Genomic DNA, 55,031 nt, shown 5'->3' with positions numbered 1-55,031 from the left:
CATTCAAGTTCATTTAATTCCTCTCTTCGTTTGTTCTGCTCATCTTGGAGAATAGATATCATAAAATCATGAAGAAGGAGTTCCTTTCGAAGATCCGCAAAATAATCTTTATCCATGCACTAAGGTAGATCATTGCCCTCCATAAACCCCTATAACATCCCATTTTCAGCACATCGTCAAGAGCTGCCTAACCGCCCTAGTCTTGATGTTGATCGTCCCACTCTTCTGTATCCGTGCTTTGATTCGTTGGAAGGTCTTTCGATCAACCCTACTTTTTCTGCATCACATTGCTGGATGGCGAGGATCTTTTGACATTCGGTATTCTTGTCCTTGAACATCTGCGCCTTCCGGATATCCTGCGCCTGATCATCGATGTTGTTCACCTCCTTCCCGATGTGAACGATATCAGCGACCACAAAGTGCGCCTCTCAAGCAGGTCGATTTTCCCCGCAAACTTGGATTCTGGATGGTTGGCGTATTCGAGAATGATCTGGCTAAGCGGCTTGAAGTAGTGCGACCCTCGCTTCACCTCCCTGGACTGATAATCGATGAACTCCCGATGAACGATGGTCCGCGGGTCTCTGGAGAACGGCGATATCGGCTTGATCGGCACACCGTTCTCGGTCTGGACTTTAAAAGATAGAAATTGAACGGCTTGATCCATCTTTTCCATTCTTTCCCTTCATTCAGAGTTTGAACCAATTGAGCACAGTTGGATTACTCACCGTGAAATGGAATACCACATACAGGCCGTTATAATTCTCCTCGGTGCCATTAATGAGTGCAATTTTATGAAGCATCCGAATTCACTTTCGCTGCGCAAAAGGAATGTATATATACAAATGTCGATTACTTCTCAGCAATGGCAAGCAATGATACTATTCAAATTAGGGGGATTGAAAAAGACAGTAATCCCGTTTTGTATCCAATAATTGAGAGAATGATGGAAAAGTATGGTTTCAAAAATATTCGTGTATCTATTCCAAAACGTGGATTTAACGCTTTTGCCATATCCCTATTCGGTAGCCGCATAATTATTACCCGAAAACTGCTCGAAACGCTTAATCAAGATGAATTAGATGCTGTAATCGCTCACGAATTCAGTCATTTGTATAACCGGGATAGCAGTACAATAATGACTGTTCTTATGGTGTTTTTTATCCCTATGATGTATTTTTGGATGCAGTTTTCCCTTAACCCAACGTCCCTTGTTTATGGTCTAATGACCATTGTAACATTGATAGCGTTCATCTTTGGGATGAGAGTAATTAATTGGATAAAGTTGAATCTCGAAATAATTGCGGACAGAGATGCTGTTATGCACATTGGAAACGCACAAGGATTGGAGAATGCACTTTTCAAGATGTATAATCACATTAGAACCGAAGACGGTCGCCCCAATCTAATTAAGGCCGTTTTATCTGGGATAGAATACATTGTCGTTTATTTCTTTGGTTTCACCCATCCGTTCCTCAAGGAACGTATAGAACATTTGGAATTTGCCCATAGGATTATCCAGAAAGCAGATAATAACCAGAATGCATGAGAAAGTGGTGTCTTTTATGCCGACTCAAAACATATATGCCCGAAAACTAACAGCAGGCATGTTGGCAGCGGGTGAAGCACGGTATTTTTCAAACAGACGAATGACCCATTGACTATATTATGACTGTCCCGTGAGGAGGCGTTAGAACCATGACGAAGCCGCTGAAACTTGGGCTGGAACTGACCGGAGAAGATGCGCTACGCTTTCACCGGTACATGGAAGGCCACGAAGAGCTGCCGCAACGCGGGCGTGAGATGATGCGGATAGCGGTTCGGCTGGCCGAGCAGGAGTAACTCCGATTACCATAGATATCTGAACGACATCAGGAGTTCACTCTTTCAAACCCCTGAATATGAAGATGTACTCCTTGCCCGACTTCCGCTTCGCCAGGTACCCCAATTCTTCGAGGCGGAAGAGATCGTTTCTCGCCGTTCCATATGCCACATGGTATGTCTCGACGATCTCCTTGATCGTGATCGGCTTATCCGGGTGTTTGATGAGGGATTTGACGATCTCTGCCTGGCGAAGGCTCAATCCTTCGTTCTTCTGGAGGATGGTTACTGTCTGTTTGCTCTCTTTCTGCTTCTTCTCGATGTACTTCTGGATATTGTCGACCGCGGTCTTTACTGCCGCGAGACTGTAGCGGATGAAATACGTGAGGTCGTTTTCGTCGCTCTCGGTGTAGAGGTATGCGAGTTTATATTGCCCCTCCGTATCTTTTATCGCTCTGGATACCGCCATGTATTCGAACAGCCAGTAGTCCTTCCGGAGCATGTACCAGTAAAAGATACTCCGTGCAGTCCGACCGTTCCCGTCATTGAACGGATGGATGTATCCCATCAAAAAGTGCAGGATGATGCCTTTGATCACCGGATGGATGAACTGCCCGTCGTCGTTGTTTGCAAAGGCGCAGAGTTCCCCGATGAGTCCTTCGATCGACGCGAAATCGGGAGGTGTGTGCAGGACATTGCCTCTGAAATCAAAAACCCTGATCTCGTTATTGTCCCTGAACCTACCTTCATCGTTCGGGTCTTCGAGCGTATCCCTGGTGATGGTCTTGTGGGTCTCCAGAATCAGCTCCGGGGTCAGTTCTTCGTCTTTTATCTGAGTGATCCTCTTCATCGCGATGTAGTTATTCAGGATCATCCTCTCGTCTTTCGTGGCAGGCTTCCTTTTTTCACGGAGCATCTTTTTCGCAATTGTCCTGGTGACTGCGGCTCCCTCGATCTGGCTCGATGCAATCGCCTCTTCCATCAGGGAGTTGATGATGAACTGATTCCGTTCGTGGGGCAGCGAATCGAGGCCGGATGAAATGCTTCCCGCTGCCGACTTGTCAAGAAAATGAAGTTTTTCGAGGAAATTGTCCAGAAGGTTATATTTCAGCTGAAGATCGTCGAACGAGACATATTTCATATCCCTCTCTCTGAAGGTCTTCATCAGTATCCAGACGTAGAGGGGGTCTACCGGAAGATCGCGCCGTTTGAGCTCTTCCCAGTGCAGGTACCATTTGTTGTAGTTGAAGACCGCGCCGATCACATCTCTGGTATCCGCATACTCCCAGGCCCTTTTTACATCTGCCGGAGAGTATTTGGGAGTGCGAGGGCGTTTCATGGTTAAATTTCATCTATTGCTTCGATCCTTATTATCATTATCTATCAGTTTGTTACATTTTGATAGATATTATAAACGAGGCGAGAGGTTGCCCCGGAGCATCCGGGATGATCTCATACAGTAATGCCCTCTTCCCGATCCGTGCTGGCGCTCCTCCTGAGGTCGGGGGCGATCTTTCGGGGAGCCGGCTCAAGGAGCCCGATTCCTCAACTAGGTGTGGTCAAACGGCCCGCAAGGAGGGCGATGGTCGAGAAGGAGTTAACCGAAGCGAGAAGAGATCTCGATTCGGCGACGGACTCCCTCCTCGAATCGGATTTCAAGTGGACCATTGTCAAGGCATACTCCTGTTCCACGCCTGCAAATCGCTTCTGTTTAGTGCCGGGTACGTCGAGAAGATCCATGAGTGCCGTATAGCCGCCATCGAAGAGTTGTTCGTTGACGGAGGTGTGCTGCCTCCAGCAATTGTCTCCGACCTCCAGAGAGCGAAGATCGCACGGGAGGCCCCCGCTCCCTGCCCGGAAAACCACCTCTCCGGGCTTGAAGAACCGCTCCCGGCCGGGAACGTCCCCGGCACACCGGGAGCGGGGATACCTTCGCCGGCCGTCTCGCCACCGGGAGGACGATGCAGTCGCCGGGGTAGGTTCAGGCCGCACCCGTGCTACGAAGAAAGGAGTTACTCCATCCCTCATCGGCTTTTCCGGTATAACTACGGGGTATATCGTCGACAAAACCCCATTAATAGTACCTCAGACCATGACAGATACGACGTTAATTAAAAAATATGCTCTCCTGACCGCCGGGCTGTTTTTCATGGGCCTTGGAATCAGCCTCATTACGAAATCATATCTCGGGACATCGCCGATCTCAAGCATCCCCTACGTCCTGTGCCTGATATTCCCTATCTCCTTCGGAACATTCGCATTCCTGCTGGGGGTCTTCTTCCTGCTCATCGAGATTCTGATACTGGGGAAGGACTTTCCGAAGATACAGGTTCTGCAGATCTTCGTGGGCGTGCTCCTGGGCGCCTCTATCGATTTCGGGATGCACCTGCTCTCCTTTGTGGATCCCGCCTTCTATGCCGCAAGAATCGTCACGCTATTAGCCGGCTGCGTCGTTTTAGCCCTGGGAGTATACCTTGAGATATCCTCAAAAACGTTCGTCTACCCCGGCGATGCGGTTGTGAAGGTGATTGCCGATAAAATCGGGAAAAGATTCGGCCCCACAAAGATTGTGTTTGATACGACGCTCTGCTGCACCGCGGGGCTAATCTCATATTTTTCCATCGGAACATTGGAAGGCCTCGGGGAAGGAACGATCATCTCCACCTTGCTGGTAGGCTACATAATAACCGCAATCAGCACCATCTTCGTCTATTTCAATGTTGGAAAGGATGCAAACCAGGGGAAGAATTAGACCGGCCCCAACTCCACGACATGCCATCTTTTTCACCAACTCGCCGCCAGCATCTCAAAATCGAAGATTCCGGATCTTCTCAAACATCCGGCCAATATACTGCCGCGCAGCCGGATCCGCCGGGGACCGGGCAACCACTCAAAAAAAGAAGATTATCCGATCCGCTGGTTGGTCTTCGGATCCATGTAGAGCGGGTCGCGCATTTCGGAGGCTTCTCCGGGCTCCGCGGTCGGGAACGGGAACTTCTCGTAGAGCGACGTGAAGATGTAATCCAGGAGTTTGTCGGCCGCTTTAATCGGGTCTATGACGACATACCAGTCGAGCTCCCGCTCCGAACCGGGGACATCCACCGTCACCTTCACATAGAGGGTCTCGGCGGCCGCCTTTCCAAACTCCTCCGTCACGTAGGACGCACCGAAGCCGAACAGCCCCTCGACGTACTTCTGGAGGATGGGGCCTACCGCTACGTCTTCCGTGAGGGTGTTCACGCCCGGAACCGCGAGTTTGCCCTCGGGCATCATATCCTCGAGCATTTTAGCCGCCGACGAGTTCAGGAGCTTGGAGAGGCCCGATTTCGGGTCGTTGACCTTGCCCTTGAGGAAATCGCCGAACTTGTTCGAGAAGAACTCGAGAGATATGTCGGAGAACGACGAGATGATTGCGTTGTACAGGCTGCGTTTCCCGTTCTCGTCGAGATCGAAGGTGTAGTGGCGCACCAGGTTGAAGACGCAGAGCCCCGCGATCACCTGGGCGAGTTTCTTCGGGTTCGCTTTGCCGATATCCTCGAAGCACGACTTGGTGTAGTTCTCGATCATCTCGGAGATGTGCACACCGACCTTGATCTCGTCCCAGTTCACCCCGTTGCCCATGAAGAGGTCGGCCGAGAGCTCGCCGATCAGTTCGACCGTAAGCTCCTTTGTGGGGGTGAGGATCGCCTCTCCCGCAGGCCCCGTGTAAATGGTCATAAGGTAGGAGAACGCCTGGTCGCCGAACCACTTCACGACGGAGAGGAAGGTTATCCAGTCGTCCATGGTCTCGGCGGTCTCCATGAAGTCCGCCGACTCCTGGGTGTAGTAGACGATCGAGTCGTAGACGATCTTCTTGCTCATCAGGCGGAGCTCGGCGGCAGTGAAGTTCTGCACGTTCTCCCGCAGGAACCGGGCGGTGTCGGGGTTGATGCCGAACTTCTGGATCCTCTTCTTTAAGAGGGCGAGTTCGGTTTCGCGGTCCTTGCGCACCCCGAGTTTGTCGCCGATGAGGCGGACGGGGAGATCGAGTTCGTAGGTCTCGTCGCCGTACTCGCAGGTGATCGGGAGCTTCAGGTAGTAGGGGTTCTGCTCGTCCTCGCCGATCTGCTGGGCGGGGGTGAACTTGTAGGCCTTGTTGGTGTTGTCCGGCTTCTTCTCGATGGTGTACTTGAACCTCGAGGCAAGGACCTCCGTCCTCTGGTCGGTTCCCTTGAGCTCGCCGAACTCGGGCGTGTACTCCGTCCCGTCCAGGAGTTTCACAACTTCCTTTCCGTTCTCGGTCACCCTGACGGCGAGGTTCACGACAAAGCCGGTCGCTGCAACATCGTCCTCTTCCGTGTCGAGATCGTCGTAGGCCGCAAACCGGGCGTGCCCCTCGTCGTCGTAGACGACGTCGGTGACGCTGATGCCCTCGGGGTAGAAGATCACCGTGAACGCCTCCTCGACGACCACGTCATCCTCGCAGGTGGCGATGACCCGGGCGCCGTATCTCGTCACCGGGGCTCCCTTCTCCGGGAGCGCGCTCGTGTTGACGATCTTTGCGACGTAGTGCGTCTCGTCGATCTTCTCTAACGAGCTCGTGAACGGCGCCTCGTCGAGTTGGGTGATCGTGACCTCCTTCGGCGGCTCGATGAAGTCGACGAGTTCGACCTCGACGTCGTAGGTCTTGCCGTCGCCGTAGAGGACGTTCAGCCGCAGGTCCATGGCCTTCCCCTGCTCGGGGAACGTGACTCTCGGCTCGCCGATGATCCGGAAGTGGATGTTGTTCGTGAACGACCCGCCCTTTCCAGAGTAGGCCACCCTGACGATGCCTTCCTCCGCGAGTTCGTTCTCGTCCGCAGATACGAACGCTCCCATGTAGCCGCCGGTGAACGTCGGATCCTCGACCCGGAGGCCGCCGCCGGAGGTTATCGAGAGCGTCGCGGTGAGGTCGTCCCGCTCAATCGTCTCGCCTTCCGCGGTGATCTCGATCATCTGGGCGTATATAGTCTCGGGACTCTTCCCGCAGACGATGTAATCCTCAAAGTCCTTGCGGATCCGCATCCGGTAGGTGCTGGTGCGCTCCGTCTCGCTGCCGCCTTTGCCGCCACCGGCCGCCGCTGCAGCGCCCGCAACCGCGGCTCCCGCGGCACCGATCCCGGTTATAACCGCAAGCGGTATGCCGTAATCGCTCTCACCGGCGCCCCCGCCCGGGGTATCGATGGAGAAGATGCCGCCGCCGTAGCCGCCGAAGACCTCATCGTAGTTCCCGACGATGAGCGTTCCCTTTGCATTCGCCGCATCGGCGATAATCGAGTCCACGACCTTGTTCGCATCCTCGTACGCCTTCCTCATCTCGGAGCGTGCCGTACCCACCTGGCTCTCCGAGGGATACGGATCATACGTCAAACTCCTGCCATTGTCATGCTCGAGACCGACATGACCGCGTATCCTGATGTAGGTAAGCCCTGAGCCCGCCGGGTAGAAGTCCTCACGGATCACGTAGTAGGTGAACGTGTTCTCCAGGTGGTTGTCCGCGACGTTGCCGCCGGCCGCCCAGTTGAGATCGTCCGTCAACTCGCGCACGCCGACGACGCGGTGTCCGTTTATGGTCGTATCCACGTACTCGATCTCAGCACTGGAACTCTTGACCGATTCTTCGAGAACGGTCTGTAAGTAGCCGGCATACTCGCCCACCGTCTTGTACTTCGTGGTGAGGCCGAACTCGGTGAATATGTAGCGACCGGCGGTGACTTTTCCCGTAATCTGCCTGATCTCGCCGCCGCCTGCGTCGCCCTGGTAGGTGTAACTGTAGACATCTGTCGGAATCTCGGTCAGGACAAGCCGTTCCGCCTCGGGATCTACCTTCCCGAGGTTGCCGATGATCAGCAGCGTGTTCTCGGTCGCAAGGAGTTCGTCCGTCCCTTTCTTGTAGACGCCGACCGGCATCTCGACGACGAACCCCTCGTCTTCCATGCTGTGGATGTACTTGCTCGCCAGTTTGTAGTCGTAACTGTTGGTATCGGTGAGCGAGTAGCTTGCAGCCGCGGTTCCGGAGAGGAGTGAGGCTGCAAGGAGGACAAGCAGCAGTCTCGCCATCGGCCTCATGCCGGGACACCCCCTGCCTGCTTCTGAACGGTGACCATGAGGACGACGCCGGCCACGAGGAGGCTGAACCCGGCGATGTAACAGGTGTACCCCCCGAAGACGGAGAGGACGACCCCGAGAGCAAACCCTCCTGCCCACCCCATCATCACCTTCGTGACCAGCCCGGAGTCGACCCTGCCCTCTTTTGCAAAGGCTGCGGCAACGACCTGCCGCACGCAGCCCGCCCGGTTCGCCAGAGCACGGGCCGCGATGAGGAACGCCACGATCCCCACCATGCAGTTCATGATCGACGATGTTCCCGCAAGGAAATTGTAGACGAAGAGGGCCGCGCCGCCGCCGATGAGAAGAGGGGCGATCGATGTGATATCCCACCGTTTCCCGGAGAACTGTGCGGCAAAAGACCGGATGCTTGCGACGATGCTCTCGCCGGAGATCCCGCCGACGATGAGTAGCGTCACGAAGTAGGCGATCAGGCCCTTCCCGATGAGGCCGCCGATGAACCCGGGCACCCCGCCGGAGAGCCCGCCCCGCGCGAAGGTCAGGAAGGAGAGGGACTGGACCGCCGCCGGGTTGAATCCCAGGGCCGGGAGGATGGTCAGGGCAAACCAGACCAGGGCCATGACTCCCGCGGTGATCAGGAGTTTCTTATTCGTTAGACCGCTCTTGAAGCCGTCGATCCTCTTCTGCACGCATCCTTTCACGACCCCGCCTGCAGAATGGTTGACCGCAATCTCCGCCGCTGCATCGTCTGCCGTGTCGGAGACGGAGAGTTCACCGGAGAGGACGTGCTCGCCCGCCTCCGCAGCTGCGTGAGCGTCGCCGTCCCGTGCATAGTTGCCGTCGTCTATACGGGGAGATGCTCTGGACTCCTCGCGCATCTCCGTGACACCCGCTGAGACCCTGGCCGCTGCAGAGTCGATCATCACGGTTGCCTTATCAGCAGCGCCGGATGCAATCTCCCCGGCCCTGCCAAAAATATCGTTCACCTTGTCGCCGTCTGCCATTATTAACCGACACTCCTGGAAACTCGCCTGTTCCGGGATTATCCAATTAGTATCCTTCAGATTCCATGGTGCGGTAGAATCCGGGATATTTCTGAAAGGTAAATATCATGTCATCGCCGTGACCCTATTTAATATATCCTAAATGTTTCGGTCGGGCGCGAGGATGGAGACCTTGCCCGGGTCGGAACCCGGGCGCGCCTCCCCGTTCTGCCGCGGGATATGTTTCAGAAGATTAATCCGGCCGCCGGGCTTTTTTACTCTTTGTGAGGGGCCGTATGGCCGGAAAGGGTGGAAACAATCTTACTGTTGCAGCCCGGCTGATAGCGATAGCAGTCGGGATGTTCCTTCTCTTTGGTATAGCAATGGAGTTCCTGGAAACATCGCTCGCACTTTTCTCGGTTCTCCTGCTGTACCTGGTCTACTGCGGATACATCCTGCCGGAGATTGATCGCCGGCGAGCGCCCGGACTCCTCTGAATCATGATCGGGCGGTTCGGGAGATGAAAAAAGGTGTATGATAACGCCCGTCACCAGATGACGGGCCTCACCTCGGCGTCCCGGTAGAGGACGTCGCCGGGCTGGATCTCCGGGAAAGCGTCGTAGAACTCCGGGATGTTGAAGAGGGCGCCGTTCACCCGGAACTTCTCCGGGGAATGGGGGTCGGTCAGCACCAGGTTCCGGAGCGAATCCTCCCGGTCGTTCGCCCTCCAGATGATTGGGGCCGCGAGGAAGAACCGCCGGTCCGCTGCCGGATCGGCCGACCCGTTCTCCGCCTTCTTCCAGGCGTGGTAGGCTATGGTCAGGCCGCCGAAGTCGGCGATGTTCTCCCCGAGGGTGAGGTTCCCGTTGACGTAAAGGCCGGGAAGCGCCTCGAAAGCGTTGTACTCGGCGACGAGCAGGGCCGTCCGGTCGTTGAAGTTCGCGGCGTCCTCCTCCGTCCACCAGTCCTTCAGGTTCCCGTCTTTATCGTACTGCCTTCCCTGGTCGTCGAAGCCGTGCGTCATCTCGTGCCCGATCACCCAGCCGAGCGCCGCGTAGTTGAAGGCGGGATCCGCATCGGGGTCGAATAGCGGCGGCTGGAGGACGGCCGCGGGGAAGACCATCTCGTTTCCGGTCGGGTCGTAGAAGGCGTTCACCGTCTGCGGGGGGACGAACCAGATGCTCCGGTCGACCGGGCCGCCGACCTTCTCAAGCCCTTCGGGACCGTGGATGAAGGAGTGGGCCTTTGCGGCACGGACGTTTGCCACGTACGAGTCCGAGAGGTTCAGCCCGGAGTAGTCCGTCCATTGGTCGGGATACGCGATCTTCTCCCCCATGGCAGCAAGTTTCTCGTGGGCCGCGGCCTTCGTGGGCTCGCTCATCCAGGCGAGGTCCGCTATCCGTTCGTCGAAGGTCTCGCGGATGGCAGCGACCATCCCCGATACCATATCCCGGGTCCGGGGGTCGACGTACCGGTCGACGTACGCCCGGCCCACCAGGTCGCCGAGGAGTTCGCTCTCCGTATTGACGACACGCTGCCACCGGGGCTTCATCTCCGGGACACCGTAGAGCGTCGTCTTGTAGAAGGCGAAGTGCTCCTCCTCGAACGACGCCCCAAGGTAGGGAGACGCCTGGTCGATCAGCCGGTAGCGCAGGTAGACCTTCCAGTCTTTGAGCGGAGCGGTCGCGAGCAGGGAGTCGAGTCCCTCCACGTAGCCCGGCTGGTAGACGTGTACCTCGCCGACCGGCCCGGAGCCCGGGATGGCGGCAAGGGTCCCCCACCCGATCGCCGGGAACTCTTCTTCCAGTTCGGCAAGCGTGTAAATGTTCGTGGTCTTCTGCGGGTCGCGGTTCTCCTCCGCACCGAGATGGGCCGCCGCAAGGGCCTTTTCCATCGCATAGACGGTCTCTGCGTCGGTGGCGGCCCGCCCGGCGGTCTCTCCTGCCAGCATCAGCACCCGGGCTATGTGCTCCCGGTAGGCATCCTGGAGTTCCACGCTCCCGATGTCGTTTCGGAGGTAGTAGTCCCGGTCCGGCAGCCCGAGCCCGCCCTGGTAAAGGGCCGGGACAACCTCGGTGCTGTCCTCGGGGTTAACCCCGGCCCAGTAGTAGTACGCCGGGGAAAAGCCCTGCTCCAGAAGAACGATCGTGGTCGCGGTCAGATCGGCACGGGAATCGATCCCATCGATCGCTAGAAGGAGATCGGAGATCCCGGAGAGCCCTTCCCGATCGATCGTCCCGTTATCCACCCCCGACAGGTAGAACCGACCGATGAGGGTGATGTTCCGGTCCGCATCCCCGGCCGGGACGGCCGAAGCGTTCAGGAAGAGGGCATGGAGGTCATTATCCACCCGGTCCCGCATCTCGGTGAACGTCGCGTAATACTGCTTATCGGCCGGGATAGGGTGCCCCGCCATCCATGCATCGTTCACGTATGCATAGAAGTCGTCGCCCGGATGGACGGATTCATTGAGGGCGAACTCACTCTCGGGTGACTGCGATACGGGATCGGGGGTCGCCGTCCCGGCCGGGGCGGAGCACCCCGCGCAGGCGAGAACGGCGATAAGGAGAACGGTCAGAAGGACGTGTTTCACATGGAGGGTGTTCTTTTTGCGGGAATAAGGGTTGTGATCCGCCGCAACGTCCGTCGTTCAGGACTCGGGGCAATCAAGCCGCAGCCCCGCCGCGCTTCCTCCCGGCCGTTTCCTGGAGTATTCCCTCGGCCCCCTTCGAGAGCGATGGCGGTCTCGACCGGGCATTCTGCGGCTGAGAGGGATCTATTCTCTCAATTAACCCATATAAAGCGATAAAAAAGTGGCTATCCCGTGAAGATCACTTGATCTTCTTCTGGAGTTTCTTGAGTTTCTTCTTGGCGGCTTCGCTGCCCCCGGCCGCCTGCTGCGCGAGTTCTTCTGCCTTGGCCTTCTTTGCCCGGTTCAGTTTCTCCATCTGTTTCTTGCTCGTCGGCATACAGGTACCCAGTTTCTTCTTTGACTGGTTCTATTCATCGTTTTCCTTCATATACATATCCTCGCATCGTTCGAGCAGGTTTCCCCTTTCTATCCATCTCACGCGGTGGTTCCAGGAATAAGGGCCGGATGCACGCGAGCGAGCGAAACGTTGGGCTCTCTCCCGGATCCTGCCGGAAGGCAATACAGAAACGGGCGGATATGGTTCGCTCAAACAGCGGAGCCGGTTATGGCGGGACGGCATCGCGGACGCTGATGAGGACCGGTCGGCTCCCGAATTACCGGACGGAGAACTGCCGGGAACCCCGTAGGCACCCACGGACTTCGTGCCCGGACAACCCGACTACGCTGTCGCCCTGTCGGTCGGGGTTCTTCCGCGGCCGCCATCCACCGTCCCGGCGAAATGCATGATGGCACCGACGTCAGGCGTCACCATACAGACGGGGAAATAGTCGAAGAGCGACGCGTAGTCGATCTTGAGCGCCCGGTACCGGGCGAGATCGAGGGTTATCCTCTCGAGGTCTTCCGCCATCCGGGGAGTCACCCCATCGCCGAGCGACGCCGGGACGAGGTCTTCGACGGCCGGAAGCACCTCCTCGCGGATCGTCTCGATCCTGGATGACAGGAGGGATTCGACGAGTGTGCGGCTGTAACCACCCTGCAGGTGCCGCACGACGATCATCTGCGTCAGAAAGATGAGGGCGAACATGCCGGCCCCGAGCTCGATATCGGCCTCGGCCGAGATGAAACTGTTGTAGGTCACCCCGGGGAGGACGATCGCCGCGATGGAGATGAGGCCGGCAACGGTCGTCACGACGGCGGCGGTGAGCGCATACTTCAACCCCTGGGTCCAGGCCTCGTTATACCGTGCTTTGATGCGGGACTGCATACCGAGTATCCCTGCAAAAAAGCCCCGCGAGTACGGCTGCACATACACGATCGCGACGTAGAAGACGATGATTGCGGCGGACTGGATGACGACGATCACGGCGGAGTACGTCTCGAACTCGCCGTTCACGAGCCAGCCTGCAAGTGCGAACACCGAGGAGAGGGCGAAGAGCACGAGAAAGCCCGGGGCGAGCGGCTGGCAGTTGATGAAGAAGAGGTTCCACCCGAGTTCATAGAGGGATCTCCTCTGCTGCGTGAGCCGTTTGACTGCCTCTATCGCCTCGGCAGGAACGGCGGCGCCCTTTTCGAGACTCTCCCACGAGATGATCTCCTCGAAGCCCGTTCTCTCACGATTCCTGAGATCGTTGAAATACCGGACGTAGGACTTCAGATCCCCCGTATCGGTCGGGAGGAGAAGGAGGAAGGGGTTTATCATCAGGAATATGAAGGACGCCATGATCCAGTAGAGGTAATACTCCCCGGTGTATGTGAACAGGAGCCCCAGGTTGATCAGGATCGCCGCTCCGAGGATGGGCGACGTGTACTCAAGACTCCACTTCATCCCGGTGAGGGTTGCGAGGTCGTTCTCTGCCGCATTGAGGATCTTCTCCGCCTCGATCCGGGTGGACGCAAGTCTCTGCGAGAACTCGCCCGGTGAGATCGCCGGGACTCCTGCCCCGCTACCCTTCCCGGACCGGCTCCCGTACGGCAGTTTCATCGATCATAATTTCTCCGGGGTTATTCATAAAAATGCGGGTGTGACGGGGAGATTCCGGATCGAAGGCGAGGATGTCCCCGATCATCCGGCCCGCATCAAAAAGGGGAGAAATGTGTCCGCGCATGGCCCGGCGGCGGCACGCGCGGGAAGACCCTCTGCGCAAGCGGAGGGGTCGTTCACGCTGTGATATCCCGATGCAGGATCAGGGAGCCCGCCATCGTTGCCGTATCATCGCCCGGGTTCGTCCAGGCGATGAAGAGGGTGTTCTGATCGGCCAGGGATCCCGTCGCCCATTCTCCCGGCCGGTCGATGAACGAGATGGTCTCTCCGTCCGGGTTAAATATGCCTACAAACGTCTGGTTCTCCACCGTTCCGTCCGGCAGGGAGAATATCTTGAACCCGCTGATGACCCGGTCGTCCTGCGCGGTGACCACCCATCTGTTCTCTCCGGCGGGCATCTTGTCGATCGTGTCGTTCAGGAAGTACACGGTGCCGTCGTCCGCTCTCCAGACGCCGACCATCGCAGGGTAATCGGCCCGGATCGTCGGGTTTGCTGCCGCGGGCAGATCGGCGGACCCCGTGTAGATCCCGGAGCCAAGCCACCAGTCCTCGTCCACCTGCACCCCGTACGCCAGTTTCGACTCAAGCGTCCGGCCACGCGTGGGGTTGATGTAGGCAATCCGACCGAAACCGTCCCCGTTCCTGACAGCATCGTTCATCTCCCGGAGGAACGTCCCAACACCCCCCTCGGTCTCATTCAGGCGGTTGACACCGACCTTTTCCGGGTTGACCGGGTGGGCGAGGGTGGTGCCGTTGAAGTCATACGCGTAGATATAGAGTTCACCCCGGACAAACGCTCCGTTCGGGTCGTTAAACTCGGCAAGGGCGGTCTTCTTGCCGTTTTCTTGCACATAGGCAACCGCACTCTCGACGAAGGCGACGAGCGTCTCATTCGAGGTATACTGTGCCTGCGGTACGGTAGTGCTCTCCGGTGTCGGGACAGCGGTACTGGAATCGCTCTGCATGCAACCGGCTGAGATCAGAGACAGGCCGAGAGCAAGCAGGACAGTGAATGAAATCGCGAGAGATCTCATTCTCTCAGATCAGTTTCGCCTGCTGATATTATTTGCGGCAGGTGTAGTCCCCGATGGCCGCAGGGGCTCCGTTCCTGCCCGCAATTCTACCTTCCCCCCACCCCGCTCGCCGCCCGCTCCGTCAGCCAGGCATAAAACTTCCGGTGCCAGAACGGCACGTCGAGCGGTCGGGAGAGCGACTGCCATGCCGCCCACACGAGCCGTTCGGAGACACTCTGCCATTCACCGGTCCGCCTGGCCATATCGTCCGCCGGCTGCCCGATCGCGTGCAGGATCTCGTGCCAGATGCGGAGGACGAGCGCTTCGTCGTCCGTGTCTTCGCGTGTGACCCGGATGCTCGCCCGGTTCTGCATCCCACCCCCGAGCGCCCGGGCGGGGATCTCGTCGTCGAAGACGTAGACGGTTCCGTCAGGGACCGGGAACGGGAACTCCTTCCACATTGGGTCCTTCTGGTCGAAGTAGCGGACCTCCGGGGTGCCCGTCCGGACGGTGAACTCGAAGAATGGCAGGATGAGGTTCAGGTGCGGCTCAAGCCTCCGCCGCAGATCTTCGGTCTTGAAGAAGAGGTCGAAGTGAGGCATCGGGTGCGCATGGGTGCGCGTGCTGATAAATCGTGGGGTCTCTCCGGGAGCAGCCCCGGCGAAGCCGCCGGGCACCGCCCGCCTTCCGGGGATACTCGCCGGCCGGTCATCCCCGATCTCCGCCCCGCGACGGATTCCGGGCGAGACTCTCCTGCCGATCGTCGATCCAGGCCCGGGTCCAGACCCGGAGATCGCCGATGCTCGCGGACCCCTGCCGGTCGCGCATCGTCTGCAGGTGTTCCTCGAGTTCGTCGGCCATGGAAAATATCAACTCCTCGGATGCCTCTTCCGGCAACGTCCCTTCCGCTCGCAGGCGGGCAGCGCCCAGGTCCAGAAAGTGCTGCAACTCGCCTGTTGCCTGGAGGATCGTGGTGAGATCCAGTTTGACAGTAGGCCCCATGAAGAGGGGATTGTCGCACCCCGTAATAACTTCATCCATTTCACTCAGGCCCAGGATGAGGCTTATTCCGGAGTAAAGGCGGCAATCCGGCGCCTATTCCGGCAGGGGGCACCCCTCCCCGGAGGTCGGGCTGCCTCCCGGTCGCGGTGTGCAAATCATTTTAAGGACTCCCGGCACTCAGTGCACGCCCCCGGTGTGGGGCGTGTCCCCCTGGATACGGGGGCGATGGAGATGAAGGAGATGCAGGAGAGATCGGAGGTAATTCTCGAACGCAGGACGCGGACGGCCGGCGAGGAGTGGTTCATGTCGGCCGACGACATCCTGGACAAAAACGTGATCAACCCGCAGGGAGACGACCTCGGGGAGATCTCGGATATGCGGATCGGGTTCCCCGAGGGCAAGGTGCAGTACCTGGTGCTCAGGTACGGCGGCGTGCTCGGCATGGCGGCAAAGAGGTTCGCCATCCCGCCGGAAGCCGTGATCTACCGCCCCGGCGACGACAACTTTGTCGTGAACATCGACAAGCAGCGGCTGGACGACCTGCCGGGCTTCGACGAGGACCACTGGCCCCGGGAAGCGGACTACAGCCTCATCCAGTCGGCCGGGACCATGACCCCGCCGACCCGCGAGGAGGCGGAAGCCATGCGGCGTGAGGAGACTCCGCCGCCCGATGTCGTGACGACCGAGCGGGTCGAGACGCGGCCCCGGCGGAGGTAACCCCGGACAGCAGGTCCGGGGAACGGCTGTTTTTTTCGGCGGACGGTTGGAACCGGCCGCACGATTGCCCGGAACGGTGATGCCGTGCCTGCGATGCCTGTCTCTGTAGACAGTTCGGGAACGCGAGCCGGCGGCCGGGAACGAACAGCGCCCCTCCGGCAGGTTGTCCTCATCGCCGTGATCGCGATCGCGTTCACGGTCGCCTACCTGGGTCTCTACGGGTTGCTCGACAACGCCGTCTGGTCCGAGAGCGGCTTCATGCACGGCGCCCCCTGGGCGGTTCCGGCCGGGGTGCTGCTCTTTTCGCTGCTCGTCGGCCTCTGCCGCAGGTATCTGAACGCACCGACCGTCATCCACGGCGGGTTCACCGACTCGCTCAAAGGCGGAGGCGAGAAACCCGATTACCGGACGTTTCCCGGCGCCCTCCTCTCGTCGCTCTTCTCGCTCCTCTCCGGGGCAAGTGTCGGGCCGGAAGGAACCATCACCGTTCTCATCGGCTACGTCTCCTCCTACGTCCGCGACCGGCTCAGGATCGAGTCGCCCGGGGCCGCGCTCGGGCTCGACGTCGCCGCCCTGGCATCGGCGTTCAACGGGATCGTCGGCAACGTGCTCTTTACCGGGGTGTTCGCCACCGAGTTCCAGGTCGGCGGAAACAAAAACGCCTTCCGGTTCCTCACCTGGAACCTGCTCGCCGGCACCGTCGGCTACCTCTTCTACCTGCTCCTGGGGCTCCCCTCCTTTGCGCGGAGCATCCCGTTCGAGCCGATCGGCGGGCTGTATCCCGGCTACATCCTCTACGCGATCACCCTGGGCATCCTCGGCTCGCTCCTCGCGGTCTTTGCGGGAGTCGCCATGCAGACCGTCGAGACGATCATGGACAGGGTGTTCGGAGATGCAGTCGTCGCCCGCGTCCTCGCCGCCGGGGCGGTCATCGCGTGCGCCGGCTACTTCGTCCCGGAGGTGCTCTTCTCCGGGGAGGGCCAGTTGCACGGGATCATCGCCGACCCGGCCCGGCTCGGGGTCGGGATGCTGCTCGGCGTAGCGATCCTGAAAATCATCCTGCTCGCGCTCTCGTTCAAGAGCGGGTACATCGGCGGCCCCCTCTTTCCCATCATCTTCTCGTCGACGCTGATCGGGCTTGCCCTGCACCTCGTATTCCCCGGCATCCCGGTCGGCATCTTCGTCCTCTGCATCGAGGCCGCGGCCCTCACCCTCGCCCTCGGGGCGCCCCTGACCTCCATCCTCCTGGTCGCGGTCGTAGGGACGGCCGACCAGTACACGGTCGTCCTCCTCGTGATCTCCGCCGTCACCGCCATGGTCATCGCTGCCGCCGTTAAGGAGCGGCCGGCGTAACGGGCGACCCGCCCTGCACCAGGTATTTATACCCGCGGCCCGTTGACGTCACCTGCCCGTTCCGGCGTGCCGGGCGGGAGACGGAGTGGGTGGTTTGCCATGCAGTTCATGAGTATCTTCACCTGGGAGCCCGGGAGAACCGGCGAGGTCATGGAGATGCGGGCCGTGGAGAAGACCCCTGACGGGATGATCGTCATCAACGAGTGGCTCGATCTCGGCAGCAACACGGTCTTCCGGCTGGTCGAGGTGGAGGATTCCGTAGCACTCCTGAAAGCCGGTTATCCCTGGGGCGATCTCGGCTACACCGAGATGCACCCGGTCATGGAGGCGAAGGAGGCGCTGAAGCACCTGGGGAGGTAGGGGCCCTCACGCCCCTCCCCGGAGGCTGCCCGACCTGACCGGAACCATGTAGGGCGCTGCAAGATCCCGTTTCACCACCGCTTCGATGCCGTAGACCGCCCTGAGCATCTCCTCGGTGAGCACCTCGTCCGGAGCCCCGTAGCCGTAGACCCCCCCGGCCTTCATCACCATGAGGCGGTGGCAGTAGGTGGCGGCGAGGTTCAGGTCGTGGAGCGCGATGACGATCGAAAGGCCCTTCTCCTCGGCAAGCCCGCGGAGGACCTCCATGACCCCCATCTGGTGGCAGACGTCCAGGTTGCTCGTCGGTTCGTCGAGGAGGATCGCGCCGGTCTCCTGCACGAGCGCCCGGGCGATCATCACCCGCTGGCGTTCCCCGCCGGAGAGTTCGCCGACCTTGCGGAGCGCGAGATCCCCGAGGTCGAGGGCATCGAGCGCGGCAACCACCTTCTCCTCGTCGGCCCTGTTCACCGTCCAGTTCAGGTAGGGCCGCCTTCCCATCAGGACGGTCTCAAAGACCGTCGCCGCGGTCCGGTTCCCGGCCGACTGCGGCACGTAGGCCATCGCCTGCGCGACCTCCCGCCGGTGCATCGTGCGGACCTCCCGCCCGTCGAGCATCACTGTTCCCCCGCCGGGGGTGAGCATCCCGTCGACGCACCTGATAAGCGTCGTCTTTCCGCACCCGTTCGGCCCCACGAGCCCGAGAACCTCGCCCGCGTCGACCGAGAAGGTGATCCCGTGGAGCACCCGGCGGTCACGGTAGGAGAACGAGAGGTCTTCGACCGAGAGCCGGGGCATCAGGCATTCCTCCGGTGCATGAAGAGGTAGATGAAGAACGGCACCCCGAGGAACGCGGTCACGATACCGACGGGGAGGACCTGCGGCGCAAGGACGCTCCGCGCGATGCTGTCCGCACCGAGGAGGAGGAGAGCCCCCACCAGGCCGGAGGCGGGGAGGAGCGTGCGGAAGTCACCTCCTATCGCCATCCGGGTGATGTGCGGGGCGACGAGTCCGATAAACCCGATCGTTCCGGTGAAGCAGATGATCACTGCGGTGATCAGGGAGGCGATCATCATGAAGACGATCATCGAGCGCTCCACGGGCACCCCGAGACCGGCCGCCACCTCGTCTCCTTCCGCGAGGGCGTTGAGGTCCCAGGAGCGGTAGAGGAGGTAGGGTATGGTGCAGGCGAGGACGAGGCTGACGATAGCGAGTTTGGGCCAGGTGGACTTGTCGACCGAACCGAACGTCCAGAAGACCACCGCACGGAGCTGTTCGGCGCTGCCGACGTACTGCAGCAGCGACGTCACCGCGGAGAAGAGGTACATGATGGCGATACCGGCAAGGACCATCGTCTCGGAACCGATCCCCCGGTAACGGGCCATCCCGTAGATGGCGAGCGCCGCAAGCAGGGCGAAGAGAAAGGCGTTGCCGATGACGAGGTAATCCCCTCCGACGACCCCGGCGCCGAGGACGATCGCGATCGAGGCGCCGGTGGTGGCCGCCGAGGCGATCCCGAGGGTGAAGGGGCTCGCGAGCGGGTTTCGGAGGATCCCCTGCATGACCGACCCCGCCACCGCGAGCCCGAACCCGGCACAGACCGCGAAGAGCACCCGGTGGAGCCGGTAGTCCCAGATGATGATCCCGGCCATATCCGGGGCGGTGAATGTGCCGGGGAAGAGCCCGGCAAGGATCGCGAGGTAGGACTCGGCCACGGTGAAGTCGGCCGACCCGAGCGTGACCGCGACGCCGATGAGGATGACGAGGGCGGCGAGGAGTCCGCCGATGAAGAGCGCCCGGTTTTTCTTCAGCCGGGCATACCCTGTCTGGATGGTGATGCTCTGCTCCATCTCTGCACCGGTCACGGATAGACGAACGTCCCCTCGGACGCGAGGTCGAAGTCGATGCCCTGGAACCCGGTGAGGTAACGCTGGTGGACGGCGTGCGGGTCGAGGTCGGCGAACCGGTCGGGGTAGAACCACTTCGCGAGGTAGGCCGTCCCGATGAAGTGCTGGGCGCCGCCGAGGATGTCGGAGTGGATGACGTGGACGCGGCCGTCTTTCACCGCGGAGATCTTCGACCACCCGGGCCGCTCAACGAGCGCCGACCGGATCGCATCGAGCGCTTCGGGGGCGTGGCCCGCGTATCCGCCGACGGCCAGGCCCTGTCCGGCCAGTTTGACGACGACCTCGGGGTCCGCGACGATGATCGCCTCGGGGTCGACGACGGGGTACTCCGCGGTCCCGACGGCGAAGGGGTTCTTCCCGCCGGCGAGTTCGGTCTTTTCGTTGTAGCCCGCGCTGGCGGCAACGGTCGTGTAGTCGAACCAGTACTCGAAGTAGACCCGGGCCTTCTCGTCGTCCGGGATCCCCGCCGTGCCGTCCCGGATCTGGTCCATCGTCGTGCTGTAGAAGGAAGCGAACTCCTCTCCCCGTTCGGTCTCGTCGACGATCGAGGCGATGGTGCGGATCTCGGTCGCGTAGGTGGCGGGCTTGAAGCAGTCGAACCGCAGCACCCGGATACCGGGGCTGCTCGCCTCGAGCCTCTTCTGGATGTCGTCGCAGGCCGCGGTGCTGATCGTCGCGTAGAGGAAGACCGTGTCCGGCTGCACGGAGATGACCTTCTCCATGTCGGGTGACCAGATCGACCCGACGTTCGCCTTGTTTTGGCACTCGGGGAAGAAGGTGCTCTTCTCGTGGCTGTACTTATCGACGGCGACGACCCTGTCCATATCGAACCCGAGCGAGCGGAGGGTCTCCAGGGACTCGCCGCTGAAGGTCACGACCCGGCGCAGGGGACGATAGAACGTCACGGTCTGCCCCGACGAATCGACGACCTCGCGGGGCTTTCCGTCCCAGCGGGCGTAGACCCAGGCGGCGTCGCGGATGTCGTCCCGGTCGAGGTCTCCCGTACCGCCCATATAGGCGGTATCGAGGTAGGCAAGGGCCGCCGAGGCGTATTCACCGGAGGCAAGCACCCCGTCGCCGTCGGCGTCCCCGGGGATCCCCTCTGCCGCCGATGCCGGGACGGCGAGGAGCAGGAGGAGCGCGAGGACGGGGAGGAGCCGCCGCTTCACCGCCGACCACCCCGTCCGGCGATGAGGAGGGCGGCAACCGCTGCAAGAACCGCGAACGGCGATGCGGCCTCCTGTGCGGCAGGTTTCTCCACGCCGCTCTCCGGCTCCGTCTCGATGCCGTCCACCGCGACGTGTGAGGCGGCTATCTCCCCGTCCGACTCACCGAGGAAGTCCTCCCACGTCCCGGTGATATCCCCGCTCCCGGAGGCGGGGGCGGTGACGGAGTAGGTTATGCGGGTCTCGTTCATCACGGCAAACCCGATCTTCTGCCCCCGGACGACGACCCGGTCATCCGGGTGATCGGTTCCCGCGAAGGCGTAGCCTGCCGGTAGCGTCTCGACCACCCCGCCGAGGTCGATGCCGTCGAGCGAGAGCGAGACGGTGAAGACCTCCCCCGCCCCGGGCTCCACGGTCGAGAGCGTCCGGGTGACCGGTGCGCCGCAGACCACGGCCGGGACGAAGAGAAACAGAAGAAGGAGGCAGCAAAGACGGTTTGCCGGGAGACCTATCATGGGTTCTCGTTTGTCGATCAGGTAATATGAATGTTTCTTATTGTGCTAACAAGTCTGAAGATCGGGTCTTCAGAAGTATATCGGGATGACGGCCCGGGTGGAGAGACGCACCGCAGGACACACCGGTGCGAGGCGGGAGGATGCCGGAATCCTCGCAGTCTTTATGACGAGTACGTTCTATTATTTATTGCGTGAAAATATACGTCGATGAATCTGGAGATCTCGGATTTGGACCAAGGGCGTCTCGTTATTTTGTCCTTGCGGCCCTTATAGTCCGGGATGAGCAGACGATTCGGCGCTGTTTTAAAAGGATCCGCCAGAGAAAACTCAAGAAATCATTCAGGGATCTCCCTGAGTTCAAGTATAACAACACAAAAGGGCTGATCAAGAATCGTATTTTACAGTGCATAGCCGATTGTGATCTCGACATCGCCTACGCGGTGCTCCGGAAGGATCAGGTGTACAGCAGGCTGAGGGATAAACAGCAGATCGTCTATAATTATCTCACCGGGTCCCTCATATCCAGGATTGCCAACCAGTACGCGATCGAAGGATGTATTTACGTCTGCATGGACAAATCGATGTACAGCCTTCAACGTGACCATTTTGACGATTATCTCGCGTACCGTATGTTCGATAATGGCGTTCCCTGTGCGACACCACTTGACCAGCTCGTCATCGAACACGTTGATTATCGAACAGAACCCTGCATACAGGCCGCAGACTTTGCGGCGGGTGCAGTCCACCAGCGGTATCGGGAAAACAATGAAATCTACTATACTATCATCGAACCTAAAATGACAATTGCGCTCGATTTTTTTAAGGGTCGCCAGAAGTAGAATGGTGAACCCTTCCCTACTTTGTCCCACCTACCTCAAGGTAGCCTCATCCGTTTCGGGAAGGACTTACTCACTATATACATACAATGCAGAAGAGGATATAAACGTTACGTAACCGCAACGCCGACAACCTAGTGCCTGTAACCCGGCGCGTTTGAGCAGGCATCGCTCTCCTCCGGAAATAACAGGTCGTTCGCCTCCTCTCTGTTTACAAACCCGTCGATTCACCGGCAAGAAGGCGGCTCACCTCCTCTTCGATATAGCCGGACACTTTTCCGGTCAGCGTCTCCACGTCGACGCGGATCACGGTCGCCGCACGGAGCGCCGCCTCGGGGTTGACCACCCTCCGCCTCCGGCGTACTTCTCCATGAAGAGGCCACAGATCCGGCTCTTCTCGGCAGGATTCACTACAATCGACGCGGTGCCGGTGCCGATGACGGAGATGTACCGGACCCCGAAATCACATGCTCTCTCCGAGCGCACGAGTTCCACGCTGGTCTCCGTCGGCGAGGCCGAGCCTGCAGACGGACGCTTCGCGAAGATCCGCGGCGAGCAGGGCAGGGTTGGCGATCTCCTCATCCTTTCGTCTCATTGCTGAGAATGTTGCATGCAGGGCCTCATTACAGCATCCCCTGCAACCCCATCGCGACGAGCAGCATCGCCGACGCCGCCGAGAGCAGAAAGATCGTCACCGCCCAGACGACCACGAACCCGACGACCGCGAGCGGACTCGTCTCCCGGTAGGGGACGAGCCCCTCGTTCATCCCTTTCGCCGTCCGATAGGCATCGTAGACGCCCCAGGCCCAGATCGCCACGCCCGGAACGATCAGGATGAAGAGACCGAAGAGGCTCCCGAGCAGCACCAGAACGCCTCTCATGAACTGTCCGTTGTAGGCCTGCCCGAGGCCGTTGAAGAGGAGCGAAAGCCCTGCCGCAAACGCCGGGTTTTTCTTCTTCTCCCGGCGGGAGACCTCTGCCGCCGCCATAGCGTCCCTGAGCGAGACCGGTTCCGCCGCATCGCTGTGCATGATTGTCAGGTACGCCCGGCGGGGCTATCATTCTTTCCCGGCGCCCGGAGCGGCGCTACCGTTCGAAGACCTTCTCGATCCGCACGCGCCGCCCGAGTTTCGTCTCGTACCATTCCTGCTGTTTCAAAGCCTGTTTCCAGCTCCTGATACGGTGGCGGACCCGCGCCCCCGTCGCCGTATCGATCAGTACCAGCCTCGGCATCTCGATCGCTCCATCGATGCATGGAGCTCGACTTTGGGGGTTACGAACGTTTCCTTTCGGGGTCGCTCTTCCCGGTTTCATCGCCCGTGGTGTCGCCCCCCGGTCCGGCGCAAGCGAGGGAGAGGCCCGCTCCTCGCAGTAGCTGACGGCCCTGAACGAAGAGCCGCCTATCCGGCTGAGCATGATATCGGTCGGCATTCGAATGAACCACGTCGGATCGGCAGATGCCGGTCTTCCGGAGTATGAGGAAAGGTTTATCCTCTGACATGCCTCCTCTCTCTTCAGGTGAGTTCGGATGCCAAAATCAGCGTATTGCGGATACTGCGGGCGGGAGTTCTTGCTGAAGGAGCAAACCGCAAGCGGAAGCGTGCCATATTGCAGCGTTGAATGCCTGGAAGCGGCGGCGAAGCAGGAGATCGGGAAAGATGGGCGCCGGCCGGAGAGAGTCCTGGTCTCGGGCCGATCCCCCTGGAGCAGGTGACCCTGCCGGACAGGATCCGCCTCGCACGGGATTATGTGTAACGGTGCAAAACGGCATTCACCGTCGAAGAGTGACGGCTCTGGTGCGGGGCCGACGTTGCAGCATGCAATCCCGGGTCGTGCCCGCCGCGGCATATCCCGATTCGGTCGATAACCCTTACTGCCATTGCGGGGAGTAACGAGGAATTGAGAAAGAACAAGGGCAAAAGTTGGTACGCCGCCAACAGGACTCGAACCTGTGACATGCTGGTTAACAGCCAGCCACTCTACCAACTGAGTTATGGCGGCACTGAAACAAGTGCTCTATAATGTCTTGACTGAATCGTATTAAACGTTACGGGAATTCTCTTTCCGGATAACCAGAAGAAGACCGATCAATTCGTCGACTTCGGCGTCCAGAGTGGAAAGAAGGTCGTCCGCGAGCGGCGTCGCCACCGCGCCTGCCGGCGAGGCGCGGATGTAGCCCTCCTGCTCCAGGATCCGCAGCGAGTAGCGGACCCGGTGGTAGGGGAGATCCAGGATGTCGGCGAGTTTCATGATGCCGATGGGCTGGTACTCCACGACCGCCCGGATCACCTCCAGGTGCCTTGAGACGAGTTCAATCTCGGATTTGATCTTTGTCAGCATGGGTTTGCCTGCGCGAGTGCCGCGCGCACTATTATTATGGTTGTTCGTGCAGCCAGACCTTCGTCCGGGCATACTGCTTCCGGAACGATAGGGAGAAGATTGCCCCTACCGCGAGGAGGAGAAGACCGATCGCAAGGCCGGTGGTCCCCTCGGGCGCGAACCGGAAGAGGACGAAGACACCTATGGCGAAGCAGAGGACGATGACGTTGAGCATGACCGTCAGCATGACGAACTTTGCCTTGAAGACCTGTTTGGTTGCCTCATCCATTATTCATACTTGAACGCTGGGGTAAAAGTACTTGTGGTTTCAGCGGAAGAGTTGATAGAATGAACGGACTGGATTCGGCTATCCGGGAGAGAGGTGCAGCGGCATACGCGGCCTACGGCTCGTCCATAGATGCCAACGTGCGCTACCTGACCCGGTTCCGCACCACCGACCCCGTGGTCTACGTCCAGAAGCCGGGCGAGCGCGGGATGATCGTCGTTCCGCAGATGGAGCATGAACGTGCCGTCCGCGAATCGACGGCGGCGGTCGTCACCCGCGCTCACGCAGGCTACCTCGATTACATCAAGGCCGGAGAGCCGCGCTGGCGTGCGACCGCCCACATGCTCGCCGACCTCGCCGGCGGCCCCGTCCTCGTCCCCGCGAACTTCCCGCTCGCCCTCGCACGGGAACTCGAATCGTTCCAGCCGGTCGTCCTCGATGAGCGGGGGGCGGTCGAGGCGATGCGGGCGGTCAAGACGCCGGAGGAGATCGAGCGGATACGCTCGGTCCAGCGGGCCACCGAGGGCGCGATAGAGCGCGGGATCGCGCTCATCCGGTCATCCGTCCCGAAAGGGGGCGTCCTTTACCGGGACGGCGCGCCCCTCACCTCCGAAACCGTCCGCGCCGAGATGCACGCCTACCTCCTCGCCCACGGCTACCGCGGGGTCGACACCATCGTCTCCTGCGGTCCCGACACCGCCCTTCCGCACAGCCCCGGCGTGGGACCGCTCCGGGAGAACGAACCGATCGTCATCGACATCTACCCGCAGGACGAACTGACCGGATACCACGCCGATATGACCCGGACGGTCGTAAAAGGCGAGCCCTCTCCCGCGATCCGGGAGATGTACGAAGCCGTCAGGGACGCAAAATCCCACGCGGTATCGATGCTCCGTGCCGGTGCCGTCGGCGCCGATCTCTACCGCGCGACGGTCGAGTTCTTCCGCGACCGCGGCTACGAGAGCAACACGCAGGGGTTCACCCACAGCCTCGGCCACGGCGTCGGGCTCGAGGTGCACGAAGAGCCGTCGCTCGGGCCGCAGGGCGGGGAACTCGTCCCCGGAAACGTCGTCACGATCGAGCCGGGGCTCTACTACCCCGGAACCGGCGGCGTCCGGTTGGAGGATATGGGCGCGGTGACAGAGACCGGGTTTGACCGGTTCACCCAATACAGAGAGGAGCTCACGCTATGATCATGGATGACGAAGTTTACGACGCCTACCGGGAAGCAGGGGCGCTGGCACGGAAGGTGCTCCGCCGGGGTGCGGGGCTCGTGAAAGAGGGGGCGGCCCTCCTCGATATGGTCGAAGAGACGGAGAATATGGTAGCCGAGCAGGGAGCGCTGCTTGCTTTTCCCCTGAACGTCTCCTTCAACGAGGCCGCGGCGCATGACACCGCCATGCCCGGCGACGAGCGGATATTTTCCCGGGGCGACCTCGTCAAGGTCGATCTCGGGATCCATGTCGACGGCTACATCGCCGACACCGCCATGACCGTCGACCTCGGCGACCACGGCCCGCTCGTCGAGGCGTCCCGTGCGGCCCTCGAGGCGGCGATCGGGGCCGTCCGGCCGGGTGTCGTCACCGGGGAACTCGGGGCGATCATCCAGGCGGCGATCGAGGAGCACGGCTACAAACCGATAGGAAACCTCACCGGACACGGCCTCGACCGCTACGACCTCCACGGGAAGCCCATGATCCCGAACGTCGCGATGAACGGCGGCACCGTCATCGAAGAGGGGATGGTCTTTGCAATCGAGCCCTTCGCGACAACGGGGTCGGGAAAGGTCACCGAGGCGTCGAGGGTGGAGATCTACAAGCAGATCGCAGCCCGGCCCGCACGCCTCCCGTCGGCAAAACGGATCCTTGAGACCGCCCGGCCGCGCAGGGGGTTACCCTTCTCCCGCCGCTGGGTTCCGGGAGACAAGATCGAGATCGGGCTCTCCACCCTTGTGCGGAACGGGATTCTTCATCCCTTCCCGATGCTGCACGACGTCCCGGGCTCGTTCGTCTCGCAGGCGGAGCACACCATGATCGTCACCGAAGAGGGGTGCGAGGTCACCACCCGGTGAGTTACGCTTATTGATGCCGCGCGCAAATATGTCTGCTCATAGATATGACCGGCGACACTGGTACACGTGACGTCCTCGCCGTCATGGAACTCCTGCTCACCGCGGAGATATTCAACCGGAACGAGGAACTCGATATCAACGACCTTAGCCCGCGCTGCCGGGGTTTCTTCGGTGCCGGGAGCGGCGGAAACCCCGAGGTGAAGCGGCCCTTGATCGTGAGCGAGGGAGCGATCAGGAAGGTGTTCGGCACCCCGGACGCCGCCTGCCAGGCCGTTCGCGCAAACCCGTTCGTCGGCTACGATGAGTTCGGCCAGCGGCTGAACCTCCCTTCGCTTGATACTGCGGCGGGATGGTTCCTCAAGAAGGGCGGGAAGGAGAGGGTCGGAGAGAACCCCGTTCTCGCGTACTTCTTCGACGGGAAAGACGGCATCGAAGTCCGGTATCGCGATGTCCGGGTGAAGAACCGCCGGTTCGAGGATACGAAGGAGTACGTGGAGGCGAGAGTCTCCCGGATCATCGGAGAGAGCGAGGAGATGCGGGAGGCCCGCGACCTCATCATCATCAGCGCGCCGGACGAGGTCGAGTTCTCGCTTGCAAAACTGGTCTGCACCCCGCGCCAGGAGGAGACGATCAAAAAGATCGCCGTCGCCCTGGAGCACCGCGACTTCTTAAAGCGGCACGGCATCTACGAGTTCGGCCGGCTCCTCTTCGTCGGCCCGCCCGGAACCGGGAAGACCTCGCTTGCGCTCGCGATGTCGCGGGAACTCCACATGCCGGTTCTCGAGGTCCGTCTCGCGATGGTCACCTCCCAGTATCTCGGCGAGACCTCGAAGAACATCGACCGGATCTTCGACCTCGCGAAGAAACTCACCCCCTGCATCCTCTTCATCGACGAGTTCGACTTCGTCGCGAAGACCCGGGTCAGCGACGATCACGGCGCGATGAAGCGCGCGGTGAACATGCTCCTCAAGAACATCGACCAGATCAGTTTCGTCAAGAACGGCGTCCTCCTCATCGGGGCGACGAACCACCCCCGTATCCTCGACGAGGCGGCCTGGCGGCGGTTCGATGAGGTGGTGGAGTTCCCGCTCCCCGACCAGGCGATGCGGCAGGCGATCCTCGAGAAGGTCGCCGCCACGATCGAGTGCGACTGCGACTTCGCGGACCTTGCCGCCCGGACGGAGGGGTTTTCGGGCTCCGATCTGCGGATGATGATGAAAGAGGCGGTGATGTCGGCGCTGATGGAAGACCGGCACCGGGTCGACCCGGTGGACATCGAGCAGGGGCTCCTTCGGGCGGAGGAGAGGAACGTCATCCGGACCGGGCGCTGAGATGCAGATCACGCTGCTCGGGACCGGGGACGCCATCGGGACGCCGAAGGTGGGGTGCGACTGCGAGAACTGCCGGGCGATGGTCGCGGCGGGGCGGTCGAGACTCCGGACGTCCCTCCTCATCGAGACGGATGGGAAGCACATCCTCATCGAGTCGTCCCCGGATCTCCGCCAGCAGCTCCTCCGGGCCTGTTCACCCCACATCGACGCCGTCCTCTGGTCGCACGGCCACTACGACCACTTCATCGGGTTCGGGGAGTTCTACCGGGTGCAGAAGATGCCGGCGGCCTACGCGCCGCCGCCGGTGATGGACTACTGCTCGCGATATCTCCACTTCCTCCCGTTCGAGAAGCACCCGGTCCCGGTCTACGAACCGTTTGGCCTCTTCGGCGTGACCTTCACGTTTTTTGAGGTGAACCACCCGCCGGTCTACACCTGCGGGCTCCTTATCGAGCACGACGGCGCGACGATCGCCTACACCGCCGACACGCGGGAGGATATCCCGGAGAAGAGCATGGATCTCCTCAAAAATACCGATATCGATCTCCTCTTCGTCGACGCCATCGCTCCCGAGAGTTACAATATCACCAAACACATGAACTACGCCGAGGCGGTCAGGTTCGCCCGCGACGTCGGGGCGAGGGATTACCGGTGCGTCCACATGAGTCACATGGTCCCGCCGGGGATGCCGCACGCCGGGTACGACATGGAGACGTTCTGCTGGGAGTAGGGGGGCGGGAGGGTCAAGCTCACATCGACGCGCGTGGCACGTGTCAGGCTGGAGAATGCCTGCGTTCCATTTTTCCGTTCATTTCATATCCCTCCGGTAATTTGCTTTGATGACCATACCCTTGAATAGGCCCCGTATTCGGAGATCACTGAGATAACCGCAACATCGTGGGATCGGACTTGAACCACCCGGCAGAAGGGGCCGGAGAAGCCGGGGTGGCACATTTCCAAGGCTGCCATCTCAATCATTCAGCCCCTCGATATCGATGGTCGCATATGACGGGTAAAGATAGAAGATCATTGTTTTGTTATAGATCATAACCGTTCTATCGGTTTTATGGTCGAATATGGTATAAATCATCGAGGAATTTTCGTCAAACCTTTTCCACTGGTGGTAATCTTCGGGACGAGGGCCTGAGATGCGATCCGTAACCCATAGTTTGGCCCCCGAATGTCCTTCAAGCGTTCTGTTCGCCGTTTCATCGACTTTGATGAAGAATGATAACCCTTCTTTTTCAAATTCCACGTCGACATACGCCAGGTTCGGGTCATGTTCGTCTGTTTTCTTAGAAGCAGTTGTGATCTTCCATCCATTTTCGAGCAGGATCCCGGTTCGCTGATCATCAAGGAGAATGGCAACGATCGGCGTGACGTTCGCCGTGGAGTTGTCCGGATCTATAACTTCGATCTGCGAGGTGTCAATGGGGATCGACAGGTTTCCGCTTTCATAACGCAGAATTACCGCAGGGCCTTCATCCACTGGGGAATTCCTATTGATGCTTTCAGTACAGCCTGATCCGAGCAACAGAAGAGTTAACACACAAAAAATGAAAATCGTTTCTTTCATCCGGCCACCATCAATTATAGGTGTTAAGTCGTACTCGTGTTGGATTCTGAATGATGTCGACCCAGCAATACCGCATGATCTCGTAGGGAACGTTGGTTGAATACCAGGGTTCCAGATCGACACTCATGGGCGTCCCGAAACTTTTGTATTCCATGTGGAGAGGGACCGCCGCCCGACCCTCCGGCATCAGGCCGCTCCCGTCGCTTTACGGATGAAGACGAGGTGACCCCAGGGGAGGGAGGACGCCGGTAGTTCCCCGGGCCGTGACCAGCCGGGTTCCGTATCGATCTCGATGCCCGCCAGAACGTGCCACGCGGCATCGTCTGCGGAGGGCTGTTTTCCCACGACATCCGAGATCGGAGTCAGGTTGAGCACACCGGTGGCACCTGAGGCAAAGTATCCGCATTCAGTAGTCCAGGCGACACCTGTCGTGTCGTGAGCATGAAACTCGACCCGGTGGCCGAACAACCCGGAGAATATGCCGAAGGTATCGAAGGTGTTCAGGAGTTTACCGACAACGTCTCCCGGGGACTCCGTGTATCGCGGAGATGTTTGGGGGCCGGATTGGCCGAAAAATCCACCAAGAGGCTTCAAGGAGTAATACGCCGTGTCCAGATCGTAACTTACGCGAAATCCCGAGTTTCTCCAGTCATCCTCCGGTGTCATGGCGATGTGAGATCCGAGACAGAAATACTCGTGTCCCTGATCATAGTCATTGGAATGCTGGTAAAGTGCCGTTGTTGCGATCATCTGCCCGACGCCCGGGGACACCCGGACAGTTGTGTGGCGTGCAACCTCGACATACTCATCGGACAAACCGGCCGCATCACGGAGCCGCTCACGCACTGTACAGGCTTCCCCGCCGGATATCCAGTCTTCCGCCCGGGCCGGAAAACCGTCCGGTGCCAGGTTTGCTCTGTCAGTCACCTCGGCGTAGGATAGCGCGACACCGTCGGGGAGGACACGAGCGTAGTATCCGACGAGTTCCGCGCCAGGGGGGAGATCCGGGAAGAAGATCGCCTCATACCGGAAAGAGAGATCCGGATTCGAAGGGACGGAGGAGATACCGGACATGCGATCCATCCAGTCCGTTACTTCGCGCGGCGAGAGATTTTCATGAGAAAGGTAGAGCGAATCGGTATTCAAACCGTTGAAATCGTCATAAGACGAGTTCCCGGGAAGCGCACAGGCCACATCGATCATTGTAACGAAGGCGCAAAATAGCACTATAAACGACAAGCATTCGATCCGAGTCTGTTCCTTCGGTTCAGGCATTAAAAAGAAGAGAAATGTTGGTGATGTCGACACAGGCTATCTCCAGTTAGGTATGAACGTATCCCCCACTCCACTTAATCTTACAGAGATGACCCCAGGAGTTTGTTCCGGAAGGAGCGAAATAGGCGATACCGTCCACTATTTTTCCCCATCCGTCTGAAACATCGGCCATCACCCGGGAGACAACATATGTGTTGCCATTCCGTGCAGACGACTGCGAACAGTATGAGTGCTGACCCGGGGTGAACTCAAATGTAGTGGCTGCGCAACCGGCAAGGAGGAAAAATTCTTCGTGCCAATAAAGGGTGTTGCCACCCAGATTGTGGAGCTCAACATGTGTACTGGGAATGGCTGTTGACCACTGGAGAGCGCACCCACCAGTACCAAGAGAGAGCCCGACAGTCGTATACCCATTTGTAGTCTGTGGATCATTCTGGATTACCTGAACATTCGGCAAGTGCTGATAATAACCCGGGACTGAATAGTCAGAATCTATTTCCACGTCAAACTGCGCGTTTCTATATGGCTCATAACCAGATATATCAATGCCCGGATCAGTTCTCAAGGTCGTCTTTGTGAAGAAATAATCCTGATTCGAGTTAGTTTCTTGATTATCCCAGTACCATGTCGTTGTAAGGTACGCACGCCCGACACCGGTGTAAGTTCTGCTTATCGTCGCTGTATGAATCGGGGTCGGTCCATATGAAAGAAGCCCAATATCACCCTCTTTGAGGGACTCCTCCGTTTTGTTCTTCAGCGGCCCATCGATCCAAGCATCTGTATGAGAAGATATTTCCTCCAACGAGAGGTTATCTTTGGATGAAACTACCTCTACATAAGAGACACTCTCTCCATTTGGAAGAACCCGAAATACGTAAGCAACGATTTTCTCGTCTTCGGATATATCAACTTCAGCTGCGCCGACATACCTCGGTTGGATATTCTTAAACTCTTCCTCAAAGGAACTCATTGCTGCTTGAGTCCTGGCGCCGATCAGATCCTTGGGTATTTCAGAATCAACAAGACGTACAGTATACTTTTCCAAGTCATATCGCACATTTTGTTCATTACCCTGAGACTGCCACACTTGTTCGGCGGCCATCACCGGCATCATCATCACACTCACCAGCAGCAGTGCCAGGAGCATGGAGAATGCCCGCATTCCAATTTTTCTGTTCATTCCATATTCCTCCAGTAACTTCCCGGAGGGCGGAGAGGCATACCTTCAAGTACGGGAAGAGCACACGTTCCTTTTGCCTCCGGGCGCGCGGGACGTTCACCCATCCGATTCGCTACTGGCCGGGTGGACCTCCGCATCGTTGCAGGCACCACCTGCGGCACCTACAAGTGTTCACTTGTCAGTTTTGAGATAAACCGTTTATGGGACAAACACCAATTCAACGCGTGATTTTTCTGGAAAATAGCAGGGATAACGCCCCGGGATCGCCATAGGCAACTCCACCTGCATGAGACCCTCACAGGAGAATTCCCTCCCGATGGAAAATGCAGGGCTGGTATGAGCAGTATTGTTCCGGGAGATTCGGTGCTGGGGTCCCCTCCCCGTGCGTTGCGCGCAGGCCGTCCCGCTACGCCCGCACCGCACCAATCTCTTCAGATATAGTGGCTCCAGGCACAGTACGGCCTTGTTGCTCCTCAAACACGTCCGTCTCCAAGAAAGGAAGAGGGCGGAGGCGAGAATAGAATTGGTGTTTGTCCCATAAAACTCATAAAACGCGGATAACAATCCTCCTTCATGGCATCAGCAAAGAGAAAATGCATGGTTTTTGCCCTGCTGCTGGTAATTGCCTCCTTGCCGTGCCCCCGGTGTCGGCAAAGGGGGATGTCGGGTACACGATTTGTCCTTCGGCGTCGGACGATCCGGTGACAACACTGCGGCTGTCAAGCAGCATTGGGTAGGGTGAGACCAACAGGCACCAGTTCTACATCGGAAGCGGCGTCAGGTATCTTGAGGTGTACCTGGACTGGGGTCCGAGCCCCAACCCTGACTCCCTGGCGTTGACCATATACACTCCTTCGTGGAGAAATCTTGGCACGCTCCGCGATATTATCGATGGCCAGACGAATGACATGATTCATATAGACATCGACCCAAATGGCGACTATGTGGACCGGGGAACGTGGACGTTCGATGTATACGGCGAGCAGGTATCCTCCCGGAGATCATACACCCTCAACGTCTATCAGCACTCTTAGGTCGGGGGAGCTCCTGAGGCTGCTTTCCCTCACGTTCCTCCTTTCGATGTTGCTGCTGGTCTCGGTCGGCAGTGCCGCCGAATACACGATCCTGCCCTCGAACAACATTGGAAGGGAGCCCGGAACACCCTTGGCAGGCGAGACTGTGCAGGAGATCGATCCGATTCCGCTCTGGCTCTTCTTGTTGTTGTGCATAGTTCCCCAGCTAGCAACAGCCCCGATCGAGACCCTTCTTCCCCTGAAGGCCGTTGGATACCTTGGCTATAAACGGATCTCCAGAAAGAATGTTCTGGACAGTCCGCGGAGACTTGAGATTCTTAGTTTCATCAAGGCAAACCCGGGGTTGCATTTCAGGAAATTGCTGAAGGAGATGTCCCTGACGAGAGGGACACTTGGTTACCATCTGGAAAGACTGCAGTCCGCAGGCCTGTTGAGGGCGGTCAAAAGGAGGGGGAGAATCCACTATTTTGCCGCTGGTTCGCCGTATTCGGCTGAAAAAGAGACTCTTATCATTACTATGAATAATGACGCCCGGCAGGGAATTATAACACAGATCTTCCTGAATGGGGGTGCACACACTGAAGAGCTCGCCGAAGAGTCGAGTCTGTCCAAAGCCACAGTCTATACGCACGTAAAATATCTGGAACGCCAGGGGATTGTAACGTCCGAGAGGGAGGGACGGTATGTGCGGTATACTCTCATCGACAACTACGCTCGAATGCTGATGACGGAGTATGTGCATGACCACAGTCCCGAACCCGCACGGGTTCCGGCGGAAGATACCGGGTGAGTCCGTCTCGCGGATGAAGGCTCTTTCCACCTTCAGTCCGACACATCTCCGGTCCCCGCCGGCGCCGCGCAGACGTGCGCGATCGGCCTGCAGCCGGTATTCGGGGATTGTGCCGGAGTATCAGGCTCCTGCATCTGCAGGACGGATCCTGTTCCCGGCCCGGGGCCTTCGAATATCAGGTCGAATTGACGATTGGCACAGAAAAGGTATAAAGACGGGCAACAACGTCTCGATTGACGATGCCGCATGCGATATCCCGCAGGGGGAATCTCGATTGGCGTCGTTTCCGGGAGCTGATGGTGCTGGCGGCTGTGAACAGGGATAGCCCTTGCGGTTCCGCGGCCTCCCGGGGCATGCGTGAAATGAGGATAGAACCATGAGACCTATCAACAAAATCGGTTACACACTCGCAGCAGTCCTCCTCCTTGCCTGTTTGGCGGCGTCGGCGGGTTGTGTAGGGACGGATGCCGGTGGAAACGGACGGGCTGCACCGACGTCGCCGGAGGCGACAGCGTCACCCGGGGTGACACCGGCCCAACCGTCGCCGGACGGCCTGATCGGCGAGGGGGAAGCGCGTTCGCTTGCCGCGGCCGCACTGGAACGGGAGATCCCCGGGATCCGGATTGAACGGATGACTGCCGAGCCATACGACGTGCAGACCTATGGCGACGTCTGGCGGTTCCGGGTGAAAGCGGAAGACGACCGCGATCCTGCAGACGATATCACCGTATGGATCGATGCTGTCGACAGGGAGATGGTGCATTTCCAGGATGGCCGTGACTATTTCCGGTCTGCCGATCCCGCAATCACGATCGATGCGGCGGAAAAGATTGCCGATGCATATCTCCGGGAGCGAAACGAGCGTTCGGACGTCGTGAAGACCGACGCCGCACTCTCTATGGTAGATACACCGCTGGGTTCGCGAAACGGCCCGTACCATTTCGTGTATCACCGCTCGATCGACGGGGTCCTCTGCCAGTTCGACACGATCATCCTTGCGATCGATTCGATTAACGGCCGCGTCGTCTCGTACTCTAAATTCTGGAAAGTATCAAACAACGACACCATGGCCGATCCGGAACCTTCGATCCCGGAAGACGGGGTACAGGAACGGGTTCTGGCGTACCTCAACGATACCTACGGCAAGGATCCCGGCGAGTTCGCCATCCGGTCGACAGAGCTGCGGTGGTACGACCTGATCGCACGGCAACGCCCGTCAACGGAACCGGTCGCGGTGCCTCTTGCCTGGCACATCACGTTCGACGACGAGCGGCACCGCTCGCAGGATCCGCCACGGGCGGCTGAAATATGGATGAACGCCCATTCGGGAGAGGTTCTTTCTGCAAATTATAACCCGGGGTGGTAGTAGTCCGGTGGAAGACGAGAGAATGGCAGACCGGGTATCCGATCCGAGCCGCACGCTCCTCGTGGCAGGAAAAGAGTTTGCCGACCACCTCGCGAGCCGGCGGTTCACCCTTGTCCTCCTCCTCTTCCTGATCCTCTGCTCCGTCTCTCTCTACGAGGGCGTCGAGAACTACAGCGAGAAACTCGCGGCATACTCCGACGGTACCGCGCCGGTGCCGAAATTCCTGGGTTACCCCGGCTGGATGCCGGAGAAACCCTCCCTCCTCACGGTCTTCCTCAACCTCTCCTCGATGGTCGCGAGTTACGGCCCGCTGCTTGCGATCGCGACCGGGTTCGACCTGATCACGCGGGAACGCTGGTCGGGCTCGCTCAAAACCCTCCTTTCCCGTCCGGTTTTCCGCGACGAGGTGATCACCGGCAAGGCGCTCGGGGGGTTCGCCGCCCTGACGCTGGCGATGAGCATCGCGATTCTCATCGCGCTCGCGCTCCTCCTGCTCTTTGCAATCGTCCCGTCGCCTGCCGAGCTCGGCGCGATCCTGGTCTTCTGGTTCGTTTCGCTGGTCTACCTCTTCACGTTCTTCTCGGTCGCTCTCCTCGCCTCGTCGGTCGTTGCCGATAGCGGGAGCGCTCTTGTCTGGTCGCTGGTCGCTATCTTTGTCTTATCCTCCATCGTACCGATCTTCGGCGGCATCCTTACCGATGCGGTTGCCGGAACACCCCCGGAACCGGTGGACATGAGCGACCCGCAATTCACCGAAGAGGAGTGGCTGCAGTACCGGGAGGAGGAGCGAACCTACCTCGAACACCAGGAACGTATCGGAGCGACCGTCCGCCTCCTCTCGCCACAAAGGAATTACCAGGAACTCTCGGTAGCGATCACCAATCCACGGTTCTCGATGTGGATCAATCCGGACCCCTTCGCCCTGAGAACGCCCCACCCCGGGGAAGAACCGCTCCCCGACCTTCCCGACCTGATCGCTCTCATCCGGCAGCCGATCGTCGCGATGCTTGCGCTTCCGGCAATCTTCTTCGGAGCGGCATACACCCGTTTCATGCGGATGGATATCCGATGACGGCGGAGATGGGTTTCACTCAGTACATGCGCATGTGCGGCAGGCAGGTGCGCGCGCACATAATTCCTGTCGTGCGGTCATCTCGGAAGCGGGCCAACAATATTGCAAGATCTTAGAATGGGAGGGAGGATGTACGAATTCCGGTTCGAAGCACGCCCCCACACCCGGGGCGGCCGGGTTCGATTTCCACTGAATGTCGGCCACATTACTCATGAACCGGGATGATGTCGAAGTAGGGAACCGGCCCACCCTGTCCCGGCGTGCTCCCGGTGGGTACGATTGAGGCAAGCCCGGCGCCCTCCTGCAGAGACTCTCCGTTCAGAACCTGCGGTACACCCTGCTCCGGTGTCCGACTGCGATGACGTGGATCACCAGGAGGTCGTCTATGATCGAGAGAACCACCCGGTAGTCCCCGCTTCGGAGCGAGTAGAGCGGGGGATTGCTCGCTCCCTTCAATTGTTTGAGATGCTTCTTCGGGTCGGTCTCGCCGGCGAGTGATGCAATCTCCTCGCCTATCCGGATTGCTAGGGGTCGTGGAATGCCCTTAAATGGATGATGGGCTGCCTCGGTGAGACCACACGGCCGGTTATTACTCATCATATTCCTCATGCCCTCCTCTGGGTGCGGACCCTTCTGGCTCTGAGATTCTTCAAGTGACCACTCTTACGTCTCCGGGACAATCTTGGGGATATACGATGGATATGTCTCATAGACGGAGTATACCTTGCAGGAATCGTTGATCTGAACAACAATCATCGAGGCGGTCATGTGGTCGTCGGGGTCAGGATCTTGGAGACGAAAGACGATCTGGGTATAATTCATATCCTGTTCGCTATAGGTGCCTCGTGAGAACGCGATTGCCCCAATACTTTTGTTGCCCAGCAATCCGATGACCTTCGGGTCATTAAGCGCCACGGTCAGTATATTGAGGGACGTGACCTCTGCCGGGCACGTCCCTTCAGCCCCTGCTGTGGGGGCTTCATTCCGTGCTGTAAGGAGATAGCCGGCCCCGGTTCCGGCTATGAAGGCCAGTATTACGATACCGGCAGTCAACGCGTTTATGCTGGCCATGATGTTACCTGCTGCTCATTAGATTGCTACACCCTACAGGAGCCACCCCTCAAGGACATCAAATGAGATATCGCCGGGCACTTTTCAGAGATTATACGGTTCATTCTCTTTCGGATGATCTCCTACCGGAAGATGAGATCCCCGCGCGACGAAGCGCTCTCTCCGCCTTTATCGCACGCGATCTCCCAGTGGTACGCACCGGAATCCTCAGGCATGAAATCCACCGACAGCGCCCCTTTCCAGTCGTCGTTGAAGAACGGGGTGTCGTTTATGGACCATGTATCTACCGCACCATCCGGCCCTTCCAGCCGGAACTCGGCTGTCTCTCCGATTGCACGGTTGGTGTCGGCGTATTCGCACTCCACGATGAACCGGTAAACCGATCCCGGTACATGGTTCTCGACGAACCATGAGCCTGCATATGCGGTGCAATCTGTCCCTCCTCCTTCGTCGATGACGAGCGAACCACCGTCGATGGGTATGATGTGGACCCATGTCAGGTTCCCGCCAACGGACATGATGGTGGTCAGGTCCGGATCTACGGGCGTGATGCGTGTCGAATTCCCATCGACAGGTATAATGTGGGTCGGATCGTTCTCTGCGCTGACCGGCACCACCGCCATGCAGGCCAGAAGCAGGCCGATGGCAGCTGCAGCGCACATTCTGAAGATGTTGCTCTGTTTCATGATTCGATTCCCCTTTCACGCATGCTCCAGGAGGCCGCGGAACCGCAACGGCTATCTCTGTTCGCAGCCGTCAGCACCATCAGCCCCCGGGCACGCTGTGGGCTCCGGGACACGACGCCAATCGAGACACCCGGCCCCCGCGAGATACCACGTGCGGTATCCTCGATTGAGGCTTTGTTGTTTCTCTTAATACCTTTTCTGTGCCAATCATCGACACGTCAAGGCGTTTGAAGGCTCCAAACAGCGAATATGATCAGTTCTGCAGATACTCCGGTACTCGGGAAGATCCTACGGGGTTACCGGGCCTACGAGGCACCGCGTGATGTCCGCCCGTGTAAATTATCAGATATGCTCAGCAGGTTTACCCGGTAGGACCGGGCCGGACAAAGCGCCCCTGGTGACCCGGGTTGAGCTGGTCGATCCGTTGAGAGTGCAGTAGATCCACCCGGGATCGGAACTCCGGTGATGGTCGCTCGTTACGAAGAACCAGCGGCGCTACAGTCTCCTCGTAGGGCGCGCATAATCCCCTTGCCGGAGGTGGATTTTCCGAGGAGGGCCATAATATTGCCGGGTTTTGCCATTCCGGGGAGTATCTCTGTTATTGATTCTAAACGCCGTTGAGCCTCCTGGACTGTGTCCGGGGGTGACTTCCACTGGAAAATCTCCATTTCTTCCGTGTTATCGATATCCATCGCTGATTCGATGAAAGCGTTACTCGGAAATTCCCGATGACAATTCGAGGGTCAGCACAGAACGTTTAAGGTTGGGGGTTCGGACGTTGTGCATAGGGTTCATGGGCATAACAAAGCACAGTGCACACTTTGGAGAATGGGGCGTTGCCCGGTGCAGCCCCCTCATAGGGGGCCGGACCATACACAGAGCGGCTGACCTGTTCATTGTCCTATCCCTGGCCCTGCTCCTCCTCTGGAGCCCTGCAGCGGCAAAGATCATCGTTGAACCAGGCCCTGCCGAACTCCCCACGGATGTGACCTACATCGACGACGAGGTGTTCGTGCCGGTCTGGCAGGCCTACTCACCGTTGGAATTCCTCACTATCGTCCTGCTCATCCACTGCCCGCTTCTCGCGATACCCTTCGAACTCGTCTATTCCGCCGGCGCCATGGCCTATCTCGGCTACCGGACCTCACGCAGTCTCCTGGACAACAAGAAACGGTCCCGGATCTACGCCTGCATCCGGGACCACCCCGGGATCGCGCCCGCGGAGATCGCCCGTATCACCGGGATCAACCGGGGAACGATCCGTTACCACCTCTCCCGCCTCCGGGAGGCCGGTCTGGTCAGTATCCTGCATCGGGACGGCAGGGTGGGCTACTTCAGAAACGGTGACTATGACACGGCCGAGAAGGCCGTATGCCTGCACCTCCAGAACGGCACACGTCGGCAGATCTTTGCCCTTCTCCTTGAAAAACCCGGCATCACGCAGTCGGAGATAGCCGACATCATCACCATCTCGTGTTCCACAGCCGCCTGGCACATGCGACGGCTCGCCGCAGACGGACTCGTCGAAACGAATCGCGACGGCCGGACGGTACGCTACGCACTCACCAGCGAGGCACTGGCATCTTCCGGGGGTCGCGACGGGACGGCAGACGGTATGGTGCCCCTCCTCCCCTGGAACGGAACGGGTGCCGAAAGCCGTGCCGACTCACCTCTCCGGTAGGCGTTCCGGGCCCTACCGCAACTCCTCGATCCTCCACCCGAGATAATCCCTTATCACCGTGAACGCGAGCCCCGGCGGGATCGCCCCCTGCTCGGTGACGATCAGGTCGACGTACTCCGCGGGCGTCACGTCGAAGGCCGGGTTCCTGACCCGGACGAAGGGAAGTTTCTCCGCCACCTCGCGGGGGAGCACCTCGGCGGGATCCCGCTCCTCGATCTCGATCAGCTCCCCGAGGATCGTCCTCGGCGCGAACTTGTAGGTCTCGGCCGCCACGATGACGTTCGTCCGGGCTTCGTTCGCGGCATGCGCAATCTGGGCGGTCCCGATCTTGTTCACCACCGCGCCGTTCACCGCGATAGCGTCGGCGCCGACGAAGACCAGATCGACGTCGTTGATGAAGTAGCGAACCGCCGAATCGACGATGTAGTTCGTCCGGATACCGGCGTCGTTCAACGTCCTGATGGTTATGAGCCCCTGGCCGCGGGGACGAACTTCCGTCGCGTAGACCTCGATCTCCTTCCCCTGCCGGTGGGCCTCCAGGATGCACCCGAGCGCCGCCTCGGAGTTGCAGTGAGTCAGGAGAACGTCGCCGTCGGAGATGTGGCGTGCCCCGATCTCCGCTATCCGCTCGATTGCATGCTCCGAGTGCTCGACGAACTCCGCCGCGCGGAGAAGAACCGCGTCCCGTGCGGCCTCCACCGAGTCGAACGAGTCGAGCGCCCGCATCACGGAGCGCACAGCGTTCGGGAGCGAGACGGCGGTCGGCCGGGTTCCGGTGAGGAGATCGGCCGCCTTCTGCATCTCCTGCTTGAACGTATCGGGGTCCGATGCATCGAGATTTCGGGCATAATCGGCCAGTGCGTCCACCGCTGCCCGGGCGATCCTGCCGGCGCCCCGGATCTCCATATTCTTTATGCTTGCTGCCGTCTCACTCAATACCATACGTCTTCATTGAAGAGAGGGCAAGAGACTACATAGACTTATTGACGTGAGAATATGTCGGTAGCCGTTGTTTTTGATAGTGCGGGCACACTTCTGCGGACCTACCGCGTAGCGCGCGACATCCTCAACGACGAGATGCTGACCGAGGTCGAGACCACGACCATCACCTTCGGGTCGGATGCGCGAGTGCTCGTCGTCCTCCACCTCCACTCCCGGGACGTCATGGAGGCGCCGGAAGAGCAGTGCCTCTCCAGGTTCTTCCTGGAACAGTCGGTCGGATTCGGGGTGGCCTGTTCCCGCCGGGTCATCCCCGCCGAAGAGGTCGGGAATCTCCTCTACAACGACGAACGCGCCCGCATCGGCGATCTGCAGGCATGCATCCGACAGGTCTGGAGTTGCTGCAAGAGAGAGTCGATCGTCACCATGAACAGCGGCGTGATCCTGAACATGGACATCCCCGGCATCGAGTTCACCGTGACGACCGGCGGAAGGCCGTTCGAGGGCGCGAAAGAGACCATCACCGAACTGCACCGGATGGGCGTTCCCGCATACATAGCATCCGGCGACCGCGTCGCAAAACTCGAACGGATGGGCGACTACCTCGGCATCCCCCGGGAGAGGGTTTACGGTGTCGCAACGCCCTCGATGAAAGCCCGGATCGTGGAAGACCTCAAAGAGCAGTACGATAAAGTTGTTATGGTTGGAGATGCCATCAACGACCTGAACGCCTTTCGGAAAGCAGATCTCGCGGTGCTCACCGAACAGCAGTCGGACCGGAAACCGGCCGTCCTTTATGCGAGCGTGGATCGGGTGATCCACAACGTCAGCGAGGTGCCCGGTATCGTGGCAGAACTCCTCACGGATACCGCGGCGCCCGGGAAAAGTGCAACAATATAAACCCTAATATGATCCCAGATGAAGATTAGTTTAACGAGGATCTCAAGATGACCCCACTTATTACGGTGAAGAATCTCTGCATGGAGTTCAACGGGACTGCCGTGCTTAAAAACATCAATTTTGAGGTGGCCGAGGGAGAGACCGTCGGTATCATCGGGAGAAGCGGCGCCGGCAAGACCGTTCTCATGCACCTTATGCGGGGTGTCGACCAGCCTCCGACACAGGGTGCAATCATCTATCATGTCGCCGTCTGCGGCGGATGCGACTACATCGGTGTCCCGAGCGAGGTGGGAAAACCGTGTCCTGTCTGCGGGGGCAAGATGGAACCGGCGGATATCGATCTCTGGGCCGAAGAGAACGCGACGATGAAACGGCGGATCATGCGGAGAACCGCCATCATGTTCCAGCGGACGTTCGCACTCTACGGCGACGACCGGGTGATCGAGAACGTCCTGCGGGCGCTCGACGATGTCGGCTACCCGGGCGAGAAGGCCGTCAGCAGGGCCGCCGACCTGATCGACCAGGTCAGGCTCTCCCACCGGATGATGCATATCGCCCGCGACCTCTCCGGCGGCGAGAAGCAGCGGGTAGTGCTCGCCCGGCAGCTCGCGAAGAACCCGTTCATGCTCTTTGCGGACGAACCGACCGGGACGCTCGATCCGGAGACCGCCACGCTCGTCCACCGGATGCTCATCGAGAGCGCCCGGGTAAACGATATGGGTATGATTGTCACCTCCCACTTCTCAAACGTCATCGAAGACGTGGCTGACCGGGCAATTCTCCTTGAGAACGGAGAGATCAAGGGGATCGGCGGCCCCCGGGAAGTCATCGGCCGGTTCATGGAGAACTACAGCGACGTCGAGCAGCGCCAGGCCGGGGAGGTCGGCGAGAAGATCCTGGTCGCCCGCGACGTGGTGAAACGCTACCTCTCGGTCGACCGGGGCGTCGTCCGGGCGGTCAACACCGTCTCGTTCGATGTCGGCGAGAAAGAGATCTTCGGGATCATCGGCAAGAGCGGGGCGGGCAAGACGACCCTCTCCCGGATCATATCCGGGATCCTCGAGCCCACCAGCGGCGAGATGAACATCCGGATCGGCGACGACTGGATCGATATGACGAAACCCGGCATCGAGAACCGCGGCCGGGCAAAGGGCTACATCGGTCTCCTCCACCAGGAGTACGACCTCTACCCGCACAGGACGGTGCTCGACAACCTCACCGACGCCATCGGTCTTGAGTTCCCGAAAGAGCTTGCGATGAGGAAGGCGATCATCACTCTCGGGATGGCCGGGTTCACCCCGGAGAAGAGCAAGGAGATCCTGGATCGCTACCCGGGCCAGCTCTCCGAAGGCGAGAAGCACCGGGTGGCCCTCGCCCAGGTGCTCATCCGCGAGCCCCTGCTCGTCGTCCTCGACGAACCGACCGGAACCATGGACCCGATCACGAAGATCGACGTGAAACACTCGATCCTCCACGCTCGCGAAGAGATGGACGAGACATTTATCGTGGTTTCGCACGATATGGAGTTCGTGAGAGATATCTGCGATCGCGTCGCCCTTATGCGGGGAGGCAAGATCATCCGGCTGGGGCCGACGGAAGAGGTGCTCGCCCATCTCACCGAGGATGAACGAACGGTGATGGGGGGCGGCGGAGCCGCCTGAGGTGCACGTAATGGAGATCCACCTGGACGGTAAACGCATTTCGGTTCCGGCGGGTTCCCGGCTCGGGAATCTCCTCCCCGAACGGGATGAACAGTGCAGTGTCGCCGTCATCCGGCCGGCGCTCGTTGAAGATGAAGCCGAGTCGCAGGAGGTCCGGTTCGCCACCCCGGCGGGAGATCTGGTCGTTGAGGTGGCGAAGACCGCGGCAGTCTCCCCTCTCCTCCGGCCGGAGTTTGCAGAACGGCTCCGCCTGCACTGGCAGGACCGGTATGCCGCCGCCTTCGGGCCGTTCGAGTCCGACGTCCGCCCGGCACGCCGTCCGGGCCGGTACGAGCGCGGCGACGTGATCCTCGGGTGCGGGGGCTACGACCCCTCCCGGTCCTACCTGATCTTCGCACGCATGGGCCATACCGCCGACTACGGCGCCCCGGAGGGCGGCGGTGTCATCGGCAAGGTCGTCACCGGCCGCGGGCTGCTCGACCGGCTCGCCGACGGCGACCAGATCACCGGGGTCGAGCGGGTCTTCCGGCGTGTCGACCGCTCGCACGTCGTCGTCACCCACGATTCAGGGTTCCCGCTCGAAGACGGGATGCAAATTGTCTCCTACGTGGAAGCGGAGGTGCAGGGTTCCGGGAAAGACGGGATCGATACCGGAACCGCCCGGAGCGTCGAGCATTTCCTTCTCTCCGTGCAGGGCGGCAGATTCAGGGTGGGCTCCGCAAGCAGCACCTACGTCGCCGACACGCACCTGGTTCCGACCCGGGTTCCGGCGGAGTTCTCCGGTCCGAGGCTTGAAGGCGCCGTCACGGTCAGGACCGCCGGAAAATCCTCGGGAGGAGTCTACATCTACACCCAGGGCGTCTCGGCAAGCCCGGCGCACACCGTCGTCGGAAGGGTCGTCCACGGCATCGAACTCGTCAGGTTTGCCGGAGAGGGCGATCTCTTCGCCATCCATGCGGAGCCGGAGCAGTTCGATCTTGTCGGCCTTTCGCTCGCCGAGGCGGAAGCGGTCGCCGCCCGGCGGGGTGTCTCCCTCACCGCCGACGCGGCCGAAGGCGATCGCATCGTGGTCGGCCAGACCCCGGCAACGACGCTCGAGGTGCTGGCCGGCGGCGAGGTCCGGATCGAGACGGTGCCTGCCGACCACGTCGTCAGCATCACCCTCGACGAGGCGGCCGCGCCCCGGTCGGTCACGATCTTCCGTGAAGTGACCGGGCTCAAACACCACAGCGTCGGGAAGATGCCGCTCGTCTTCGTCTTCGAGGACGTCTTCCTCTTCAAACCGAAGATTGGAAAGGGCGTCGGGATCATCCCGGAGAACACGCCGACCGGGGAGGTCCCGGCCTACACCCTCGCGATGACGAACGACTCCCGGCGTGGCGCGGGCATGGTCGGCACCCGGACCACGCCGAACGCCGAGTTCGGCCCGACGTCCGAGCCGCTCACCGGCACGAACGTCATCGGGAAGGTGCTCGATGCGGGGAACCTTGCCGGGATGCGCGAGGGAGCGACAGTATACGTGAAAGAGGTGAAGTGATGGCCGAATATACTCCGGATTACGTGGGCACGGTGACCAAGTATGTCTTCGTCGAATCCCCGTCCATGACCCCCGGCGAGCTCGCGCTCAGGGCCTACGAGGCCTCCGAAGGCGTTCTCATCAAGGAGACGTGTTTCGGGCTGCAGGTGACGGGCGAGCCGGAGTCCGTCGACCGCCTCATCGAGGAGATCCGCTCGTTCGACCCGACCCATATCTTCGTCAAGGACCGGGGTTTTCCTCCCGGGGATCCGAGACGCTGCCGGGCGAATCTCGGCGGAGCGAGGCCGGGCTACCTCGGGCACGAACGGGAGTTCCGTCTTCTGCGCTACATCACCCGCGGGCTCGAGGAGCTCGACCGGCGTGAAGGAGACGAGGCGGAACCGGCACCGCCCGCACGCGGGAAGCGACCGTTACTTGATATCAAGCGACTACAAGAACTGATAGATACAGAGGAGTCCTGAATACAATGGCAAAGGTGTTTATCTACCCTGCAACGAGCCTCATCCTCTCCGACCTGGTGGCCCGGTTCGGTCATAAACCGCTCGGTGCAGCCCTCGGTATCCGGGAGAGGATACAGACCGGTGGGGTAGACTCCCCGCCCCTGCAGATCACTCCCGAAGAGCCCAAACGCGGCCTGAAGTACGCGGCCGTCGAGGTGCCTTCCGGTGTTCGGGGACGAATGGCGATCTACGGCCCCCTCATCGAGGAGGCCGAGGCCGCGATCATCGTCACCGAGGCCGACCTTGCGTTCGGGTGCATGGGCTGCGCCCGTACCGACGAGCTGATCCTCTTCTCCCTGCGGCAGAGCGGGATCCCGATCCTTGAACTGGAGTACCCCACGAACGAGGAAGAGGGCATCCGGTTCGTAGCCGCCGTCAAGAAGTTCCTCGCAGGTCTCCCGGATGGAGGTGAAGCGTGAAGAAAGTACGGATCGCCCAGCTCTCCTGCGGGGCGGAGTACAGCGGCGTCCAGAAGGAGATCTATGAGGCCGCCGAGTCGGTGGGCGCAGAGGTCTTCTTCCCCGATATCGCTCTTGCCGATGTGGAACGTGCGGTCAAGAAGTTCGGGCTGGACGTCAAGAGTGCCGACCTGAAACTGATGATTGCCCGGGCCCTTGCCCTGGTGGAAGGGAAGGTGGAGGCGGACGGGGTCTTCATCGGCACCTGCTTCAGGTGCGCCGAGGCGGCGATTGTCCGGAACGAACTGCGGCGGTACATCCCCGAGAACTCGAAGCTCTCGGTGGTGAGTTACTCCTTCACCGAGCGGACGACCGCGGGAACCCTCCTCACCAGGATGGAGGCCCTGACCACCATCGCCCGCCGGAGAGCGCTCCTTGCCCGCGAGGAGCAGACCGGGATCACGATGGGCGTCGATTCCGGGTCGAGCACGACGAAGGCTGTCGTGATGAAGGACAACGAGATCGTCGGTACCGGGTGGCACCCGACGACCGAGGTGATCAAGAGCGCCGAGAGCGCGGTTTCGGACGCGCTCGAGATGGCGGGCCTTGCCCGCGAGGATATCCAGGCTATCGGGACCACCGGATACGGCCGGTTCCTGATCGGGAAGCACTTCGGTGCGGAACTCATCCAGGAGGAGCTGACGGTGAACTCGAAGGGCGCCGTCTACCTTGCCGGGCACCAGCGGGGCGCCGCGACCGTCATCGATATCGGCGGGATGGACAACAAGGCGATCAGCGTCATCGACGGCATCCCGGGCACCTTCACGATGGGCGGAATCTGCGCCGGCGCAAGCGGTCGGTTCCTGGAGATGACCGCGAAGCGTCTCGGTATCGATATCACCGAGCTCGGTCCCCTTGCGATGAAGGGCATGGGCAAGAACGTCCCGATGAACAGTTACTGCATTGTCTTCGGGACGCAGAGCCTGGTGAACGCCCTCGCGGCAGGGAGCTCGCCCGCGGACGTGGCGGCCGCGGCCTGCCACAGCGTCGCGGAGCAGGTCTTCGAGCAGCAGTTGCAGGAGGTCGACATCAAAGAACCGGTGATCATGGTCGGCGGCACCTCGCTGATCGAGGGGCTGGTCTACGCGATGGGCCAGCTCCTGCAGACCGAGGTCGTCGTCCCGCCCAACTCGCAGTACATCGGCGCGGTCGGATCCGCCCTGCTCGCGTCGGGCTTCATCAAGGGAGAGTAGATGCCCCCGTTGAACTACTTCGTGGTCGAGTCGCCGGACGAGGTCGGGAGAGTGGCCTACGAGCGGGTTGCAGCCGACGTCCTCCAGGACCTCGATCTCATCAAGGTGATCGACCGGCTGCACATCTACGTCGACCCGAAGGTGCCGATCTTCGTCGCCGCCGGGCTCCTGCGGCATATGCCGCGTGCAATCCGCGTCGCCGACTTTGCCAACGTCAACCGCGGCGAGAAAGAGATCGTCCTCGATATCGGCGACGAGACCTATCTTGCGCCGCTCCTCCAGAAACTCTGGGCGATCTACGGCAAGGAGAACGTCGACCAGCCGGACCGGTTCACCGTCGTCCTCCCGGCAGGGGTGGCCGGGGATGAGGATCTCGATCGGCTGGTGGTGGCCGATCCGAGCGAGACCCTGTATAAGGATGTCATCTACGCGCTCCAGTATATCGCTCCCGAGGGGTTCAAGGTCCGCCGCCAGTACATCCGGGAAGGGAAGTTTTACTACGTGGCGAGCGAGGATACCCTGCCGACCGACATCGTGGAGACGGCGGTCGTGCCGCTCTTTGAGAAGATGGAGGTGACGCTATGACGACACTGGTGCCGGTGACCTACAAGGGAGGTGTCTACCGGCACGACGAGATCATGGACCTGATCGACGACCTCGGGGGCTACATCGTCCAGAAGCACGTCATGGCCCAGGACGTCGTGCTCCAGTCGTTCGTGCCGCGTGACGACATCGAGATGATACGCCGGATAGCAAAACCGCTCGCCGGCGAGGTGGTCGAAGCGCCCCTCGTCGGGACGGAGATCGCCGTCGTGAGCCCGAGTCTGGAGATCCATCATCTTCCCCACGTCGCCTGCGATATCGCCGAGTACCTCAGGCGGTCGGGCGCGAAGACCAACATGGTCGGGCTTGCGAGGGGGTTCGGGAAGCGGATTGCAAATTTGAACGACGAGGAGCGGGACGTCATCAACGAGCACGATCTCGCGGTCTACGCGCTCGGCAACTTCGAGGAGTGCATCCGGCAGAAGTTCCCGGCGATCCGCCGGGAGATCAACGTGCCGATCGTGGTGACCGGCGCGCCCGACCGGGAGACCCTGATGCGGGCGATCGACCCGCCCGTCGAAGGATACGTGGGCGGGATCGGCAGGATCATGCACCGGTTCAAGCGCCCCGAGGAGCTCGGGAAACTCGACGAGCTGGTGGACGAGGTCTCACGCGTCCTGGATGCGCGGCGGGACGCTCTCGCAAAAGACCCGCTCTCCGTCTTCCCGCCCCGCCTGATGGCGATCATCGAAGAGAAGATCCACGAGGTCAGCATGCTTACGCACCCGACGCCGGTGACCGCCCAGATGGAGGGGCTCCGGGTGAAGCTCCCCTACGATTCGTATGCCGACGACGTGCGGTCGCTTGAGGTCGCCGAAGGGGTGACGGTCGACGATATCGCCGACGTCACGCCGTCGCGGATGCGCAATTACATATTGATTCGGATTAAACCTTTCTCGGAAACGAGAATACTGGTGTAGATGCGATGGATTTCGAGAAGGTACTCACGAAGGTTATGGAGCGGGGGTCGGACGTCTTCGCGGAGGATCTCCTCCGGGAGATCGAGAACGAGTACGGCAGGGTCCCCCTGATCTTTGAACGGATGGCGGAACGTCCCGAGATCCTCATCTCACACCTCCTCTATAAGGGCGCCGTCGTCGAGACCAGCCAGCTCGAACCGAAGACGATCGAGCTTATCAGCCTCGCGGTGGGCGCCGCGCTCAAGTGCAGCCATTGCGTCGAGTACCACATGCAGTCCGCGATGGCGAAGGGCGCAACCCGGGCCGAGATCCTTGAGGTGATCCTGATCGCGGGGATGCTCGCGAACTCCGCCGTCCTCGCGGATGCCTACCGGGTGGTGAACGGCTCGACCCCCTGCCCCTCCTGCGACATCAACGGGACGGGCCTGGATAAGACCTGTTCAGACAAGTAGCCCGTCCCTGGTGTCCGGAGCATGTGCGGTATTGCCGGGCAGTTTGCCCTGAACGGTGAGGATGCGGATGCGGCTCTCGTCGGGGCGATGGCGGAGCGCCTGGCTCACCGCGGCCCTGACGGCGAAGGAACGTTCTTCTCCGGGTCGATCGGCCTTGCCCATCGCCGCCTCGCGATCATCGACCTCTCCGACGAAGGCCGCCAGCCGATGGGAAACGAGGACGGGTCGCTTCAGATCGTCTTCAACGGCGAGATCTACAATTACCGTGAGATCCGGGAGGAGCTCTCTGCCGCCGGTCATCGTTTTGCTTCTGCAACCGATACAGAGGTGATCCTGCACGCCTACGAGGAGTGGGGGAGGGACTGCCTCGCCCGGTTCAACGGGATGTGGGCGTTTGCCCTCTGGGACGGGCGCCGCCGCGAACTCTTCTGCGCCCGCGACCGGCTGGGCGTCAAGCCGTTCTACTACACCATGGCCGGGGGCTCGTTCCTCTTTGCCTCGGAGATCAAGGCACTCCGGGTGCATCCCGGGGTCGGCCGGCGGCCGAACGACCGGATGCTCTCGACGTTCCTTGCGTGGGGGGTTGCGGATCACACCGCTGAGACGATGTACGACGGCATCTTCCAGCTCCCGCCGGCCCATACGCTCGTCGTCTCCGCGGAGGGCGTCGGGGAGCCGGAACGGTACTGGGACTTCGCGATGAGCGGCGCCCCGGGCGGGGCCGAAGACGAGGCCGCCGCGCAAAGCGTCCGTGCCCTCCTGACCGACGCCGTCCGGCTCCGGCTCCGAAGCGACGTCCCGGTCGGGACCTGCCTCTCGGGCGGTATCGACTCTTCGACGGTCACCGCCCTGATCAATGTTCTCCTGCAGGCGGAGAGCCCGGGGAGTGTCGGCGAGCGGCAGAAGACATTCTCGGTCTGCTTTGACGATCCCCGGTTTGATGAGAGCGGGCATATCGATGCGGTGGTCGCGGCGACAAACGTCGTGAGCCGCCGGACGACGCCGGGCACGGACGGGCTCTGGGAGGATATCGAGAGATTGCTCTACATGCAGGACGAGCCGTTTGCGTCTCTCTCGATCTATGCCCAGTACTGCGTGATGCGGCTCGCACAGGGCGAGGTGAAGGTGGTTCTCGACGGACAGGGCGCCGACGAGCAGCTCGGCGGCTACATCGCCTACCAGGCGCCGTATATCCGCGGCCTCCTCCGGCGCCGCAAGTTCCTTGCCGCTCTCCGGGAGGGGATCGGGAGCGCCCGGCATCACCGGTCCTTCTTCTCGTGGGCGGCTGCTCAATCCCGGGTACGGTCGGAGCGCCGGGGACTCCTCCGGGGGTCGCCGCCGGAGGTTCTGCGGTATGCGGGGTCGCTTGAGGAGGTGCTGAAACGGGAGGTCACGGCGTCGAACCTCCCTCTCCTGCTGCACTGGGAGGACAGGAACTCGATGGCCTTCTCGATCGAGGCACGGGTTCCGTTCCTCGACTACCGGCTGGTGGAGTACCTCGGATTGCTCCCGCTCGACCAGAAGATCCGCGGCGGCGTCACGAAGTATGTCCTCCGGCGGGCGATCCGTGGGCTGGTCCCGGACGCCGTCCGGTGCAGGATGGACAAGATGGGTTTCGTCACCCCCGAGGAGGTCTGGATGAAGGGCGAACTTGCACCGCGTATCCTCGAACTCTTCTCAACGCCGGAGTTCGGAGAGCGGCCCTACTGGGACGCGGAGCGGGTGCTCGAAAACTACCGGGAGTTCCTCGAGGGAAAGAGTCCTTATTCTACCGAGTTCTGGCGGATAGCCTGCGCGGAGATGTGGCTCCGGGAGTTTGATGCGTAGGGATTCTCTACAAACTTTTTCATAAGCGTCTCCTGCAGTCTCTTCTGCTGTTTACAGAACACGTGGTGTCCGCTGGTGGTCTTGTGCCGGAAGCATGGGGAGATTCTGGAGAAGAGGCGTGCACGGCTGCCCGGGCGGGGGACACTCGTATGCACTTCTTTTCGGAAAACCCAACTCCCACCGCGCCCAGGCCGGGGAATGCCCATATGCCCCTCTATGGTAGCCCCCACTCCACCCGCGCCTTCGGCGCTCCTCCCCCGCCCCCTCCCGGGGGCAGGGGCAGTCATGGCGATAGGCGACGGTTCAGAGAACCGGAGCTAGAGCACCGAAGGTGCGAAGCCGGTGGAAAGCCGCATCCGGGGAAGCAAGTCAGGGAACCACCCTTTTTCAGCGTATCCCTATGCAGTGGACCGTGGGGACTACGCACCTTCGGTGCTCGTGCTCCTGCCCTTCGGCCAGTCGCATATCGCCATCGGGGGTGGCGGCCCGCGGGGAGGGGGAAGCATCCCCCCTGTCTCAATCGTGCAAAACTCCTCCTGAAATCCCCGCCCGCGCTGAAAGGAAGCAATCATTGCACTACCTCCCCCCTTCACTCCCTTCCCTCCTGCGGGCAGACACCCCCCTTCTTCCGGAGCCCCCTCCCCGCATACGCCGCAAGAATGACCGCGAGGACGCCGGTGACGAAGATGCCGTCGAAGATTCCCGCACCCCCGATGGAGAGGACGGTCGGCCCGCCTCCGGTAAGCATCAAAAAAACGTCGGGGTTCGCGAGGTTGAGGATGTCGGCCCCGAGCAGGGTGCCCATGGTTCCCCCGGCATAGGCGAGGCCGGGGGCGGTGCGGCAGCCGCGGGCGAGGAGGAGCCCTGTTATGGCGCCTGCGAGGGGTGCGACGTAGAACGGCATCGTGATCCCGAGGCCGGGGACGGGCGTTGCAGCGACGTAGGCGACGAGCGATACCAGAACGACGGCGGCGAGGGACTTTGGCCGCGAGACCCGGCCCCGGCCGACCATCTCGAGCGTCACGACGAGGGGGATGACGGCCCCGCCCACGTTGACCGCGATGAGATCCTCCCCCACCGGGAGAAGCGGGATATCGATCAGGCTCCCGAGCAGCGCCCCTACGGTCACCAGCATCGCCTGGTAGAACCTGAGTCCGATCGACTCGAAGACCCCCTCGCTGATGAGGATGAGGTTGAATATGACCAGGGCCGGTATGAGAACCGCTAGCGCAACGAGGATCTGTTCCGGGCTGAAGAAAACCGGTAGAATCGCTATCGCGGGCAGTTCGGTCTCCATAGGTCAGGTATACCGGACGGGGTCATGCCATAAATAGCTTCACGGGTCCGGCTCCCGGCGAGTTCCGGGGTCACTTGTTGGGTGAGGCTCGTGCACGACTTCGACCCGACGGTCTTTCGGATGGGTCGGCGCCGCTCAACCCGCCCCGCTTTATCATCCGGTGAAGGGCAAGTCTCACCGGTGATAACGTAAAAACAGGGGCCAATAGAAAACAGAAACCTTAAAATGCGCATTTTATATTTATTTTGGAATAGATATATTCATATATGGGTAACTGGAAATAATGTTAAACATGGAGTTCCTTCCCCGAATCGGGTAACGGGCACCGGATAACAACCCCCGGACGCATATCTCACGTGTCTCCGGCCGGTGTGAATCCGGTGCAGGTTTTGGGGATGGTGAGTGACCGGGAATAACTCCGTTCTCTCCGACCGATTGCATCTCTGCAGAGTAATATGACTGCCTTTACCGTTGAGAACCTGATCCGGCATCTGGAGCGGCTCCAGGCGAGGGGCCCGATCCCGTTCGACGTGAAGAGCGGAGAGATCTTTGGTATTCTCTGCCCCTGCGGTCAGGACCGGCAGACCCTGCTTTCCCTCCTCATGACGATACTCTTTCCGGTTCCGGGATTTGCCGAGCGTTCACCGCTCGCGGTTCTCGGCAACCTCGGAGACGTGCGTAGATGCATGGGCATCGTCCTTCCCGAGTCGGTGCTCGACCCTGCGCTGACCGGCAGGGAGAACCTGGACTTCCACGCCCGGCTGCACGGCCTGGGCGACGATCTCCGGAAGAAAAGGATCCCCGAGGTCATGGACCTCTTCGGGATCGCCGGGAGCGCCGATGCTCGTGTCGAGACCTACTCTCCTGTCATGCTGCAGCAGTTAGAGATCGCCCGGGCATACCTCACGCGCCCGTCGGTCCTCTTCCTTGCCGAACCGACGGCCGGGCTGGACGATGCCGGGCGCCGGGAGATCTGGGGCCTGCTCCGACGGCTGAACCGCGAGCGGAGGGCGACGATCATCTTTACGACGCACGATGTGGAAGAAGCGGAGGCAATCTGCACCCGGGTTGCCGTGGTGGATCGCGGTGAGGTCGTTGCCCTGGACACACCGGAGACCTTCCGTGCGGTGATGGCCGTCAATGATACCCCGCTTGGATTCGATGATACCGCCTAGGCCCCGGGCCGGTGGACCAATATCTATTTACGCCTGCGATCGCGACATGGATGCATGACCAATTTCCGTTCTCCGCTTGCGTCTTTGTTCATCGCCGGGAGCGCTATTGCGGCCGTGTTGATCGGGGGATGCGTTGGAGGCGGCCCCGCTCCGGAAGACCAAACCAGCCGGACTATATCTCCGGCCGAAGCGTCTGCCCTGATCGGAGAGATGAAGCAGGATCCAACATTCGTCATCATCGATGTCAGGAGACCGGATGAGTATGCCGGGGGACATATCCCGGGCGCAATCAACATCGACTCGACGCACCTCTCCGAGCACCTTGAAAGCCTTGACCCGGACGGGACATATCTTCTCTGTTGCCAGCGGGGCGGACGGAGTGCCGGCGCCCGCGAGGTAATGGAGAAGGCCGGGTTCCGCGAAGTTTACGACGTCAAAGGCGGCATGAGCGCCTGGCAGGCTGCCGGGCTCCCGGTGACCGGGGTTTGATCTTCACTCCTCCTGCTTCACGTAAGTGACGCCCTCAGGCTCCTCCGCTTCGCGGGTCTCTATCACGACGGTGCCCGAGATCCGGTTGAAGAGCCGCTGTTTCGAGCCCGGCATGGCGAGCCACCCGATCAGGCAGTCGGGGACGAGGAGAAACGCTTTGCCGAAACTCTGGATTGTTGCGGCAAAAAACCCGATATCCTCTCCGGCACGGCCGGTGACCCGGATCTTCAACGCCATCTTGCCGATCGACTGGCCGCGGTATCCCTCAAAGAGCGTCCAGTAGAGGAAGAAAACCGCCGAGGAGAGGCTGATCGAGATGAGCCCCGGGGATACGGTGAACTCCCAGGAGGGCGGCAGCCGGTCGGAGAGTGCCCAGACGGGCAGTCCTACCAGGATGATGTCGATGAGCCAGGCCCAGAACCGGGTCTCCCATCGGGCGAGGTAGAGGGTGACCATATCGATGATCTGTCGTCCTTGGCGAGGCTTAAGGTTACGTGTCGGCTGATGGAGGGTGCCGGGCTGATCGTGGATCAGTACGTCAGACCGCGGTTCGCGGCGTACGTGGGCAGGCTCTTTGAGGCGATCGTCGCAGATCTCTTTGAACTCTTTAACCAGCATGGTGCCCTGCCCTTTGTCTATACACGGCTGGGGAGTTGGTGGCACCGGGGTGAGGAGATCGATATCGTCTGCCTCCGCGAAGGCCAATCAAAGATTCTCTTCTGCGAGTGCACATGGCAGGACGGTGTGGACGGCCATCGGGTTCTCGAGGAACTCCGGGCGAAAGCGCCCCATGTCTCATGGCAGAACGGCAAGCGCGAGGAACATTTCTGTATCGCGACACGAACATTCTCTCGCCGCCCGATGGAGGACGATCGAGTCTCCTGCTATGACCTTGACGATCTAACGAGAGTTGTTGCAGATTGCCGAAAAGGGGGTTTCTCGGCATAGGCGTGC

The 55,031-nt window shown here is 60.4% G+C and carries 60 protein-coding genes and 1 tRNA gene (1 of these 61 only partly in view); 30 read left to right on the top strand and 31 right to left on the bottom strand.

The window, feature by feature from the left end; all coding sequences use genetic code 11:
* Positions 1-116 carry the 5' portion of a hypothetical protein gene (locus tag MchiMG62_RS12400; protein ID WP_054847468.1) on the bottom strand. 70 nt of this gene lie to the left of the window's left edge, so 116 of the gene's 186 nt are visible here — the first part of the coding sequence; it begins with the start codon at positions 114-116; its stop codon lies off the left edge, out of view.
* A gap of 263 nt (positions 117-379) precedes the next feature.
* Positions 380-673 (bottom strand): hypothetical protein, encoded by a 294-nt coding sequence (locus MchiMG62_RS12395; protein WP_221057224.1) that lies wholly within the window; start codon positions 671-673, stop codon positions 380-382.
* Positions 674-862: 189 nt separating this feature from the next.
* On the opposite strand from MchiMG62_RS12395, the gene MchiMG62_RS12390 reads away from it, so the two are divergent.
* Positions 863-1,546: a M48 family metallopeptidase gene (locus tag MchiMG62_RS12390; protein WP_221057223.1), complete on the top strand. Its 684-nt coding sequence runs from the start codon at positions 863-865 to the stop codon at positions 1,544-1,546.
* A 149-nt stretch (positions 1,547-1,695) separates the two neighbouring features.
* Positions 1,696-1,839, top strand: coding sequence for a hypothetical protein (locus MchiMG62_RS12385; RefSeq protein ID WP_221057222.1), 144 nt, complete (start codon positions 1,696-1,698; stop codon positions 1,837-1,839).
* Between the two features lie 37 nt (positions 1,840-1,876).
* Here the strand turns inward: MchiMG62_RS12385 and MchiMG62_RS12380 are convergent, their stop codons facing one another.
* Together MchiMG62_RS12380 and MchiMG62_RS12375 are read right to left on the bottom strand one after the other, a co-directional pair.
* Positions 1,877-3,082, bottom strand: coding sequence for a Fic family protein (locus MchiMG62_RS12380; protein WP_244987720.1), 1,206 nt, complete (start codon positions 3,080-3,082; stop codon positions 1,877-1,879).
* Positions 3,083-3,363: 281 nt separating this feature from the next.
* On the bottom strand, positions 3,364-3,558 hold the full coding sequence (locus MchiMG62_RS12375) for a hypothetical protein (protein ID WP_221057220.1): 195 nt from the start codon (positions 3,556-3,558) through the stop codon (positions 3,364-3,366).
* A gap of 352 nt (positions 3,559-3,910) precedes the next feature.
* Here MchiMG62_RS12375 and MchiMG62_RS12370 point away from each other — a divergent pair, with 352 nt between their 5' ends.
* On the top strand, positions 3,911-4,570 hold the full coding sequence (locus MchiMG62_RS12370; RefSeq protein WP_221057219.1) for a YczE/YyaS/YitT family protein: 660 nt from the start codon (positions 3,911-3,913) through the stop codon (positions 4,568-4,570).
* A gap of 152 nt (positions 4,571-4,722) precedes the next feature.
* On the opposite strand, the gene MchiMG62_RS12365 is transcribed toward MchiMG62_RS12370, so the two are convergent.
* Complete coding sequence (locus tag MchiMG62_RS12365) at positions 4,723-7,896, bottom strand: hypothetical protein (protein ID WP_244987719.1); 3,174 nt, start codon at positions 7,894-7,896, stop codon at positions 4,723-4,725.
* A gap of 5 nt (positions 7,897-7,901) precedes the next feature.
* Entirely contained in the window at positions 7,902-8,909 is a 1,008-nt protein-coding gene (locus tag MchiMG62_RS12360; protein WP_221057217.1) for a hypothetical protein, read from the bottom strand.
* Positions 8,910-9,184: 275 nt separating this feature from the next.
* Here MchiMG62_RS12360 and MchiMG62_RS12355 point away from each other — a divergent pair, with 275 nt between their 5' ends.
* Positions 9,185-9,385 (top strand): hypothetical protein, encoded by a 201-nt coding sequence (locus MchiMG62_RS12355; protein WP_054847479.1) that lies wholly within the window; start codon positions 9,185-9,187, stop codon positions 9,383-9,385.
* A gap of 50 nt (positions 9,386-9,435) precedes the next feature.
* On the opposite strand, the gene MchiMG62_RS12350 is transcribed toward MchiMG62_RS12355, so the two are convergent.
* The 6 genes from MchiMG62_RS12350 to MchiMG62_RS12325 form a co-directional block, all read right to left on the bottom strand.
* The gene (locus MchiMG62_RS12350) at positions 9,436-11,481 is read right to left on the bottom strand and encodes a M13 family metallopeptidase (protein ID WP_221057216.1); all 2,046 of its coding nucleotides are present in this window, start codon (positions 11,479-11,481) and stop codon (positions 9,436-9,438) included.
* 238 nt (positions 11,482-11,719) lie between these two features.
* Entirely contained in the window at positions 11,720-11,857 is a 138-nt protein-coding gene (locus MchiMG62_RS12345) for a hypothetical protein (protein WP_221057215.1), read from the bottom strand.
* Positions 11,858-12,199: 342 nt separating this feature from the next.
* On the bottom strand, positions 12,200-13,462 hold the full coding sequence (locus tag MchiMG62_RS12340) for a hypothetical protein (protein WP_221057214.1): 1,263 nt from the start codon (positions 13,460-13,462) through the stop codon (positions 12,200-12,202).
* Between the two features lie 176 nt (positions 13,463-13,638).
* On the bottom strand, positions 13,639-14,487 hold the full coding sequence (locus MchiMG62_RS12335) for a cache domain-containing protein (protein WP_244987718.1): 849 nt from the start codon (positions 14,485-14,487) through the stop codon (positions 13,639-13,641).
* Between the two features lie 155 nt (positions 14,488-14,642).
* Positions 14,643-15,137, bottom strand: coding sequence for a hypothetical protein (locus MchiMG62_RS12330; protein ID WP_221057212.1), 495 nt, complete (start codon positions 15,135-15,137; stop codon positions 14,643-14,645).
* A 106-nt stretch (positions 15,138-15,243) separates the two neighbouring features.
* Positions 15,244-15,576 carry a hypothetical protein gene (locus tag MchiMG62_RS12325; RefSeq protein WP_244987717.1) on the bottom strand — a complete coding sequence of 111 codons (333 nt, stop codon included), beginning with the start codon at positions 15,574-15,576 and terminating at the stop codon, positions 15,244-15,246.
* A 141-nt stretch (positions 15,577-15,717) separates the two neighbouring features.
* On the opposite strand from MchiMG62_RS12325, the gene MchiMG62_RS12320 reads away from it, so the two are divergent.
* The 3 genes from MchiMG62_RS12320 (at position 15,718) to MchiMG62_RS12310 (ending at position 17,967) form a co-directional block, all read left to right on the top strand.
* Complete coding sequence (locus tag MchiMG62_RS12320) at positions 15,718-16,254, top strand: PRC-barrel domain-containing protein (protein WP_244987716.1); 537 nt, start codon at positions 15,718-15,720, stop codon at positions 16,252-16,254.
* Positions 16,255-16,347: 93 nt separating this feature from the next.
* Positions 16,348-17,607: a chloride channel protein gene (locus MchiMG62_RS12315; protein ID WP_221057211.1), complete on the top strand. Its 1,260-nt coding sequence runs from the start codon at positions 16,348-16,350 to the stop codon at positions 17,605-17,607.
* A 99-nt stretch (positions 17,608-17,706) separates the two neighbouring features.
* Positions 17,707-17,967: a DUF3303 domain-containing protein gene (locus MchiMG62_RS12310; RefSeq protein WP_221057210.1), complete on the top strand. Its 261-nt coding sequence runs from the start codon at positions 17,707-17,709 to the stop codon at positions 17,965-17,967.
* 6 nt (positions 17,968-17,973) lie between these two features.
* Here the strand turns inward: MchiMG62_RS12310 and MchiMG62_RS12305 are convergent, their stop codons facing one another.
* Genes MchiMG62_RS12305 through MchiMG62_RS12290 form a run of 4 tightly spaced genes read right to left on the bottom strand, consistent with a single transcriptional unit; the run spans position 17,974 to position 21,552 of the window.
* Positions 17,974-18,762 carry an ABC transporter ATP-binding protein gene (locus MchiMG62_RS12305; RefSeq protein WP_221057209.1) on the bottom strand — a complete coding sequence of 263 codons (789 nt, stop codon included), beginning with the start codon at positions 18,760-18,762 and terminating at the stop codon, positions 17,974-17,976.
* Positions 18,762-19,814: a FecCD family ABC transporter permease gene (locus MchiMG62_RS12300; RefSeq protein WP_221057208.1), complete on the bottom strand. Its 1,053-nt coding sequence runs from the start codon at positions 19,812-19,814 to the stop codon at positions 18,762-18,764. The genes MchiMG62_RS12305 and MchiMG62_RS12300 overlap by 1 nt, the downstream gene beginning before the upstream one ends.
* 11 nt (positions 19,815-19,825) lie before the next feature.
* Positions 19,826-21,040, bottom strand: coding sequence for an ABC transporter substrate-binding protein (locus MchiMG62_RS12295; protein ID WP_221057207.1), 1,215 nt, complete (start codon positions 21,038-21,040; stop codon positions 19,826-19,828).
* Complete coding sequence (locus tag MchiMG62_RS12290; protein ID WP_221057206.1) at positions 21,037-21,552, bottom strand: hypothetical protein; 516 nt, start codon at positions 21,550-21,552, stop codon at positions 21,037-21,039. The genes MchiMG62_RS12295 and MchiMG62_RS12290 overlap by 4 nt, the downstream gene beginning before the upstream one ends.
* Positions 21,553-21,743: 191 nt before the next feature.
* On the opposite strand from MchiMG62_RS12290, the gene MchiMG62_RS12285 reads away from it, so the two are divergent.
* The gene (locus MchiMG62_RS12285; protein WP_054847488.1) at positions 21,744-22,391 is read left to right on the top strand and encodes a DUF3800 domain-containing protein; all 648 of its coding nucleotides are present in this window, start codon (positions 21,744-21,746) and stop codon (positions 22,389-22,391) included.
* Positions 22,392-22,599: 208 nt separating this feature from the next.
* On the opposite strand, the gene MchiMG62_RS13330 is transcribed toward MchiMG62_RS12285, so the two are convergent.
* A complete protein-coding gene (locus MchiMG62_RS13330) occupies positions 22,600-22,734 on the bottom strand; it encodes a hypothetical protein (protein WP_280636158.1) in 135 nt (44 codons plus the stop codon).
* A 24-nt stretch (positions 22,735-22,758) separates the two neighbouring features.
* On the opposite strand from MchiMG62_RS13330, the gene MchiMG62_RS12280 reads away from it, so the two are divergent.
* Complete coding sequence (locus MchiMG62_RS12280) at positions 22,759-22,989, top strand: hypothetical protein (RefSeq protein WP_054847489.1); 231 nt, start codon at positions 22,759-22,761, stop codon at positions 22,987-22,989.
* 22 nt (positions 22,990-23,011) lie between these two features.
* Here the strand turns inward: MchiMG62_RS12280 and MchiMG62_RS12275 are convergent, their stop codons facing one another.
* From MchiMG62_RS12275 to MchiMG62_RS12255, 5 genes are all read right to left on the bottom strand, one after another.
* Complete coding sequence (locus MchiMG62_RS12275) at positions 23,012-23,419, bottom strand: hypothetical protein (RefSeq protein ID WP_221057205.1); 408 nt, start codon at positions 23,417-23,419, stop codon at positions 23,012-23,014.
* A 55-nt stretch (positions 23,420-23,474) separates the two neighbouring features.
* Positions 23,475-23,819: a hypothetical protein gene (locus MchiMG62_RS12270; RefSeq protein WP_221057204.1), complete on the bottom strand. Its 345-nt coding sequence runs from the start codon at positions 23,817-23,819 to the stop codon at positions 23,475-23,477.
* Positions 23,820-24,316: 497 nt separating this feature from the next.
* Positions 24,317-24,389, bottom strand: a tRNA-Asn gene (locus MchiMG62_RS12265).
* A gap of 39 nt (positions 24,390-24,428) precedes the next feature.
* Complete coding sequence (locus MchiMG62_RS12260) at positions 24,429-24,728, bottom strand: hypothetical protein (protein ID WP_054847492.1); 300 nt, start codon at positions 24,726-24,728, stop codon at positions 24,429-24,431.
* 34 nt (positions 24,729-24,762) lie between these two features.
* Positions 24,763-24,996, bottom strand: a complete 234-nt coding sequence (locus MchiMG62_RS12255) for a hypothetical protein (RefSeq protein ID WP_074368862.1) — start codon at positions 24,994-24,996, stop codon at positions 24,763-24,765.
* A gap of 59 nt (positions 24,997-25,055) precedes the next feature.
* On the opposite strand from MchiMG62_RS12255, the gene MchiMG62_RS12250 reads away from it, so the two are divergent.
* From MchiMG62_RS12250 to MchiMG62_RS12235, 4 genes are read left to right on the top strand one after another with little or no spacing between them, the layout of a single operon-like run.
* Positions 25,056-26,186 carry a M24 family metallopeptidase gene (locus MchiMG62_RS12250; RefSeq protein WP_221057203.1) on the top strand — a complete coding sequence of 377 codons (1,131 nt, stop codon included), beginning with the start codon at positions 25,056-25,058 and terminating at the stop codon, positions 26,184-26,186.
* Complete coding sequence (gene map / locus MchiMG62_RS12245) at positions 26,183-27,064, top strand: type II methionyl aminopeptidase (protein ID WP_221057202.1); 882 nt, start codon at positions 26,183-26,185, stop codon at positions 27,062-27,064. The genes MchiMG62_RS12250 and map overlap by 4 nt, the downstream gene beginning before the upstream one ends.
* A 44-nt stretch (positions 27,065-27,108) precedes the next feature.
* Positions 27,109-28,395 carry an ATP-binding protein gene (locus MchiMG62_RS12240; RefSeq protein WP_221057201.1) on the top strand — a complete coding sequence of 429 codons (1,287 nt, stop codon included), beginning with the start codon at positions 27,109-27,111 and terminating at the stop codon, positions 28,393-28,395.
* A 1-nt stretch (position 28,396) separates the two neighbouring features.
* Complete coding sequence (locus tag MchiMG62_RS12235; protein ID WP_221057200.1) at positions 28,397-29,125, top strand: MBL fold metallo-hydrolase; 729 nt, start codon at positions 28,397-28,399, stop codon at positions 29,123-29,125.
* A 240-nt stretch (positions 29,126-29,365) separates the two neighbouring features.
* Here the strand turns inward: MchiMG62_RS12235 and MchiMG62_RS12230 are convergent, their stop codons facing one another.
* The 3 genes from MchiMG62_RS12230 to MchiMG62_RS12220 form a co-directional block, all read right to left on the bottom strand.
* On the bottom strand, positions 29,366-29,971 hold the full coding sequence (locus MchiMG62_RS12230; protein WP_221057199.1) for a hypothetical protein: 606 nt from the start codon (positions 29,969-29,971) through the stop codon (positions 29,366-29,368).
* A gap of 186 nt (positions 29,972-30,157) precedes the next feature.
* Positions 30,158-31,174, bottom strand: coding sequence for a hypothetical protein (locus MchiMG62_RS12225; RefSeq protein ID WP_221057198.1), 1,017 nt, complete (start codon positions 31,172-31,174; stop codon positions 30,158-30,160).
* A gap of 118 nt (positions 31,175-31,292) precedes the next feature.
* Positions 31,293-32,426: a hypothetical protein gene (locus MchiMG62_RS12220; protein WP_221057197.1), complete on the bottom strand. Its 1,134-nt coding sequence runs from the start codon at positions 32,424-32,426 to the stop codon at positions 31,293-31,295.
* A gap of 942 nt (positions 32,427-33,368) precedes the next feature.
* Between MchiMG62_RS12220 and MchiMG62_RS12215 the strand changes: the two genes are divergently transcribed.
* The 3 genes from MchiMG62_RS12215 (at position 33,369) to MchiMG62_RS12205 (ending at position 36,688) form a co-directional block, all read left to right on the top strand.
* Positions 33,369-34,250 carry a winged helix-turn-helix transcriptional regulator gene (locus MchiMG62_RS12215; RefSeq protein WP_221057196.1) on the top strand — a complete coding sequence of 294 codons (882 nt, stop codon included), beginning with the start codon at positions 33,369-33,371 and terminating at the stop codon, positions 34,248-34,250.
* Between the two features lie 376 nt (positions 34,251-34,626).
* Complete coding sequence (locus MchiMG62_RS12210) at positions 34,627-35,616, top strand: YcdB/YcdC domain-containing protein (protein ID WP_221057195.1); 990 nt, start codon at positions 34,627-34,629, stop codon at positions 35,614-35,616.
* A gap of 22 nt (positions 35,617-35,638) precedes the next feature.
* Positions 35,639-36,688 carry an ABC transporter permease subunit gene (locus MchiMG62_RS12205; protein ID WP_221057194.1) on the top strand — a complete coding sequence of 350 codons (1,050 nt, stop codon included), beginning with the start codon at positions 35,639-35,641 and terminating at the stop codon, positions 36,686-36,688.
* Between the two features lie 318 nt (positions 36,689-37,006).
* Here the strand turns inward: MchiMG62_RS12205 and MchiMG62_RS12200 are convergent, their stop codons facing one another.
* From MchiMG62_RS12200 to MchiMG62_RS12190, 3 genes are all read right to left on the bottom strand, one after another.
* Positions 37,007-37,288: a type II toxin-antitoxin system RelE family toxin gene (locus MchiMG62_RS12200; RefSeq protein WP_244987715.1), complete on the bottom strand. Its 282-nt coding sequence runs from the start codon at positions 37,286-37,288 to the stop codon at positions 37,007-37,009.
* A gap of 63 nt (positions 37,289-37,351) precedes the next feature.
* Positions 37,352-37,759: a hypothetical protein gene (locus MchiMG62_RS12195; RefSeq protein WP_067076361.1), complete on the bottom strand. Its 408-nt coding sequence runs from the start codon at positions 37,757-37,759 to the stop codon at positions 37,352-37,354.
* Between the two features lie 122 nt (positions 37,760-37,881).
* The gene (locus MchiMG62_RS12190; protein WP_221057193.1) at positions 37,882-38,445 is read right to left on the bottom strand and encodes a hypothetical protein; all 564 of its coding nucleotides are present in this window, start codon (positions 38,443-38,445) and stop codon (positions 37,882-37,884) included.
* 793 nt (positions 38,446-39,238) lie between these two features.
* Between MchiMG62_RS12190 and MchiMG62_RS12185 the strand changes: the two genes are divergently transcribed.
* Positions 39,239-40,126, top strand: coding sequence for a winged helix-turn-helix transcriptional regulator (locus MchiMG62_RS12185; protein ID WP_221057192.1), 888 nt, complete (start codon positions 39,239-39,241; stop codon positions 40,124-40,126).
* Positions 40,127-40,138: 12 nt separating this feature from the next.
* Here the strand turns inward: MchiMG62_RS12185 and MchiMG62_RS12180 are convergent, their stop codons facing one another.
* A complete protein-coding gene (locus tag MchiMG62_RS12180; RefSeq protein WP_221057191.1) occupies positions 40,139-41,068 on the bottom strand; it encodes a ribose 1,5-bisphosphate isomerase in 930 nt (309 codons plus the stop codon).
* Positions 41,069-41,122: 54 nt separating this feature from the next.
* Between MchiMG62_RS12180 and MchiMG62_RS12175 the strand changes: the two genes are divergently transcribed.
* From MchiMG62_RS12175 to asnB, 10 genes are read left to right on the top strand one after another with little or no spacing between them, the layout of a single operon-like run.
* Complete coding sequence (locus MchiMG62_RS12175; protein WP_221057190.1) at positions 41,123-41,965, top strand: HAD family hydrolase; 843 nt, start codon at positions 41,123-41,125, stop codon at positions 41,963-41,965.
* 47 nt (positions 41,966-42,012) lie between these two features.
* Positions 42,013-43,626: a methyl coenzyme M reductase system, component A2 gene (atwA, locus tag MchiMG62_RS12170; protein WP_221057189.1), complete on the top strand. Its 1,614-nt coding sequence runs from the start codon at positions 42,013-42,015 to the stop codon at positions 43,624-43,626.
* 10 nt (positions 43,627-43,636) lie between these two features.
* On the top strand, positions 43,637-45,163 hold the full coding sequence (gene mmp3 / locus MchiMG62_RS12165; protein ID WP_221057188.1) for a methyl-coenzyme M reductase-associated protein Mmp3: 1,527 nt from the start codon (positions 43,637-43,639) through the stop codon (positions 45,161-45,163).
* A complete protein-coding gene (locus MchiMG62_RS12160; protein ID WP_221057187.1) occupies positions 45,163-45,624 on the top strand; it encodes a methanogenesis marker 6 protein in 462 nt (153 codons plus the stop codon). Before mmp3 ends, MchiMG62_RS12160 begins: the two co-directional genes overlap by 1 nt.
* A 5-nt stretch (positions 45,625-45,629) precedes the next feature.
* The gene (locus MchiMG62_RS12155) at positions 45,630-46,082 is read left to right on the top strand and encodes a methanogenesis marker 5 protein (RefSeq protein ID WP_221057186.1); all 453 of its coding nucleotides are present in this window, start codon (positions 45,630-45,632) and stop codon (positions 46,080-46,082) included.
* Positions 46,079-47,314, top strand: a complete 1,236-nt coding sequence (locus MchiMG62_RS12150; protein ID WP_221057185.1) for a methanogenesis marker 15 protein — start codon at positions 46,079-46,081, stop codon at positions 47,312-47,314. Before MchiMG62_RS12155 ends, MchiMG62_RS12150 begins: the two co-directional genes overlap by 4 nt.
* Positions 47,315-47,899, top strand: a complete 585-nt coding sequence (locus MchiMG62_RS12145) for a methanogenesis marker 17 protein (protein ID WP_221057184.1) — start codon at positions 47,315-47,317, stop codon at positions 47,897-47,899. It abuts the gene before it with no gap.
* Entirely contained in the window at positions 47,896-48,837 is a 942-nt protein-coding gene (locus MchiMG62_RS12140) for a methanogenesis marker 7 protein (protein WP_221057183.1), read from the top strand. Before MchiMG62_RS12145 ends, MchiMG62_RS12140 begins: the two co-directional genes overlap by 4 nt.
* A gap of 5 nt (positions 48,838-48,842) precedes the next feature.
* A complete protein-coding gene (locus MchiMG62_RS12135; RefSeq protein WP_221057182.1) occupies positions 48,843-49,289 on the top strand; it encodes a carboxymuconolactone decarboxylase family protein in 447 nt (148 codons plus the stop codon).
* Between the two features lie 21 nt (positions 49,290-49,310).
* Positions 49,311-51,116 (top strand): asparagine synthase (glutamine-hydrolyzing), encoded by a 1,806-nt coding sequence (gene asnB, locus MchiMG62_RS12130; RefSeq protein WP_221057181.1) that lies wholly within the window; start codon positions 49,311-49,313, stop codon positions 51,114-51,116.
* Between the two features lie 589 nt (positions 51,117-51,705).
* Here the strand turns inward: asnB and MchiMG62_RS12125 are convergent.
* The gene (locus MchiMG62_RS12125) at positions 51,706-52,413 is read right to left on the bottom strand and encodes a DUF1614 domain-containing protein (RefSeq protein ID WP_221057180.1); all 708 of its coding nucleotides are present in this window, start codon (positions 52,411-52,413) and stop codon (positions 51,706-51,708) included.
* A gap of 455 nt (positions 52,414-52,868) precedes the next feature.
* Between MchiMG62_RS12125 and MchiMG62_RS12120 the strand changes: the two genes are divergently transcribed.
* Both MchiMG62_RS12120 and MchiMG62_RS13270 read left to right on the top strand, forming a co-directional pair.
* The gene (locus tag MchiMG62_RS12120) at positions 52,869-53,588 is read left to right on the top strand and encodes an ATP-binding cassette domain-containing protein (RefSeq protein WP_221057179.1); all 720 of its coding nucleotides are present in this window, start codon (positions 52,869-52,871) and stop codon (positions 53,586-53,588) included.
* Between the two features lie 210 nt (positions 53,589-53,798).
* Positions 53,799-54,077, top strand: coding sequence for a rhodanese-like domain-containing protein (locus MchiMG62_RS13270; RefSeq protein ID WP_244987714.1), 279 nt, complete (start codon positions 53,799-53,801; stop codon positions 54,075-54,077).
* Between the two features lie 3 nt (positions 54,078-54,080).
* Here MchiMG62_RS13270 and MchiMG62_RS12110 read toward each other — a convergent pair whose 3' ends face one another.
* Positions 54,081-54,533 carry an RDD family protein gene (locus tag MchiMG62_RS12110; protein ID WP_221057177.1) on the bottom strand — a complete coding sequence of 151 codons (453 nt, stop codon included), beginning with the start codon at positions 54,531-54,533 and terminating at the stop codon, positions 54,081-54,083.
* Between the two features lie 18 nt (positions 54,534-54,551).
* Here MchiMG62_RS12110 and MchiMG62_RS12105 point away from each other — a divergent pair, with 18 nt between their 5' ends.
* Entirely contained in the window at positions 54,552-55,025 is a 474-nt protein-coding gene (locus MchiMG62_RS12105) for a DUF234 domain-containing protein (RefSeq protein WP_244987713.1), read from the top strand.
* The last annotated feature ends 6 nt before the right edge of the window (positions 55,026-55,031 follow it).

The organism is Methanoculleus chikugoensis (genome assembly GCF_019669965.1).
Classification (GTDB): Archaea; Halobacteriota; Methanomicrobia; order Methanomicrobiales; family Methanoculleaceae; genus Methanoculleus; species Methanoculleus chikugoensis.
The sequence above is the reverse complement of the archived record's forward strand: the minus strand, read 5'-3'. Positions and strand labels throughout refer to the sequence as shown.

Bases quoted from the DNA above. Each gene is read 5' to 3' on its own strand.
- MchiMG62_RS12120 (WP_221057179.1), top strand. From the start codon at position 52,869: ATGACTGCCTTTACCGTTGAGAACCTGATCCGGCATCTGGAGCGGCTC.
- MchiMG62_RS12195 (WP_067076361.1), bottom strand. From the start codon at position 37,759: ATGGCCAGCATAAACGCGTTGACTGCCGGTATCGTAATACTGGCCTTC.
- MchiMG62_RS12215 (WP_221057196.1), top strand. From the start codon at position 33,369: ATGTGGACCGGGGAACGTGGACGTTCGATGTATACGGCGAGCAGGTAT.
- asnB (WP_221057181.1), top strand. From the start codon at position 49,311: ATGTGCGGTATTGCCGGGCAGTTTGCCCTGAACGGTGAGGATGCGGAT.
- MchiMG62_RS12330 (WP_221057212.1), bottom strand. From the start codon at position 15,137: ATGCCTCACTTCGACCTCTTCTTCAAGACCGAAGATCTGCGGCGGAGG.
- MchiMG62_RS12205 (WP_221057194.1), top strand. From the start codon at position 35,639: ATGGCAGACCGGGTATCCGATCCGAGCCGCACGCTCCTCGTGGCAGGA.
- MchiMG62_RS12145 (WP_221057184.1), top strand. From the start codon at position 47,315: ATGCCCCCGTTGAACTACTTCGTGGTCGAGTCGCCGGACGAGGTCGGG.
- MchiMG62_RS12375 (WP_221057220.1), bottom strand. From the start codon at position 3,558: ATGGATCTTCTCGACGTACCCGGCACTAAACAGAAGCGATTTGCAGGC.
- MchiMG62_RS12155 (WP_221057186.1), top strand. From the start codon at position 45,630: ATGGCAAAGGTGTTTATCTACCCTGCAACGAGCCTCATCCTCTCCGAC.
- MchiMG62_RS12135 (WP_221057182.1), top strand. From the start codon at position 48,843: ATGGATTTCGAGAAGGTACTCACGAAGGTTATGGAGCGGGGGTCGGAC.
- MchiMG62_RS12385 (WP_221057222.1), top strand. From the start codon at position 1,696: ATGACGAAGCCGCTGAAACTTGGGCTGGAACTGACCGGAGAAGATGCG.
- MchiMG62_RS12220 (WP_221057197.1), bottom strand. From the start codon at position 32,426: ATGAACAGAAAAATTGGAATGCGGGCATTCTCCATGCTCCTGGCACTG.
- MchiMG62_RS12345 (WP_221057215.1), bottom strand. From the start codon at position 11,857: ATGCCGACGAGCAAGAAACAGATGGAGAAACTGAACCGGGCAAAGAAG.
- MchiMG62_RS12225 (WP_221057198.1), bottom strand. From the start codon at position 31,174: ATGATCGATGTGGCCTGTGCGCTTCCCGGGAACTCGTCTTATGACGAT.
- MchiMG62_RS12280 (WP_054847489.1), top strand. From the start codon at position 22,759: ATGAAGAGGCCACAGATCCGGCTCTTCTCGGCAGGATTCACTACAATC.
- MchiMG62_RS12340 (WP_221057214.1), bottom strand. From the start codon at position 13,462: ATGAAACTGCCGTACGGGAGCCGGTCCGGGAAGGGTAGCGGGGCAGGA.
- MchiMG62_RS12185 (WP_221057192.1), top strand. From the start codon at position 39,239: ATGGGCATAACAAAGCACAGTGCACACTTTGGAGAATGGGGCGTTGCC.
- MchiMG62_RS12365 (WP_244987719.1), bottom strand. From the start codon at position 7,896: ATGGCGAGACTGCTGCTTGTCCTCCTTGCAGCCTCACTCCTCTCCGGA.
- MchiMG62_RS12360 (WP_221057217.1), bottom strand. From the start codon at position 8,909: ATGGCAGACGGCGACAAGGTGAACGATATTTTTGGCAGGGCCGGGGAG.
- MchiMG62_RS12275 (WP_221057205.1), bottom strand. From the start codon at position 23,419: ATGCACAGCGATGCGGCGGAACCGGTCTCGCTCAGGGACGCTATGGCG.
- MchiMG62_RS12180 (WP_221057191.1), bottom strand. From the start codon at position 41,068: ATGGTATTGAGTGAGACGGCAGCAAGCATAAAGAATATGGAGATCCGG.
- MchiMG62_RS12250 (WP_221057203.1), top strand. From the start codon at position 25,056: ATGAACGGACTGGATTCGGCTATCCGGGAGAGAGGTGCAGCGGCATAC.
- MchiMG62_RS12325 (WP_244987717.1), bottom strand. From the start codon at position 15,576: ATGGATGAAGTTATTACGGGGTGCGACAATCCCCTCTTCATGGGGCCT.
- MchiMG62_RS12395 (WP_221057224.1), bottom strand. From the start codon at position 673: ATGGAAAAGATGGATCAAGCCGTTCAATTTCTATCTTTTAAAGTCCAG.
- MchiMG62_RS12240 (WP_221057201.1), top strand. From the start codon at position 27,109: ATGACCGGCGACACTGGTACACGTGACGTCCTCGCCGTCATGGAACTC.
- MchiMG62_RS12210 (WP_221057195.1), top strand. From the start codon at position 34,627: ATGAGACCTATCAACAAAATCGGTTACACACTCGCAGCAGTCCTCCTC.
- MchiMG62_RS12305 (WP_221057209.1), bottom strand. From the start codon at position 18,762: ATGCCCCGGCTCTCGGTCGAAGACCTCTCGTTCTCCTACCGTGACCGC.
- MchiMG62_RS12390 (WP_221057223.1), top strand. From the start codon at position 863: ATGGCAAGCAATGATACTATTCAAATTAGGGGGATTGAAAAAGACAGT.
- mmp3 (WP_221057188.1), top strand. From the start codon at position 43,637: ATGGAGATCCACCTGGACGGTAAACGCATTTCGGTTCCGGCGGGTTCC.
- MchiMG62_RS12270 (WP_221057204.1), bottom strand. From the start codon at position 23,819: ATGCCGACCGATATCATGCTCAGCCGGATAGGCGGCTCTTCGTTCAGG.
- MchiMG62_RS13270 (WP_244987714.1), top strand. From the start codon at position 53,799: ATGAAGCAGGATCCAACATTCGTCATCATCGATGTCAGGAGACCGGAT.
- MchiMG62_RS12235 (WP_221057200.1), top strand. From the start codon at position 28,397: ATGCAGATCACGCTGCTCGGGACCGGGGACGCCATCGGGACGCCGAAG.
- MchiMG62_RS12175 (WP_221057190.1), top strand. From the start codon at position 41,123: ATGTCGGTAGCCGTTGTTTTTGATAGTGCGGGCACACTTCTGCGGACC.
- MchiMG62_RS12190 (WP_221057193.1), bottom strand. From the start codon at position 38,445: ATGAAACAGAGCAACATCTTCAGAATGTGCGCTGCAGCTGCCATCGGC.
- MchiMG62_RS12110 (WP_221057177.1), bottom strand. From the start codon at position 54,533: ATGGTCACCCTCTACCTCGCCCGATGGGAGACCCGGTTCTGGGCCTGG.
- MchiMG62_RS12200 (WP_244987715.1), bottom strand. From the start codon at position 37,288: ATGATGAGTAATAACCGGCCGTGTGGTCTCACCGAGGCAGCCCATCAT.
- MchiMG62_RS12230 (WP_221057199.1), bottom strand. From the start codon at position 29,971: ATGAAAGAAACGATTTTCATTTTTTGTGTGTTAACTCTTCTGTTGCTC.
- MchiMG62_RS12335 (WP_244987718.1), bottom strand. From the start codon at position 14,487: ATGCAGAGCGATTCCAGTACCGCTGTCCCGACACCGGAGAGCACTACC.
- map (WP_221057202.1), top strand. From the start codon at position 26,183: ATGATCATGGATGACGAAGTTTACGACGCCTACCGGGAAGCAGGGGCG.
- MchiMG62_RS12355 (WP_054847479.1), top strand. From the start codon at position 9,185: ATGGCCGGAAAGGGTGGAAACAATCTTACTGTTGCAGCCCGGCTGATA.
- MchiMG62_RS12370 (WP_221057219.1), top strand. From the start codon at position 3,911: ATGACAGATACGACGTTAATTAAAAAATATGCTCTCCTGACCGCCGGG.
- MchiMG62_RS12160 (WP_221057187.1), top strand. From the start codon at position 45,163: ATGGCCGAATATACTCCGGATTACGTGGGCACGGTGACCAAGTATGTC.
- MchiMG62_RS12140 (WP_221057183.1), top strand. From the start codon at position 47,896: ATGACGACACTGGTGCCGGTGACCTACAAGGGAGGTGTCTACCGGCAC.
- MchiMG62_RS12255 (WP_074368862.1), bottom strand. From the start codon at position 24,996: ATGGATGAGGCAACCAAACAGGTCTTCAAGGCAAAGTTCGTCATGCTG.
- atwA (WP_221057189.1), top strand. From the start codon at position 42,013: ATGACCCCACTTATTACGGTGAAGAATCTCTGCATGGAGTTCAACGGG.
- MchiMG62_RS12310 (WP_221057210.1), top strand. From the start codon at position 17,707: ATGCAGTTCATGAGTATCTTCACCTGGGAGCCCGGGAGAACCGGCGAG.
- MchiMG62_RS12290 (WP_221057206.1), bottom strand. From the start codon at position 21,552: ATGATAGGTCTCCCGGCAAACCGTCTTTGCTGCCTCCTTCTTCTGTTT.
- MchiMG62_RS12260 (WP_054847492.1), bottom strand. From the start codon at position 24,728: ATGCTGACAAAGATCAAATCCGAGATTGAACTCGTCTCAAGGCACCTG.
- MchiMG62_RS12300 (WP_221057208.1), bottom strand. From the start codon at position 19,814: ATGGAGCAGAGCATCACCATCCAGACAGGGTATGCCCGGCTGAAGAAA.
- MchiMG62_RS12315 (WP_221057211.1), top strand. From the start codon at position 16,348: ATGCCTGTCTCTGTAGACAGTTCGGGAACGCGAGCCGGCGGCCGGGAA.
- MchiMG62_RS12125 (WP_221057180.1), bottom strand. From the start codon at position 52,413: ATGGAGACCGAACTGCCCGCGATAGCGATTCTACCGGTTTTCTTCAGC.